This is a genomic window from Paenibacillus sp. LC231, assembly GCF_001860525.1.
Taxonomy (GTDB): domain Bacteria; phylum Bacillota; class Bacilli; order Paenibacillales; family Paenibacillaceae; genus Paenibacillus_AQ.
This window is the reverse complement of sequence record NZ_JFOM01000056.1, coordinates 115344-173014: the sequence shown is the minus strand read 5'-3', so window position 1 is coordinate 173014 and position 57671 is coordinate 115344. Positions and strand designations below refer to the sequence as shown.

At 50.5% G+C, this 57671-nt stretch carries 52 protein-coding genes (2 of these 52 cut by a window edge); 15 read left to right on the top strand and 37 right to left on the bottom strand.

The window, feature by feature from the left end; all coding sequences use genetic code 11:
- Positions 1–194, bottom strand: the 5' end (the start) of a protein-coding gene (locus AK95_RS31190; RefSeq protein ID WP_071223806.1) for a Gfo/Idh/MocA family protein. The gene continues 907 nt to the left of window position 1, outside the view; the window shows 194 of its 1101 coding nt (coding positions 1–194); its start codon is at positions 192–194; its stop codon lies beyond the left edge, outside the window.
- Positions 195–335: 141 nt separating this feature from the next.
- Here AK95_RS31190 and AK95_RS31185 point away from each other — a divergent pair, with 141 nt between their 5' ends.
- Positions 336–1154, top strand: a complete 819-nt coding sequence (locus tag AK95_RS31185; protein WP_071223805.1) for an AraC family transcriptional regulator — start codon at positions 336–338, stop codon at positions 1152–1154.
- Positions 1155–1255: 101 nt separating this feature from the next.
- On the opposite strand, the gene AK95_RS31180 is transcribed toward AK95_RS31185, so the two are convergent.
- Entirely contained in the window at positions 1256–1570 is a 315-nt protein-coding gene (locus AK95_RS31180) for a hypothetical protein (protein ID WP_071223804.1), read from the bottom strand.
- Positions 1571–1661: 91 nt separating this feature from the next.
- The gene (locus tag AK95_RS31175) at positions 1662–2360 is read right to left on the bottom strand and encodes a TerC family protein (RefSeq protein WP_071223803.1); all 699 of its coding nucleotides are present in this window, start codon (positions 2358–2360) and stop codon (positions 1662–1664) included.
- A 524-nt stretch (positions 2361–2884) separates the two neighbouring features.
- On the opposite strand from AK95_RS31175, the gene AK95_RS31170 reads away from it, so the two are divergent.
- The 3 genes from AK95_RS31170 to AK95_RS31160 all read left to right on the top strand — a co-directional run bounded on the left by AK95_RS31170 (position 2885) and on the right by AK95_RS31160 (position 4865).
- On the top strand, positions 2885–3496 hold the full coding sequence (locus AK95_RS31170; protein WP_071223802.1) for a TVP38/TMEM64 family protein: 612 nt from the start codon (positions 2885–2887) through the stop codon (positions 3494–3496).
- Between the two features lie 90 nt (positions 3497–3586).
- Positions 3587–4552, top strand: a complete 966-nt coding sequence (gene msrA, locus AK95_RS31165) for a peptide-methionine (S)-S-oxide reductase MsrA (protein ID WP_071223801.1) — start codon at positions 3587–3589, stop codon at positions 4550–4552.
- Between the two features lie 130 nt (positions 4553–4682).
- Complete coding sequence (locus AK95_RS31160) at positions 4683–4865, top strand: DUF2188 domain-containing protein (RefSeq protein ID WP_071223800.1); 183 nt, start codon at positions 4683–4685, stop codon at positions 4863–4865.
- 69 nt (positions 4866–4934) lie between these two features.
- Here the strand turns inward: AK95_RS31160 and AK95_RS31155 are convergent, their stop codons facing one another.
- Positions 4935–5630, bottom strand: a complete 696-nt coding sequence (locus tag AK95_RS31155; protein ID WP_071223799.1) for a YitT family protein — start codon at positions 5628–5630, stop codon at positions 4935–4937.
- A gap of 487 nt (positions 5631–6117) precedes the next feature.
- Between AK95_RS31155 and hmpA the strand changes: the two genes are divergently transcribed.
- Complete coding sequence (gene hmpA / locus AK95_RS31150) at positions 6118–7323, top strand: NO-inducible flavohemoprotein (RefSeq protein ID WP_071223798.1); 1206 nt, start codon at positions 6118–6120, stop codon at positions 7321–7323.
- Between the two features lie 181 nt (positions 7324–7504).
- Here the strand turns inward: hmpA and AK95_RS31145 are convergent, their stop codons facing one another.
- Positions 7505–8014, bottom strand: coding sequence for a Crp/Fnr family transcriptional regulator (locus AK95_RS31145; RefSeq protein WP_071223797.1), 510 nt, complete (start codon positions 8012–8014; stop codon positions 7505–7507).
- 184 nt (positions 8015–8198) lie between these two features.
- Between AK95_RS31145 and AK95_RS31140 the strand changes: the two genes are divergently transcribed.
- The gene (locus tag AK95_RS31140) at positions 8199–8585 is read left to right on the top strand and encodes a YhjD family protein (RefSeq protein ID WP_071223796.1); all 387 of its coding nucleotides are present in this window, start codon (positions 8199–8201) and stop codon (positions 8583–8585) included.
- Between the two features lie 30 nt (positions 8586–8615).
- Positions 8616–10763, top strand: coding sequence for a YhgE/Pip domain-containing protein (locus tag AK95_RS31135; RefSeq protein ID WP_071223795.1), 2148 nt, complete (start codon positions 8616–8618; stop codon positions 10761–10763).
- Positions 10764–10891: 128 nt separating this feature from the next.
- On the opposite strand, the gene AK95_RS31130 is transcribed toward AK95_RS31135, so the two are convergent.
- From AK95_RS31130 to AK95_RS31075, 12 genes are all read right to left on the bottom strand, one after another.
- Positions 10892–11980, bottom strand: a complete 1089-nt coding sequence (locus tag AK95_RS31130) for a glycosyl hydrolase family 18 protein (RefSeq protein ID WP_071223794.1) — start codon at positions 11978–11980, stop codon at positions 10892–10894.
- A gap of 29 nt (positions 11981–12009) precedes the next feature.
- A complete protein-coding gene (locus AK95_RS31125; RefSeq protein WP_071223792.1) occupies positions 12010–13767 on the bottom strand; it encodes a polysaccharide deacetylase family protein in 1758 nt (585 codons plus the stop codon).
- Positions 13768–13799: 32 nt separating this feature from the next.
- Complete coding sequence (locus tag AK95_RS31120; protein WP_071223791.1) at positions 13800–15671, bottom strand: glycosyltransferase family 2 protein; 1872 nt, start codon at positions 15669–15671, stop codon at positions 13800–13802.
- Between the two features lie 15 nt (positions 15672–15686).
- Complete coding sequence (locus AK95_RS31115) at positions 15687–17000, bottom strand: nucleotide sugar dehydrogenase (protein ID WP_071223790.1); 1314 nt, start codon at positions 16998–17000, stop codon at positions 15687–15689.
- A gap of 1 nt (position 17001) precedes the next feature.
- A complete protein-coding gene (locus AK95_RS31110; protein ID WP_083397783.1) occupies positions 17002–18453 on the bottom strand; it encodes a polysaccharide deacetylase family protein in 1452 nt (483 codons plus the stop codon).
- A gap of 470 nt (positions 18454–18923) precedes the next feature.
- Positions 18924–19832, bottom strand: coding sequence for a hypothetical protein (locus AK95_RS31105; protein ID WP_235613271.1), 909 nt, complete (start codon positions 19830–19832; stop codon positions 18924–18926).
- A gap of 17 nt (positions 19833–19849) precedes the next feature.
- Positions 19850–21211 carry a nucleotide sugar dehydrogenase gene (locus AK95_RS31100; RefSeq protein WP_071223787.1) on the bottom strand — a complete coding sequence of 454 codons (1362 nt, stop codon included), beginning with the start codon at positions 21209–21211 and terminating at the stop codon, positions 19850–19852.
- Between the two features lie 183 nt (positions 21212–21394).
- Entirely contained in the window at positions 21395–22201 is an 807-nt protein-coding gene (locus AK95_RS31095) for a response regulator transcription factor (RefSeq protein WP_071223785.1), read from the bottom strand.
- Between the two features lie 61 nt (positions 22202–22262).
- Positions 22263–23630 (bottom strand): glycosyltransferase family 2 protein, encoded by a 1368-nt coding sequence (locus AK95_RS31090; protein ID WP_235613270.1) that lies wholly within the window; start codon positions 23628–23630, stop codon positions 22263–22265.
- Positions 23631–23673: 43 nt separating this feature from the next.
- Positions 23674–24867, bottom strand: a complete 1194-nt coding sequence (locus AK95_RS31085) for a HEAT repeat domain-containing protein (RefSeq protein WP_071223784.1) — start codon at positions 24865–24867, stop codon at positions 23674–23676.
- An 18-nt stretch (positions 24868–24885) separates the two neighbouring features.
- Positions 24886–27144, bottom strand: a complete 2259-nt coding sequence (locus AK95_RS31080) for a hypothetical protein (protein WP_071223783.1) — start codon at positions 27142–27144, stop codon at positions 24886–24888.
- A 770-nt stretch (positions 27145–27914) separates the two neighbouring features.
- Entirely contained in the window at positions 27915–28436 is a 522-nt protein-coding gene (locus tag AK95_RS31075; protein WP_071223782.1) for an HPP family protein, read from the bottom strand.
- 157 nt (positions 28437–28593) lie between these two features.
- On the opposite strand from AK95_RS31075, the gene AK95_RS31070 reads away from it, so the two are divergent.
- Positions 28594–29550, top strand: coding sequence for a GntR family transcriptional regulator (locus AK95_RS31070; protein ID WP_071223780.1), 957 nt, complete (start codon positions 28594–28596; stop codon positions 29548–29550).
- Positions 29551–29703: 153 nt separating this feature from the next.
- On the opposite strand, the gene AK95_RS31065 is transcribed toward AK95_RS31070, so the two are convergent.
- Genes AK95_RS31065 through AK95_RS31040 form a run of 6 tightly spaced genes read right to left on the bottom strand, consistent with a single transcriptional unit; the run spans position 29704 to position 33943 of the window.
- Positions 29704–30726: a potassium channel family protein gene (locus tag AK95_RS31065; protein ID WP_071223778.1), complete on the bottom strand. Its 1023-nt coding sequence runs from the start codon at positions 30724–30726 to the stop codon at positions 29704–29706.
- A 36-nt stretch (positions 30727–30762) separates the two neighbouring features.
- Positions 30763–31155, bottom strand: a complete 393-nt coding sequence (locus AK95_RS31060; protein ID WP_071223777.1) for a DUF350 domain-containing protein — start codon at positions 31153–31155, stop codon at positions 30763–30765.
- Positions 31152–31826 (bottom strand): hypothetical protein, encoded by a 675-nt coding sequence (locus tag AK95_RS31055; RefSeq protein WP_071223775.1) that lies wholly within the window; start codon positions 31824–31826, stop codon positions 31152–31154. The genes AK95_RS31060 and AK95_RS31055 overlap by 4 nt, the downstream gene beginning before the upstream one ends.
- Positions 31827–33026 carry a glutathionylspermidine synthase family protein gene (locus tag AK95_RS31050; protein WP_071223773.1) on the bottom strand — a complete coding sequence of 400 codons (1200 nt, stop codon included), beginning with the start codon at positions 33024–33026 and terminating at the stop codon, positions 31827–31829.
- Positions 33023–33703 (bottom strand): hypothetical protein, encoded by a 681-nt coding sequence (locus AK95_RS31045; protein ID WP_071223771.1) that lies wholly within the window; start codon positions 33701–33703, stop codon positions 33023–33025. Before AK95_RS31045 ends, AK95_RS31050 begins: the two co-directional genes overlap by 4 nt.
- 24 nt (positions 33704–33727) lie before the next feature.
- Positions 33728–33943 carry a hypothetical protein gene (locus AK95_RS31040; protein ID WP_162487678.1) on the bottom strand — a complete coding sequence of 72 codons (216 nt, stop codon included), beginning with the start codon at positions 33941–33943 and terminating at the stop codon, positions 33728–33730.
- Positions 33944–34272: 329 nt separating this feature from the next.
- Here AK95_RS31040 and AK95_RS31035 point away from each other — a divergent pair, with 329 nt between their 5' ends.
- Entirely contained in the window at positions 34273–35211 is a 939-nt protein-coding gene (locus AK95_RS31035) for an NAD(P)-dependent oxidoreductase (RefSeq protein ID WP_074961988.1), read from the top strand.
- A 162-nt stretch (positions 35212–35373) separates the two neighbouring features.
- Here the strand turns inward: AK95_RS31035 and AK95_RS31030 are convergent, their stop codons facing one another.
- From AK95_RS31030 to AK95_RS31020, 3 genes are all read right to left on the bottom strand, one after another.
- Positions 35374–35613, bottom strand: a complete 240-nt coding sequence (locus AK95_RS31030; protein WP_071223769.1) for a glutaredoxin family protein — start codon at positions 35611–35613, stop codon at positions 35374–35376.
- Positions 35614–35636: 23 nt separating this feature from the next.
- Complete coding sequence (locus tag AK95_RS31025; protein WP_071223767.1) at positions 35637–36509, bottom strand: hypothetical protein; 873 nt, start codon at positions 36507–36509, stop codon at positions 35637–35639.
- A gap of 192 nt (positions 36510–36701) precedes the next feature.
- Complete coding sequence (locus tag AK95_RS31020) at positions 36702–38300, bottom strand: cobyric acid synthase (protein WP_071223971.1); 1599 nt, start codon at positions 38298–38300, stop codon at positions 36702–36704.
- 217 nt (positions 38301–38517) lie between these two features.
- Here AK95_RS31020 and AK95_RS31015 point away from each other — a divergent pair, with 217 nt between their 5' ends.
- The 3 genes from AK95_RS31015 (at position 38518) to AK95_RS31005 (ending at position 41065) form a co-directional block, all read left to right on the top strand.
- Positions 38518–39186 (top strand): Crp/Fnr family transcriptional regulator, encoded by a 669-nt coding sequence (locus AK95_RS31015; protein WP_071223765.1) that lies wholly within the window; start codon positions 38518–38520, stop codon positions 39184–39186.
- A gap of 85 nt (positions 39187–39271) precedes the next feature.
- Complete coding sequence (locus AK95_RS31010; protein WP_083397780.1) at positions 39272–39844, top strand: redoxin domain-containing protein; 573 nt, start codon at positions 39272–39274, stop codon at positions 39842–39844.
- 246 nt (positions 39845–40090) lie between these two features.
- Positions 40091–41065: a hypothetical protein gene (locus AK95_RS31005; protein WP_083397779.1), complete on the top strand. Its 975-nt coding sequence runs from the start codon at positions 40091–40093 to the stop codon at positions 41063–41065.
- Here AK95_RS31005 and AK95_RS31000 read toward each other — a convergent pair.
- The 4 genes from AK95_RS31000 to AK95_RS30985 all read right to left on the bottom strand — a co-directional run bounded on the left by AK95_RS31000 (position 41060) and on the right by AK95_RS30985 (position 46094).
- Positions 41060–42142 carry a Gfo/Idh/MocA family protein gene (locus tag AK95_RS31000; RefSeq protein WP_071223965.1) on the bottom strand — a complete coding sequence of 361 codons (1083 nt, stop codon included), beginning with the start codon at positions 42140–42142 and terminating at the stop codon, positions 41060–41062. The genes AK95_RS31005 and AK95_RS31000 overlap by 6 nt on opposite strands.
- A 417-nt stretch (positions 42143–42559) precedes the next feature.
- A complete protein-coding gene (locus AK95_RS30995) occupies positions 42560–44179 on the bottom strand; it encodes an extracellular solute-binding protein (protein ID WP_071223764.1) in 1620 nt (539 codons plus the stop codon).
- Between the two features lie 44 nt (positions 44180–44223).
- Positions 44224–45144 (bottom strand): carbohydrate ABC transporter permease, encoded by a 921-nt coding sequence (locus AK95_RS30990; protein ID WP_071223762.1) that lies wholly within the window; start codon positions 45142–45144, stop codon positions 44224–44226.
- 20 nt (positions 45145–45164) lie between these two features.
- Positions 45165–46094 (bottom strand): ABC transporter permease, encoded by a 930-nt coding sequence (locus AK95_RS30985; protein WP_071223760.1) that lies wholly within the window; start codon positions 46092–46094, stop codon positions 45165–45167.
- Positions 46095–46409: 315 nt separating this feature from the next.
- On the opposite strand from AK95_RS30985, the gene AK95_RS30975 reads away from it, so the two are divergent.
- Positions 46410–48149, top strand: coding sequence for a sensor histidine kinase (locus AK95_RS30975; protein ID WP_071223756.1), 1740 nt, complete (start codon positions 46410–46412; stop codon positions 48147–48149).
- The gene (locus AK95_RS30970) at positions 48146–49768 is read left to right on the top strand and encodes a response regulator (protein WP_071223754.1); all 1623 of its coding nucleotides are present in this window, start codon (positions 48146–48148) and stop codon (positions 49766–49768) included. Before AK95_RS30975 ends, AK95_RS30970 begins: the two co-directional genes overlap by 4 nt.
- Positions 49769–49909: 141 nt before the next feature.
- Here the strand turns inward: AK95_RS30970 and AK95_RS30965 are convergent, their stop codons facing one another.
- The 7 genes from AK95_RS30965 to AK95_RS30935 all read right to left on the bottom strand — a co-directional run bounded on the left by AK95_RS30965 (position 49910) and on the right by AK95_RS30935 (position 56869).
- Complete coding sequence (locus AK95_RS30965) at positions 49910–50986, bottom strand: Gfo/Idh/MocA family protein (RefSeq protein WP_071223751.1); 1077 nt, start codon at positions 50984–50986, stop codon at positions 49910–49912.
- Positions 50987–51207: 221 nt separating this feature from the next.
- Entirely contained in the window at positions 51208–52125 is a 918-nt protein-coding gene (rbsB, locus tag AK95_RS30960; protein ID WP_071223750.1) for a ribose ABC transporter substrate-binding protein RbsB, read from the bottom strand.
- 15 nt (positions 52126–52140) lie between these two features.
- Positions 52141–53109: a ribose ABC transporter permease RbsC gene (rbsC, locus tag AK95_RS30955; protein ID WP_009592570.1), complete on the bottom strand. Its 969-nt coding sequence runs from the start codon at positions 53107–53109 to the stop codon at positions 52141–52143.
- A 1-nt stretch (position 53110) separates the two neighbouring features.
- Positions 53111–54592, bottom strand: coding sequence for a sugar ABC transporter ATP-binding protein (locus tag AK95_RS30950; RefSeq protein ID WP_071223749.1), 1482 nt, complete (start codon positions 54590–54592; stop codon positions 53111–53113).
- Between the two features lie 15 nt (positions 54593–54607).
- Positions 54608–55006, bottom strand: coding sequence for a D-ribose pyranase (gene rbsD, locus AK95_RS30945; RefSeq protein WP_071223748.1), 399 nt, complete (start codon positions 55004–55006; stop codon positions 54608–54610).
- A gap of 1 nt (position 55007) precedes the next feature.
- Entirely contained in the window at positions 55008–55886 is an 879-nt protein-coding gene (gene rbsK, locus AK95_RS30940; RefSeq protein ID WP_071223747.1) for a ribokinase, read from the bottom strand.
- Positions 55886–56869 (bottom strand): LacI family DNA-binding transcriptional regulator, encoded by a 984-nt coding sequence (locus AK95_RS30935; protein ID WP_071223746.1) that lies wholly within the window; start codon positions 56867–56869, stop codon positions 55886–55888. Before AK95_RS30935 ends, rbsK begins: the two co-directional genes overlap by 1 nt.
- Positions 56870–57104: 235 nt before the next feature.
- Between AK95_RS30935 and AK95_RS30930 the strand changes: the two genes are divergently transcribed.
- Positions 57105–57671 carry the 5' portion of a carbohydrate ABC transporter permease gene (locus tag AK95_RS30930; RefSeq protein ID WP_071223745.1) on the top strand. The gene runs 414 nt beyond the window's last position, so 567 of the gene's 981 nt are visible here — the first part of the coding sequence; the start codon lies at positions 57105–57107; the stop codon falls past the right edge of the window.

Here is a 57671-nt window from a genome sequence, read left to right as displayed (position 1 = left end):
ATGTCAGTCTGTGCAAGCATCTCCTCAACTGTATACACGTTCGGGATGTTGAACTCTTCGGCCTTCTTCTTCGCGTTGTCCGGAATAAGGTCAGCACATGCCACGACTTCAACCCAAGGGCTGTTCTTTAAGTTCGTGAAGTATACGCCGCTGATGTTTCCGCAGCCAATTATACCTGCTTTCATTTTTTTCATCGCTGTCACTCCTTGAGTGTTTTAGATGTGCTCGGACTAGTACCATGGTATTCTTTTATGCTTTCGTTTAAAATGAAGAATATGATTAAAACATGAACAATCTGGTCATTATTTTCTTATTCTTCAAAGGGGACTTTAGCAATGGATTCAAATCTTTCCAACCAAGTCGTAGCAGCGGATTTCTCATTTCATCGTAAACCTTTCAAGATGTCCCTGGCTGACGGTTTCGACACCTACCTGATGCGATGGCAGACCGACGGCAAATGCCGTGCCAAAATTGATGGCGAGCTGTCACTCGTTGAAGCAGGGGATCTGTTGATCTTCACGCCAGGACAACCCTATGAACTCCGAATAGATGACGAATATAACGCTTTGGGTGAGTTAACCATCGAAAGCGGAGATTACCATATTTTTTTCAAGGGTCCCTGGGCTGACGCGTGGTGGAATTCCAAGAAACGCCCAACCAAAATTCGGGTTCCACTGGAAGAGCGTTACCTGAGTCTGTTTCGGCAAATTCTGCTGGAGCAGCGTCGTGTATCGGATCCTTATCCGGAGATTTCGGATTACACGGTGCGGATTCTGTGCCTCGAAGTGGACCGCCTGTTATCGGAGCAGCCATCGACCACACCAAAGACGTATCTGGCCTATCGCATGAAAAATTACATTGAAGAGAATGCCTCCTCGATGTTCAAGCTGGAGGACGTCGCGGCCCATGTCGGCATTAGTGTCTCTCGGGCAGTCCATCTGTTCAAAGAAGCGTTCGGCACCACCATTATGCAATACACAATGGACGTTCGCCTGAGCATGGCCAAGGAACGGATTGTGTTTAGTCCTCTCTCGCTGGAGGATGTCGCCGAAACGTCCGGCTTTGCCAACTATACTTATTTTCACCGCGTTTTCCGCTCCCGATTCGGCGTTTCGCCCAAACAATTCCGCATGGCCAGCCGAACGTCGAACTGATCGTGCCATCTGTACAGTAAAAAAGCGGGTCGACCAAGGTTTTTCCTTGATCGACCCGCTTCTTTCTTGAATCACATGTAATATATTCCATGATTCCAAAATTACTTCTTATCACGGTCTAGCGTGGCCGCTGCCTCGGATACAACGATAGCCAAGTCTTCATTTCCGAATAACGACAGGACGCCAAGCAGGGTCTGATCCGGTATTTCACCAGCTTCTTCCTTGGGCACCGTTAATTCCAGCACCCGGGCCAGCCGCTCATTGTCCGGCTGATTCGGATATGCCTTACGGTACAGTTCCGCTGGGTCAAGTCCGTGATTCACACACCACTGGGCAAACACGAGGATCATCATATCCTCGTCCTGGCGGTACGACTCCGCAATCCGTTCTTCTACGGATTTTTCCGTATATTCCATGTGTTACCCCTCCTCATGCGAAAAGGGCTTCGGAGCTCTCTTCGTTCATGAAGACATTATACCGTTTACTTGCGCTCAGACAAAGTCTAAACTAGTCAACCATCTTGACCTGCACCGGATTGCTCTTCGCTTTTTGGTCATTCTTCTTCATCCAAGTTCCAAGACTGATGATAATGGCAATAACAAGAATTTCAAAACCATACTTCAGAACGCCATTGGCGAACCAGCTGTGAATCATCGGCTCTTCCACAATCATCTTCGATGCGGTCCAGGCTAACACGGCAGCACCGATCGTGATGATAATAGGAAAGCGATCCGTCAACTTCAGGATAATGGTACTGCCCCACACCATAATGGGTACCGAAATTGCAAGTCCGATAATAACCAGCATGAAGCTTTCGCCAGCAGCGCCAGCTACAGCAAGCACGTTATCCAGTCCCATCATCGCGTCCGCAATAATAATCGTACGGATTGCCGCCCACATTTGGTTGCCAGCGGAAATTTCATGCTGCTTCTCATCCACCATCAGCTTGTAGGCAATCCACAACAGGGCAAAACCACCGATCAATCGCAAGCCGGGGATCATTAAGAGCTGTACAACGAGAAGTGTGGCCACGATACGAATCACAATCGCACCGACGGTACCCCACAGGATGACCTTCTTCTGGTCCTCCTTCTGGACATTACGAGCGGCAAGCCCGATAACAATCGCGTTATCGCCTGCCAACACAAGGTCAATGAGGACAATCGACAGCAGTGCCATCCAAAAATCCATCGACATTATATCCATGCTTCTCCCATCCTTTATACATTTTCTTTAGGTTTACACCTACCGATGTCCTCCACCAAAAAAAACGCTGTTCCCTTAGATTACAAGGTCTACAGCGTTTTTTGGACGTGAAAATAGACCTCCACCTCATTCATAAAAGAAATCAGGCAAAGGTCTCGCTAAACAACATAATCGTTGCCAATAAAGCCGGGGATGGTTGATCCCGTAATGACGACTTTACTTACGATATAGAATTTATAAGTTATCAGCGGAACCCATGAAATTCTATATCGCAAGAAAACCTACCTTTGAATCGAGGTTGCTCATCCTTGAAAGGCCACGATGGAGGGTTTTCTTATGAAGCTACTCCCCTTTGGGAACTATTCGATTGGGCATATTATAACATTTGAAAAATCGCTTGTATATTCAATTTTCCCCACCGAAATCGAATGCTTAGCTGTCCGAAATATGGGCAGCAGTCCTGTTTTTTTGCTATCATGGTGCTATTCTGGTTGACTTTGACTATCGCAAAGTGAGGATTGTACATGAAGAGATGGATCATACCCGCAATTTATTCCACAGCCCTGATACTGGCATTTGCATACAGACATGAAATCATGGACTGGCTGGGAGAAAATCCCCCGCTCTACCTGATGATCCTGCTGGCAGCCCTGCTTGCCTTATTTCCCGTTGCGCCCTATAAAGTCATTATCGCTATTCTCGGTTATGCATATGGGACACTCTGGGCTGCAGCCATTGCGTGGTTCGGAACAACGATAGCGGCCGTCATCCTGTATGCGGCAGTACGGTCCCTGTACCAGGAGCCCGGCAGGCGACTGCTTGGCAAATACGCGGCTATCCATAGGTTTACAGCCCTGGTAGAAAGGCGGCCCTTTCAGTCGATCCTGCTCGCGCGCTTACTGCCCATCATACCGCAAATGGCCGTCAATATTTATGCCGGCGTCGCATCCATTCCATTCTGGACGTACACAACCGCTTCAGCCATCGGTAAAATCCCCGCGATTCTCCTGTATGCCTGGCTGGGCAGCGGGTTTTCCGATCATCCGCTCCTCTTCGCGGGTATCGCAGGCGGACTTATGCTGGTTACCGCTTTGTGTCTGGCCGCTATCCGGTGGTATAAAGGGAGACCGGCTTAAACGGAGCATAGTTTTGGTTTCCCTGACCAAAATGATTATAATATAGAGTAAGACTTACATTTATATGTTATAACGATGGAGGGATAATAGATGAATAATCGTTCAACCCCAAGTGAATTGGCTACCTTTGCGGGAGGCTGCTTCTGGTGTATGGTCTCTCCTTTTGATGAGCTGCCGGGCATTCTGAAGGTCGTTTCCGGCTATACGGGCGGCCATAAGGAAAATCCGACCTATGAAGAGGTATGCTCTGATACAACAGGTCATTACGAGGCTGTTCAAATCACGTATAACCCGGAAGTATTCCCTTACGAAAAGCTGCTCGAGCTCTTCTGGCAGCAAATCGATCCTACGGATGAGGGCGGACAATTCCATGACCGGGGCACATCTTACCGGACTGCTATTTTTTACCACACGGAGGAGCAGCGTGAACTTGCGGAACAATCCAAGCAAGCCGTAGCTGCCAGCGGACGATTCGATGGACCGATCGTAACGCCCATCATCCCCGCCAGCACTTTCTATGAAGCTGAAGAATATCATCAGGATTATCACAAGAAAAACCCAAGCCATTACAAACGCTATCGCAAAGGTTCAGGACGCGAGGATTTCATTGAGCAGCACTGGTCGGATCCGGTAGATCCGGCCGAGCTTAAACAGCGCCTGACACCGATCCAATATGAAGTGACCCAGAATAACGCAACCGAGCCTCCGTTCCACAATGAGTTCTGGGACCATCACGGGGAAGGCATTTACGTGGACATCGTATCCGGCGAGCCGCTCTTCAGCTCAACGGACAAATATGATGCCGGCTGCGGATGGCCGAGCTTCACCCGTCCGATTCGCGAATACAACATTAAGGAAAAAATGGATCTTACCCATATGATGGTCCGCACCGAGGTAAGAAGCAAAAAAGGCGACTCGCACCTCGGCCATGTATTTGACGACGGACCAGGGCCGAACGGGCTTCGCTACTGCATCAATTCTGCGGCACTGCGGTTTGTACCGAAGGAAGAGATGCAGAAGGAAGGCTACGGCGAGTATTTGCAGCTGTTTGAATAAATCCAAGTTTCCTAGTGCATTGCCCTTCAGGGCAATGCACTTTTTGGTACGATTGAACCCGCTTATTCAATTTGGCTGCACGGGGTAATATACATTACATACGAATTACAGATGACTGGAGGGGTTGCACATGCCTTGGAGCAAACATGATTATCCGCCATCCATGAAAAACCTGGAGCCCCGGGTGAGGAATAAAGCCGTGGAAATTGCCAATGCCCTGCTGGAGGAAGATTACGATGAAGGTCGTGCCATCGCTATCGCCACCGCCAAGGCACAGGAGTGGGATGAGAATCATCCGAAGGACGAGAAGTGAAAATTCGGGCATAAGCATACGAAAGAAGCTCACCCTGCATGCGGGTGAGCTTCTCTTAGTCGGACCGTCTTATGAACGGCCGCTAACAGTATGCTGCGCTGTCTTCGGAGTAACCGGAGTGCTTGGGGCACGGACCGCCTTCCGAATCGGTTTCTTTTCCGTTTTCTCGGTACCGTACGTCACTGTAATGGTGATCACTTGTCCGGCAATCGATACGGCTAATATAGTATATAAGGTTTCAACCAATGGCATGTAGAATAGCGATAATAGCAGTACTACGGCATCCATCAGGAAAAACACCGTCCCTACCTTAAGCCCGCTCCACTCGCTGAACAGCACGGAGATCACGTCGTCACCGCCTGTCGCTCCGCCAAAACGGAGCACGATGCCTGCACCAAAGCCCGTCAATAAACCGGACAGCAGCGCGGCTGCCAGCAAGTTATGATTCAGATCGATCACAAGCGTGGAATACCGCTCGATCAATGCGTAGAACAAGGTGAACATGCTCGCCGCAACAACGGTATTTATAATGAACTTCCGACCTTTGATGAATAAGGCAACCAGCAGAACCGGTATGTCCATGAGGACCATACTTAATGCGGGCGGAATATCAAGCGCATATTTGCCAAGCAGCGCAAGGCCGACAAAGCCGCCTTCGGTTAAATGATTGTGAAAATTAATGTGATAATACGTAAAAGCCATTAAAAACGTTCCGAACAACATCGCCGACATGGTGATAATTGTGTTGTTTTGTCTTTTCCTCATACAGGATCCCTCTTGTCGTAGTAGATTGGTCAGACATAGGCCAATCTCTACATAGAGGCAACCTGGAGGAGTTCATCCTTCGAACCATAGTTCCCATCCTTTCGTAAGAGACCGTCCTTGTCTTCTGACGTCCGACTTCGCTCTACGAAGGAAGCTATGTGTATGAGAGATCATAACGTTTCCAAATCGTCCTTTGGGGATTCGTCCTTCGGGGACACATGGTATCCTGATCCTTTCTCGTTTTAATTAGACTGCTTACATTATTATAACACAGTTGGCATACAAGCTAAACAGCTGGCTAGAATGAACTGGAATATATATATGAAATATGTAAAAAAACTCGCTTTAAGAACTCCCTCCATAAAATTTCGTCGTTCTGTTCACATATTCGCTAAATCCGATGTGACTTAAATCACAAATACCCCTTCTTCCCTTGTCTATACTTAAATCGAATACGAAATCGAAATATGAATCAGGGGGAGTCTGCATGTTAAGCCAGCATACGATTGAGGTCGTTAAATCGACCGTTCCTGTTCTTGAAACACATGGAACGGCAATTACGACTGCATTTTACCAAAAATTGTTTCATCATCATCCGGAGCTTCTTAACATATTCAACCATGCGAATCAACGAGAAGGAAAACAGCCCTTTGCCCTTGCCAATGCCGTATACGCCGCCGCAGCCCATATCGACCGTCTTGAAGCGATCGTCCCGGTTGTTAAGCAGATCGGACACAAACACCGGGCATTAAACATTTTGCCCGAGCACTATCCAATCGTTGGCGAAACGCTGCTCGCCGCCATGAAGGAAGTGCTGGGAGACGCTGCAACGCAGGAAATTATCGAGGCCTGGGCCGAAGCTTACGGGGCTATTGCCGATGTCTTCATTGGCATTGAAGCGGATATGTACCAACAAGCCGCGAACGAGGCCGGCGGCTGGAGCGGATACCGCAATTTTGTCATTGACCGGAAGGTGGAAGAAAGCTCCGTTATCACTTCCTTTTATCTGGTCCCGCAGGACGGCGGCGAAATATCCGCTTATCAACCCGGTCAATATATCACGCTCCGGGTGAAACCCGAAGGTGAAGCCTATTATCATAATCGTCATTACAGTCTCTCGTCCGCACCGGGTCAACCATACTACAGAATTACGGTCAAGCGTGAAGATGAGTTGGAAGGAAAGCCTGCCGGCGTCGTCTCCACTTGGCTGCACCACCATGCCGAGGTTGGGACCGTTCTTGAGGTCACGGCTCCGGCCGGTACCTTTACGCTGGATACGGACAGCGATCTTCCGCTTGTCTTGATCAGCGGCGGCGTCGGTTTAACCCCGATGGTGGCCATGCTCGAAACCGTGCTGCTGGAACAGCCTGACCGAAACGTAACCTTTATTCATGCGGCCAAGTGCGGAAGCCAGCATGCGATGAAAGCTCACATCGATGCGCTTGCCTCCAAATATCCGCAGCTAACCTCTTATATCATTTATGAACAACCGGAATCGGAGGATCAGTGTCACCAAGCAGGCTATATTGATCTTGATTTCCTGCGCAAAACCGTTGATGCCAAGGCGGACTTCTACTTCTGCGGCCCCGTTCCGTTCATGCGAGCCGTGAACAGTCATTTGAAATCGATGGAGGTACCTTCGGACCGGATTCATTATGAATTTTTCGGCCCGGCTGGTACATTGGAAGATTAAAATAACCGTATTACACCATCAAAGGGTGCCTGTCTTGCATAAAGACAGGCACCCTTTTTAGATGGAACACGCTTGCTGTCGACTATTATTCAGCGAAGAACAAAACCATATGCCGGTTCTGGTCATGCGCATTTTATAAACCTATGTACCCTGGCGTTCATACCGTCCTCAAAATTCCGAACTAGATATGCTTGCCCTGTTCCCGCAGCAGCCGGTTTACCGTTTCTCTTCTCACGCCGATCAGCTGTCCGATCTCTTCCTGCGTCAGATACTCGGTCAAGTGTATTCCCTGTGAATACTCGTCCAGCCACTGGATCAGCAGCTCAAGCCGCTCCGCAGGTCCTCCGACCGTCAAGTGATCCAGCCTCATCTGCATGAACCGCACCTTTTCCTGCAGCAATCTGGCAACCTCGAGCGGTTTCTGCGAATCCTCCGCAAGCTGGCGGTACCACGCATCAGCCGATATGACCTCCACTTCGCTCTGGATCAGAGCGATCGCCGTTCCATGTGTCTCCTTCGGGCTGATCAGGGAATGGTGCGGCACCGTTTCACCGGGATATAAAATATTGAAAAGCACCATATTGCCATTCGGATGGAGACGGGTTACCTTGAACATTCCGCTCCGGATGTGGTATAGATGATCCCCGCTATCTCCTTGCCTGAACAGTATTTCGCCTTTATGAAGAATCATGAATGAATCGCCTCCTGATGAATGCAGTTATCAGGAGTGTAAACGATATGCCGTCATGAATCCACTGGAGGCAAATAACAATTACCAGAAATTAATGGTTGCGCGCCGTATATTGTTGGCATAGCATGTGTATTATATAGAACATATGTTCTTGTATTTATTTATGTTTGAGGATGTGTCTCTTATGATGAAACCTTCCACTCCTCCTCCGCCCTCGCTAGAAGACGAAGCCCTGATCCGAGATTATCTGCTGCATCACTTCATTCAGTCAGTTCTCGAGAGGGATATTCAGATTCTCAAGACCCTTAAACTGAAAATGGGTGAACTCTATATCTTAAATCTGCAGCTCATTAAAAAAGGATATTCTGATCATGCCTGGTTCCTACAACAACAAATGAGAAGGCGCGGCATCCGGATTCATGGCCAGAGCGGTACAGCCGAGGAAGGGCTGCAGGTCCAGTATTTATGCCGCGGATATGATGGCTATCTGCTCTGCAAATGGCACACCTTCAAGGAAGAGATAAAGGATCGGCTCGTTTCGTATCTTGGCACGGATTTGGCGGCATACTAACACCAACTACGTACAAGACAGGAGCGCTCCATGAAGAATATCTTCCACATATATTCTGCCGATATCCAGAGAATCATCCTTAATTGGGCTGCAAGTGTCATCATCGTCGGGCTCGCTATTCTACCTTCTCTGTATGCCTGGTTTAACATTGAGGCCTCCTGGGATCCCTACGGCCAGACCTCCGGCATCTCCATTGCCGTTGCCAACTTGGATAAAGGCACCACCCTCCGCGATCAGCCCATTAACCTGGGAAAGGAAATCGTGGAGTCCCTCCATCACAATGAGAAGCTGGGGTGGCGTTTTACGGATGATCGCGAGAACGCCATTCAGGGTGTACGGCGCGGCAATGATTATGCTGCTATCATTATTCCGGAGAACTTCTCTGCCCGGATCGGCACCGTGCTGACCAATGAGCCTGTCAAAGCTCAGATCCTCTATTATACGAACGAAAAAATCAACGCCATTTCTCCCAAAGTGACGGCCCAGGGCGCATCCGGTGTTGTGGAGGAAATCAGCAAAAATTTCATCAAAACCGCCAACGGCACCATCTTCGAGATTTTCAACACGCTCGGGATTGAGATCGAGAACCAGCTCCCGGCCATCAATAAAGTACGAAGTCTTCTGTTCCGGCTCGAAAAAAGCTTTCCGGAGCTCAATGATGCGGTGGGCACAGCCGCAAAGGATATTAAGCTGGCCAACCGATTGGTTCAGCAAGCCGACGCCGCCCTGCCTCGCCTTGAAGGAATTGCCACGGACGGCAAGGCCATGGCCGGTGCGCTGGCGGAGTTCGCGAATCAGGCCGCCGGTGCATCCAAATCGCTGGAGCCAACTCTGCGTCAGGACTTGGAGGTACTGGCTGCAACCACCGGTGCGCTCTCGCAAGTGCTGGACGCTCTGGGGCAAGCCGATATCGATCCGAAGGAGCTTGCCAGCCGCCTGAACGCTGCGCAGGAACGCGCAGAGACCGCAGCGAAAGCAGCAGCCCGGCTGGGTCAATTGTTCAAGCGGCTGGGCTCCATCTCCCCGGCAGCAGCTGCCGGGGCGGCCAAGCTCGAGGATATTGCCGCACGATGGACCTCAGCTCAATCCGTGCTCCAAACGATAGCCCAAGCCGTGGAACGGGGAGAAGAAGCGCCCGCGGATTCCATTGATAAGTTGAAGAAGCTGAACGATGACATTACGGGACTGACCAACACGCTGTTAAGCCGATACGATACGGAGATCGGTCCTGCGATAAGCAAAGCCTTCACCAAGGGCGCAGACACGGCCAAGCGTGTGCAGCAGGAGCTGACCCAGGCGCTTGCCAGCGTCCCCGACATTCAGCATTTGCTCAAAGACGCCCGGAAAGGTCTCAAAGTAGGCGGAGAAGAAGTGCAGCTTGCCCAAAGCCGTCTGCCGGAGGCCGAGCTTCGGATTACGCAGCTGGCGAATCGGCTCCGTGAGATGGAAGCTGAGGGTGATATTCAAGAGGTCATTGATTTGCTTCAAAATAATTTCGAGCTCGAAAGCCAGTTTTTTGCCGAGCCTGTAACGCTGGAAGAGAATCGCCTGTATCCGATTCCGAACTACGGGTCCGCCATGTCTCCCTTCTTCACGACTTTATCCTTGTGGGTAGGTGCCCTGCTGCTCGTTTCCCTGCTCTCCGTTGAGGTTCATGAGGAAGAGAGAAGCTTCCGCAGCATCGAGGTTTACTTCGGACGCTATTTAACCTTTCTCACCATTGCCCTGTTCCAAGCGCTATTCGTCACCCTGGGTGATATCTATTTGCTGCGGACCTATGTGGTGAATCCGGGCTGGTTCATCCTGTTTGCGCTGCTGATCAGCTCCATCTTCATGCTGATTGTATATACGCTGGTGTCCGTATTCGGCAATGTCGGAAAAGCGATGGCCATCGTACTTCTCGTGCTGCAGCTCGCGGGCGCGGGCGGAACGTTCCCGATCCAGATGACGCCGCCCTTCTTCCAGGCATTGCATCCTTATCTGCCGTTCACCTACGCCATTAGCATGATGCGGGAAGCCGTTGGCGGCATTCTATGGGATATTGTCATCCGGGATGTCCTGTTCATGCTGATCTTTGCCGCAATTGCGCTGATGATCGGGATTGCGCTCAAGAAACCGATCAACCGGGCCAGCGGCGGTCTTGTCCGTAAAGCGAGAGCCTCGAAACTCATCCATTAATCCAGCCCCCTTTCGGAGCGTATATCCGCACAGAGGGACTGCCTGATTACAACTTTAGTCATACTTTACGCAAAAGGACACCCCAAGTGGCTTCTTAGAGCCATGGGATGTCCTTTTTCATATAAGATTCACTTATGTTGGAATTGCTGGTGGTATTCCTTCAGCTGTTTCAACGTATCCTCTTCCATATCGCCAAGCCGCCATATCGCAATCTTCGAAACACCTGCATCTCTCGCCGTATCCATCCAGCCGGCGATGGTCATTCCATCTGCATACCATACCGTATGGCCGATGCCTTGGTCGTCCGTATATTCAAAATACAGGGCACCGCTTGACGAATCCCGCTTCGGCACTTCCGTGATGGAATGCGCCAGCTCCACCGCACGCTTTTCCGTTAAAGAGACAACCTTGCCGTTCTTCGCCCAGTCAAACCCTCCAACCGACAGTGCGATGGCATGGTCTCCCGGAATCCCGCGCAGTTTGTCCGCCAGCTTTCTGATCAAGGCGTGATCCGCCTTCGGCCCCGGTCCGCTATGCCCTCCGTACAAGTTATAGGCCATCACGACATAATCCGGGCCTGCCGGCAACAACTCCAAGGATGACTGGGAGATCCCCGGCTCCAGGACGATTCGAAGAGAGAAACCCTCCGCTTGTAAACGTTCATACAGCTCCTCGTAAAGAGCGCACAGATTCGCCCAATCTTCCTTGCGTACCTTCTCGTAATCCAGCTCGACGCCACGAAAGCCATGCTGGGATACTACAGTCAGAATGTGCCCGATATGCAGACTGCGGCTTTCCGGAGTAGCCACGATCCGGGAGATGAGCTCAGGATCCTTCTGATCCGCCGTCCCATCGGTATCGAAGCGATCGTTTACGATGGTCAGGACCCGGCGAAGCTGCTCCCCTTTCCGGGAAATCTCCTGAAATTCAGGCAGCCCCTCCCGAAAATCCGAAGTAAAATGGAGTTCGTCTTTATGATTGAAGTAGGCTGCAAAAAAATGGATCTCTTCAAGCTCGCTGCCGAGCTGCTCCATATCGGTTATGCCCGTCCTCCACTGCCAATCCGTAATCCAGGCAGACAGCTTTACTCCCGTTTGCGGTATCTGAGGCTGCAGTGCTTTCTCCTGCTCTTCGGTGCGCAGCCACCAGAAGAAGACAGCAGCGCACAAAGCCATCAGCACCACTGCTCCTGCCCATTTCCTCCTGCGATTCTTCATTCTTGTTCACGTCCTACGCCATCCGAATTTTAAAAGGTCTCCACAGCCCAGTCAACCGCCCGGTTCAAACTTCTCTGCACGCCTGTCAGGACTCCGGTCAGTCCGGACGGCTTGTTCGTAAACAGCAGCTTCCGATCGCCGCCCGGAGGCTCAGATGTTATGTTGACATCTTCAAAAATAGCGTCGTAAATATCATCCTTCTCACTCTGCTCGTGATATTGCGATTCAAACGCCACGCCCCCTGCGCCAATCGAAACATCCACAGGCTGCTGGTCCAGAATTAACTGTTGATCGACACTCACCGACACGGAATGACCTTTCACCGAAATCTCCAACGAGCGGTTGCCAAGTATGTTGACCGGATACTCATTCTCATCATCCCGATCTCCGGCCTGCGTCTGTTCCTTGGTATATACCGATGCTTTGTCGAATTGCAGATCCTCTTCACCCCACTCGACCTTCGGCAGGGAATAAGTGAACAGTTCCTCGGGCGCTTGACCTGCTCGCTTCTGCTCTACCACCACGTTATTGTTCTCCAGAAGGAGCCTTACGTAAGAGCCCTTGGTCCTGTCGTAACGGACATAGATGGACTGCCGTCCTACCACATTACCGAGCGCTTTAGCCGAGACGGTTACGTCAGTCTCTTCACTACCTTTTAAATAAACCGTCCCTGCCTGAGACGGAGGCGATGTGACCACGAAACGGTTATCCGAAAATTCAACCGCTCCGCCGAGCAGCTCCCAGTTGTCAGCCTGCTGCTTGTCCCCCCGCACAAACTGCATAGGTTGTCCCTGGTCCTTGTGCAGCTTCATCAACAGGTGGTTGGTGGACCAGTAAGGAGCAGGCTGGACCCGAGTCAGATTATAAAGATCGCTATCCTGCGAGTTGAAAGCCATACCTTCCCGGTTGAAATTCATCCCAAACAACTGCTCAATCTGCTCCGTATTGGCATCGGCTACAAGCTGATTCATGCCGCTGCCAAGCGCATTGGCGTGCATGATCATATATGTCCCTGGAACATAACCCAGCGATTCCGTGTAGACTTTATTCATCGCCTCATAATCAGCTTGAATCCGTTCTTCCATCTCCGCGCGGTTCTCGAGCGGTATCATGTTCTCGTCGCGAATGAAATCCATCAAATAGTGGTTGTAATACTCCACGTTGGATTTGCTGGTCAGTTCACCCTCATCCTTAACGCCGATATAACGGCCTTCACGATCAAAAATATTAATATAAGTCAGCCGGTTGCCGTTGGTCCCCAGCTCCCAATAACCGGTGCGGGTCATCTTCAGCATATCCTTCGGCTGCAGAAATTTCCGTTCACTGTTGCCCATTTTGTCCGCATAGGACAGGAAGGTGGCCTTATAGTTGTATTTCTCCAGCAGCGGCTGCGCGAACAGAGCGGAGTCATTCCGTCCATCTTCAAAGGACAGATACAGCGCTTTATCCGGCAGCTTCTTGCCATTACGATAATAATCGATAATATCTTGCTGCGAAATCGTGGTGTAGCCCTGTTCATATAAAGCCTTCAATTGTGCATCCAGCTGGCTCTTGGATACGAGCTTGGATGTCCCGGTGCGGCCGACCCCAAAATAGGATAGCGCAATAAAGCCCTGATCCTGACGCCAAGCCGCTCTGTCCGGCTCCTTATAGGTGCGAAAATCGAAAATCGCATCCGCCAGCAGGACGGCTACTACGGCCAATACAACGACCTGTGCCGTAACTTTGATGATTTTGCGGCGATTTTTTCGCTGAACATTGAGGGCTGTTTTTTGTTTTTTACCCATTTGTCATCCTCACTTCAACCGCTTTGACACGATCAGAACGGTAATCCGAATTTTTTGCCTTTACGCTTGCGGGCTTCCTTCTTCTCTCTAGCTTCAATATCCTGCGGTGTTTCCCGGGTCCCCCATGTCGACTTCCAGAAGGTAAACCAGGCCACCGGCATCTGCCATAACAGGACAAACTCATAGAACAGACAGAACACGAAGCCGAACACCCAGAGCTTGCTCTTGCGAAACAGCAGGTGGGCAAGACTCATCAGCAGCGCCATCAGCAGCAAGCCCATCAGGAAGGTCCCCGGGATAATGCCGTGAACGATCGGCACGTACATCAAGTTATAGGCAACCACGACAGGCGCGGCAATCGGCACGATTAAGCCTATATAGAAAAACAATGCCATAAACGGCTCTTTGCGCCAAATAAAGCTTCCGGCCCGGAGCGACTCGCGCAGCCAGGAGCGCTTCCAGCGCATCTGCTGCTTCAGGAACACCTTCATCTGCGAAGGGACAATCGTCGAGCATATGGCGGAATCCTGGTAACCGGTGCGATGTGTTTTCAAAATAAAGTTCGTCATGCTTCGGTCATCCCCGAAGGTGGCCGGTCTGCCCAGAAACTTCTGGTTCAGCCAGGCGTCCGCATGCTGCAGGATCAGCTCTTTCCGATAGCAGGATAACGGGCCCGACAAGCAGGTCACGCTGTCAAACCAGGACTCCGCCGCTTTCATGATCCGAAAGGCAATATAATAACGGACCGTCTGCAGCTTCGTCATATTATTGGTATATTTGTTCTCGACGTCCGTCCGGCCGGCCACGCCGCCCATCTTAGGGTCCTGAAAAGGCTGAACGAGGTGGCGAATCGCCGTCGGGTCCAGAAAGCTGTCGGAGTCCACGAAGACCACCAAATCATGCTTCGCCATCTCCACGCCCTTGACCAGGGCGGCCCGCTTGCCCGCATTCTCCGGCAGCACCGTATAGGACAAGCGTTCGCGGGTCGCGTAACGCTCCGCCTCGGAGTGAATCACTTCAATCATATCCTTGATCTGCTGCACCGATTGGTCTGTCGATCGGTCATCTACGACGATGACCTCCAGCTTATCTACCGGATAATCCTGATTAATACAGCTGAGAATCGTACGTTTAATCCAATCCGCTTCATTGAAGCAGGGGATTATAATCGAAACCCCTGGTGTATAATCCGGATGGATCGGCACATCGCGGTACAATGCCCCAAACAGATAGCGAGTTAGCAAAAACAGGGCTGCGATTAAGCTGTACAAATACAGCACCATGTTGTATTTAAAATAGATAATGCTCTCGGCCCGCATCAGTATGATGAAGAGCACCGCCACGAACATCAACGCGCTGGCAGAATATACGGAATATCCCCACCGTTTGCGCTGAAAATATTCAGTCAGCGGCTTCTCAAATTCCAAGGCAAGCATATGTTCTTCACCGGATTCTGCCAAATTCGTGGCCCGACGAACGATGCTTGCATCCATCCTTACAGCCGATTCGAAACCTTCCGGCATCGCGCCTGGCGGGATGCGGAATCGGCCTTTTACCTTGTCGCCCACTTCAAGACCTGAAGAAGCGTCCGGCAGCTTGAGCAGCAGGCCCGTGGCCGAAATGTCGGCTGCCTGTCCCTTAATCCCGGCTTTTTTCTTTTTCCCCTTGGGGACGATCCATACTTCAAATTCCGCTTCATAACGCAAGCTGAGCATACGCAGCTTGTTTAAATATTCAGAGCTGGACAAATCATCCCCGGGCTGCTCAGCCCGGTTGCCTCTCCGGTCCGCGTTCAGACGAATCTGCTCCGGGTCAGGTACATAGGAAAGAGTACGTCTATCCGTGCGCGGAACCGCAAGAACTTCTTTAGTGCTCTTCGGTTGCTTTCTTTTTATAATCCTCATTGCTTTCTCCCATCGTTACAAACTCCAATAATGAAAGCCATTTGCTTCATATTCGGTTTTTGGATAAGCTCCCTTCACGTCGATCAGAAGCTTCTCTCCTTCAGAGCTAAACATGTCCTTGAATTCGGCAATCCCAAGCTGCTTGAACTCCCGGTGAGCGACGGCGACAACCGCAATCTGAATGTCTTTCAATTCGCTCATGTCCGACAGCTCGATACCATATTCCTCATAAGCCTGATGCGGGTCTACATGCGGGTCCGTGACCATCGGTTGAATTCCGTAGTCCTGCAGCTCCGTAATAATATCGATTACTTTGGAGTTGCGGATATCCCGGCAGTCTTCCTTAAAGGCCAGACCCATTACCGCCACCTTCGCCCTCATCAGATCGATACCTTGGCGAACCGCGAGTTTAATGACATGCTGAGCGATGTATTTCCCCATTCCGTCATTAATATGCCGCCCGGCCAAAATAATTTTGGAATGATATCCCGTATCCTCGGCCTTATACGTCAAATAATATGGATCAATTCCGATGCAATGTCCGCCAACAAGCCCCGGCCGGAACGGGAGGAAATTCCACTTCGTTTCTGCAGCCCGCAGCACGGCATTCGTATCGATATCCATCTCGTTGAACAGCATGGAGAGCTCGTTCATGAAAGCGATATTGATATCGCGCTGGGCATTCTCGATGACTTTGGCTGCTTCCGCCACCCGGATGCTTTCCGCCCGGTGAACGCCTGCATCAATAATCAGCTCATATAGGCTGGCAACCGTCTCCAGTGCCTCCGGGTCATTACCGGACACGATTTTCACGATGGTCTCGAGTCGGTGTACCTGGTCTCCGGGATTGATTCGTTCCGGGGAATACCCCACCTTGAAATCCTCGCCCAGGCGCAGGCCGGACTCTTCTTCAAGAATCGGAATGCAAACCTCCTCCGTTACGCCCGGATAAACCGTTGACTCATACACAACAACCGCTCCCCGGGTCAATGCGCGGCCGACCAATCGGCTGGCATTGCGCACGAATTTCAGATCCGGGACGTTTCCGCTTTTTACGGGTGTAGGAACGGCGACAATAAAGCAGCGCGCTTCCTTCAGCTTGTCCGGATCCGAGGTGAAGGACGCCGAGCAGTTCGCAAGCGAAGTATCCCCGATCTCACCAGTAGCATCGAATCCGCTGCGGTACTGCTGCACCTTGGCCTCGCTCAGATCGAAGCCGATGACATCCAGCTTTCTTGAGAATGCGACCGCCAGCGGCAGGCCCACATACCCAAGACCGACAACCGCTAATTTGTCAACGCGGTCCAACATATTCACATATAATTCCATCTTATTCCATCTCCATTGCGGCTTTGTCCTGCAGCTGCATCATGTCCGCCATTTTTACAAACGTATATCCTTTATTCTTCAACCCTTCGAGTACTCTGGGCAGGGCCTCAATGGTATGAATGTCATCCAGCATATGGAGCAGAATGACGCTTCCCTTTTGTGTCTTGGTCATAACTCCGTTCACAATATCGTCGGCACTGTTGGAAATATCCCAATCCAGCGTAGTCACATCATACATTGCAATGGCGGGGTAACCGGCAGCCGCCAGCGCTTTGGCCCGTTCGTCATCTACCACGCCGGTCGGCGGGCGAAACAGCATGACAGGCTGCTGCTGTATGGCCTCCGTAATAACCTGGTGGGCCTTGACGACATCCTGCTGCAGCTCTTCCGGCGTTAACGATGTAACGACGGGATGGCTGTAGGAATGATTGGCCACATCGTGTCCGCCTTCGACCATCGCCCGCGCCAAATTCGGGTTGCTTTCCACTCCTTTGGCCCGCAGGAAGAAGGTGGCCTTCACATCATGCTCCTCCAAAATATCAAGGATGCGGGTTACCGTTTTGTCGCTTCCGAAATCATCAAAGGTCAGGGCAACCTCTTTTTTGTTCGTATTGACTTTATAAACCAGTTCATATTTCGCCTGTTCATAATCCGGGTTCATTCTAGCAGCGTCGTATCCCGGAATTAACTCGAGCGGTTTTCGCACGCCGCCATTGCGCACCAGCTCATCCAGCGTAACCAATTGATATCCGATATCGTCCACGGCCTGAGCTATGTATTTAATAGAAGAAACCACTTCCGGATTGACATCGGTATTCATGGAAATAATGCCGCCTCTGGAGATGTACCTGGTCACATACTCTCCAATCTCTTCTGCGCTCTGCATATTGCGATCCTTGGGATTAATGTTGTAACTTACAACGGCCTTCATTCCAAGATGTGCAGCTGCCAGCGGCGCTTCATCCGGATAATCGCCCGAGCGTGTCCGCACATAGCGGGGCTGGACGCCCGTTTCCCGCTCAATGATATCGTTCGCGAGTTTGATTTCCTTATAGATCTGATCGTAATCAAGCTGATTCATATCGAGCTGATTGAGCGTATTGTTCTCAATTTCATGACCTCTGGACAAAATGGCATCCGCAATGTCTGGTTCCTCCGCCACACGGATCCCCGGAAGAAAGAAGGTCGCCTTGATTCCATAGGCATCCAGCTCATCGATCAGGGCCATCATGGTCGCTTTATCGCCCATGCCGTTAAAGGTGAGCGCCAATTCTTTCCTGGCTGTGTAAACAAACGGGATTTCCCTACTCTTTTCTCCCGTATACCGTTCCACTTTTTGAACTGTCGCTGTCGAACCGCCCGCTTCATCGCTGGGAGCTTGCTTACCACCAAAAAGACCACAACCACCCAGTAACGCCAGGGTTAACAACAGTCCGGTCATTCTTATTAGCATGTATAACATTCGGGTTTTACTAAAATCTCTTTTCATCTGGATACTCCTTTTAAAATTTCAATCAGGGTTTTTATCAAAGCCCTTCCTGAATAAACCAATTGAATATAACACCAACCTATCATAATTGCTATAACATTTTGGAAAAATTCATGGATTTTCATCATTTTCATAACTTTGAATTACAATAAGGAACCCCGGTCGTCCAGCTTATGTAATCCGTTGCCCATGTTTTTTTCTAAACATGCTTTTACTCCCTGCCGCTCGATGATTCACATTATAGAATTCAGTTCTATACAATTTCTAAACATTTCCGATTTAACCGGGACCTGGCCCACTGTCAGACAAAAAAAATACCTCCGAAAGTCTCTTAAGACTCTCGAAGGTACGTTGAATTGTGAATGATTCATGTTGTACATGCTGCTCATGTTGTTACCATTTAACCTGAAAATCGCTATTGAACCTCATTCAAATCAAGGCTCTTCCCCAGCCATCGCGGTTCGTTTGTGAACCCAAGCCTGGTAGTGATGGACGGCCAGTCCCGCAAAGGAGTTATGGTCGCTGCCAAGTTTGGCGGCACGCAGAGCTTCGTCCTCCATCTCCTGCTCGCTCTTAGAATAAAAGGTCAAATGCTCGCCTTCCTCCGTATCCCCAAGCTCCATGCCGATCCAGACAGACTTGCCGAGTTCGTCGGCCTGCTCCAGCTCTTCCTTGGACAATTCATACATCTGCTCCCCGCTGTCCCGGTACGCCATAACGGCAATCGCGTCCGTATTCTCAATCATCCAGCGGCTGAACGAATCGGCATCCGCGCTGCGGGGGCCAGGTATCGAGTCAAGCCAGAAAGGAACGGCGGCGCTGAACGTTAGCCCCTGACGCTTTGCCTCCTGCACCCAAACCTCCATGTTCGCGCTCCATTCTTCCACCACCTGTGCCTGTTCACGACCCCATCTTCGGAGCACATAGGGCTCAACATCGAACTGCACGCCCTCGAATTTCTCCTCCGGCGCAGCCGTCCGATTGTACGCTTCCAGCCAGGCCAGCAGCTCCATCCCTTGTCGCCGGCCTTCCTCATAAGCCCAATCCGGCTGACCGTTCAAGGCATGGACGCTGATCCCCTGCTGATGAGCCGCAGCTACAAAATGGCGGTATTCTTCGTCCGTCACCTCTTGTTGAATCTGCAAAAAGATCGTTGTAATGCCTTCCCTGCCGCTAAAGGCTACAATCTCCTCCGTTTCACTCCGGATCAGACTTGCATCCCACAGCCATGTAGCCTTGTTCTGATTCACCTTGCCTGACGGGAGAAGAAAAAGGATCAGCAGCAAAAGACAGATGCCGGCAACCAGAATGATCCACTTCGCTTTTGCATGTATAGGCCTCATTCTTCTCGTCCATTTCATCAGATCAAGACAGCCTCACCCGGCTCAGCTACATGCTGAACGGAATGGCCGATCTTGTAGATATGAGGCTCGGCGAACGCTTTAAATGCATTTCGTGTATCTAAGATTGGCACGCCGGTCGAAGCGATCGAATGATAATCCAGATTGCTGTGGTTTGTAATGAGGACGATGCAGTCGTAACGGCTGAATTTCGCCAGATCATACTCCACGCTGCGTACCGTTCCGCCTTGCATATCCACGAAGCTGTGGGCATACGGATCGTAATAATCCACATAGGCGCCATTTTCCTTGAACTGTTCATATACTTCAAGGCCCGGGGATTCACGCAAATCGCTGATGTCCGGTTTGTAAGCCATGCCTAACAGCAGGATATTGGAGCGTTTGATCGATTTGGCATATTCGTTCAGAATCGTAGCCGTCTTGTTGATCACATAGTAAGGCATATTATCGTTGGTGGACTGTGCCAGCTCAATAAATTTGCTGTAGAAGCGGAAGCCCTTGGCCTTCCAGGACAGATACATGGGATCCAGCGGGATGCAATGGCCGCCGATGCCCGGTCCCGGATAGAATGGCATAAATCCGAACGGCTTGGTTGCCGCTGCATTGATCACTTCCCATACATCAATGCCCATGCGGTCACACATCATGGCCATCTCGTTGACAAAGGCAATATTCACGCTGCGGAACGTATTTTCCAGCAGTTTGGACATTTCCGCAACTTTCGGGTTGCTGACGGGCACCACCGTCTCCACATACTGCTTGTATAACGCTTCACCCAGCTTTAGGCAGGCATCCGTCGTTCCTCCGATGACCTTCGGCGTATTTCGGGTATTGAACCGGCTGTTGGATGGATCGACCCGTTCCGGCGAGAAGCACAGATAGAAGTTTTGGCCGACCTTATAACCGAGCTTCTCAATCGGCTGCTGAATCAGCTCCTCCGTGGTTCCCGGATAAGTCGTGCTCTCCAGTGTAATTAACAGGTTAGGCTTCATAAAGCGTTTGAGCTGATCGACTACCATTGTAATGTAGGATGTATCCGGGTCCTGATTCTCGCTGAGCGGCGTCGGCACGCAGATGCTGACGGCGTCGATCACAGCAATCATGCTGTAATCCGTTGTCGGCTTAAAGCGTCCGGTCTCCATGCATGCCGCAAGCTCTTCGGACGAGATGTCACTAATATAGGACTCGCCGCGGTAAATGCGGTCAATTTTGTCAGAATCCAGATCGATACCGATGACCGTGAATCCCTGTCTTACCATTTCCACAGCCAGCGGCAATCCTACATAGCCCAGTCCCACAACACCCAGAACGGCTTTCTTATTCTCAATGGCACTCAATAAAGTTTCATATTCCTCATTCACAAGTATTCAACCTCCATCGGATGTTTAGTCTATTCGTCTATTTCTTTTGCCTATTCGCCAAAAGACAGACCTCGTTTTGTTGAACTCTCTCCTTGCGATTAAAGAACCTCTCAGCTCAACTAATCACGTATCATTCAACATTCATTAATTCTCATCAAACTAGAAGCGTTAGTAACGATGTGTTTAATGAAGGCAGCGGCGGATGCGGGCATCCAGTTCCACCGGCGAGAACGGTTTGGTTACATAATCATCCACCCCGTTTTGGAAGCATTGGCTGATCGTTTGCTCCACTCGTTTCTCCGTTAGTACTACAATTTTCGGCGGCTCCTTCATATCCAGCTGCTGGATATGATGGATGAAAGGCAGGCCGTCGATGCCATGCAGGTTGAGCTCGGTCAGCACAAGATCCGGCTCCCATTTCGGGATGAGATCCAGCGCCTCCAAACCGTCAACGGCCTCAAGCGTTTCATAACCTTGCATGGCTAAGCGGATCTGTAAAAACTCCCTCACCGTGGCATCTTGATCCACGATGAGAATGCGGTTTTGACCGCTGTCTGCTTCCTCCTGCGTAAATATATGAATATCCGAAGAGGTGCTGAGCTTGGTCGCTTCCGCCATCTGCTTCAACGTCAGCGCTGATGGCACTTCCGTAAGCGCGGCAAGCGTAATACGCGGATCTGCTTGCTCCAAACGGCCTTGCAGATGCTGCTTCAGGAGCAATGCCTGATAATGGGCGGCATCCAGCGAATATCCAGGCAAGGTAACGGCCATTACACCGGTTTGGGTGTCTTGCAGTACCTCACCGTTCACGCCGGACAGCTGATCCACAAAACTTTGAACCTCTGCCAGCCCAGCCTCCGTCTCGGACAGATTGCCTGCACAGTACAGAAACAGCAATGCTGTTCCATGGCTATGGTTTCTCACTTCCTCCTCCAGGCGGCCGTAAAAATCTACGGCCTGCACGCGTTGCAATGTTGCGGATTGAGACATAACTGTAGGTCCCACCTCTCTTTATATTTTGATGCTGTTACATATGAACCGGGCCTTGAAGTCAGGCAGCCTCGTTCTTATCTTTCCAGCTCTGCCGGGTCATGGTCCCCCATGAATTGTTGTTTTGCAGATATTGAATATGCCCCTGTACTCTCCACAGCACGCCTAACTGGTGGTATCCCACAAATTTGAGTGCCGAGAAGAGGAGCATCTTCACCAGATCGGACAATTTGGTATACCGGCGGAAGGCCATCTCCTCCAGGATGAGAGCTCCCACGCTGAGCAGGTACCCACTTAAAAAATTGACGAGTCCAAACACGACCAGCACATGCCAATTTGTCATATCCAGCAATACATATCCAAGCAGAGCCAGAAGGCCCGTAATTCTGAAGTAAGGGTTTAACGCTTCAAAAATAACGTTGTAGGGCATCGTCAACATGCCCATGACTTTATATTTCGGATTGAACACCATATCGCGGTTCTCGATCATGTTCTTCAAGTTTCCCCGTCCCCAGCGCTTGCGCTGATTGGACAGAATGTTGTAGCTGTCCGGCGCCTGCGTCCAGCACACCGCTTCCGGACAAAAGGAAACGCGGTACTTGATTTTATTTTCCAGCATATAGCGGTGCAGTTTGATAATGATGTTCATATCTTCGCCGGGGTAGCCACCCCGATAGCCGCCCACCGCGATGACATAATCTTTCCGGAACAAGCCGAAGGCTCCCGAGACGATGATGAGTCCATTAAAATGGCTCCACCCGATTCGTCCTCCCAGGAAAGCTTTTAAATACTCGATCGATTGAAACATCGGCCATATCCGGCGCGGCAAGGATACGTCCTTAACCTCTCCGTTCTCAATCACGCAACCATTGGCGATCCGAACATCTCCGCCGATAGCCACCGTTTCCTCCGGATTCTCCATGTACATGCGGGCCATCCGGATCAGTGCATCCTTCTCCAGCAACGAATCCGCATCGATGGAAGAAATCAGCGGATAACGGGACAGGTTAATGCCCGCGTTCAACGAATCCGCCTTACCGCCATTCTCTTTGTCAATGAGATATAGCTGAGGGTATTGCGGATTATAATAAATGCCGCGAACCTTGTTCGTGCTGATGTTGCCGCGAATCTCCGGATTGGGAAGCAGCGTCAAACCATACTCCTCAATCAGCACCTTCAGCGTTTCGTCGGAGGATCCGTCATTGATGACAATGACCTCATAGGTTGGATAGTTCAGCGTCATCAGACAGCGGACATTCTCCGCGATAGTGAGCTCTTCGTTGTAGGCCGGAACCAGCAAAGATACCGATGGAACCAGTTCTGAACCCGAGAGCGTATTGTATTTGGAATACGTGGCGCGTCTGAAAATATCCTTAATATTTCTGAAAGAAAACATCAGAATTACAAAATAAAGCGCGCTAACGATCATGACGTAATAAATCGCCACCATCCCGTAAGTGAGCAGGATATCTCTAAGCAGTGTAATCTCCTCCTACTCCTGCAACCGTGCTGATCCGTTTGTTCGTTTGAATACCGAAATAACGATCGTACACCAGTTTTCTTTTGTTAAATGCCACCATTTGTTCGACTTGCTCGTATTCGCCTTCGTTGGACATGATCCGTTCGATCCGGTACAAGGCCGTTTCCCTGGCTGGACCTTCTCCTGTCAGGGCGGCTTGGCACAAGGTCTCGAAACCTTGTTCTCCCAACATCGCAAGACTCTCCGCGCTGTTGTTGCGCACATGCCAATTCTCGTCCTTCAAGGCGGAAGCCAGAATCGGAATGCTGCCTGCGGCGTGCAGTCGTCCCAGCGCTTTGGCCGCTGCGGCACGTACTTCCCACTCATGATCATTCATAAGCTCCGCAATGGTATCATCCTTCAGTGCCGGATAGGAGCCAAGATACAGCTTGACCGCCTCCGCACGTACGTCCTTCTCCTCGGATCCGACCAGTCGATCGAGTGCCGGCACGACAGCCGGAATGGCCTGCCCCCACATGGCTACAAGCGATACCTTGACCAGTCCAGGATCGGGATCATCCAAGAGCTTGCGCATGAGGCTGGCCGAATCCAGCCGGGTTTCAAGCAAAATATCGGCAGCCATATGATGAATGGCTTTATCGTAGGACAGCAGTTTGGACAGCATCTCTCGAATCTGCTGTGACTGAACTGCGCTTTTGGCAATCGCCCGCGCAATGATGATGGTCATCGGGCCGTATTTGGTGCGGTTCATCAGCTGCTGAAGCTGCGGCACAGCCTCTTCCGCACGCATCCCTCCAAGGCGGTAGACCGCCTCGATACGACGGTCTTTCCGCAGGCTGGATAATGCCCGAACCTCCTCTTCCACAAATCCGGCTTCCCGGCATAAGCGCAGTAGCTTGTCTCTGGCGTCCCCTTTGAATTGCTCGATCCACTCGATAAACTTGGCTTGAATGACCCGGCGCTCAGCCGAAGTCAATTTGCCGGGCGGGAGCACCAGCTTCGTATCGTCATGCAGATGACTCTGGACATACACAAAATAGTCATGATGTTTTACTGTTAAGCGTTCCGTTTCTCTTTGTACAGCATTGTGCTTGATCTTCATTTGGAACAACAGGATAATGCCGGCTGCAATAAGGCCGAGACATACATAGACAAAGACGTATGCCATTTCTAAATTTGAAAACATATCCGATGGCTCCTCCTTTTATTTAGCATCTGGTTTCCGCTCCGTTTCAGACAGACGGGTGAATATGTCCTGCATATCATAATAGCTTTGTTTTAATCGTTCACTGTACTTGGTTGCTTCCCATAGTTCCCAAGTATAAGGTTCAATCTCCTCCAGGTTGATGGACTCTGCCGATCCTGATGCTGACTGCCCGTTATTCTCAGATCGCTGCGCGATCCACGGAGCCAGCCGGATCCCTTCCGCTGTTATCGTGCTGAATGTACGCTTATCTTGAAGCGGGCTGTAATCCAGCACCTGCAGCGAACTCGGATCCCCGAACCCAAGCAGCATCCATGGAATTCTCATCTCCACGAACCTGTCTTGATACTGCCAGGCCGTTAGAGAATTAAAATCCGGAGATTGCGGATCGCTGGTCCCCCGTTTCAGCATCCCTACTCTTTCATCCACAAACGGATGGGAGAAGCGGGTATCCGGCGGATTCATCAGCAGGCTGATGGCCAGCTTCCAGGCATGAAACGAACCTCCGGACACCACAGGATCGTCCTTGGTCCCCTTCGCTTCCTCTCCTGGCAGCATCCAATACCCCTCTTTGCCGTACAACCGGCTGTGGAAATCGTAGGATGGCGCAATGGTGACCTGGGACTCATCCTCTTGACCTAACTGGATCAAAGTTTCCAAAGCTCCACCTGTAAGCGTTCGTCCCGCCAATTCTTTCTTGGGGATGTCGCCGCCAGGGATCGTATCTGCTCCGATGAAAAGTTTGGAACGTTCGGGATCAAACGCCTCCTCCAGTTCCATGCCGATATACAGGTAGGCTTCATCATGAGTCAGCTTCATGTTCTTGACGCCCGGTGCTGTTCCGGACCAGGTCTTGACTTCCCCTTCGGGAACTTTATCCCAATCGCTGAGATCCCCGTCGATCGTGATCTGCTCTACCTTGCCCGGCTGCATCGCGAGAACGCCGAACATCTTCTCATTCGTCAGCACATTCAACCAGAATGCCCGGCGGTCTGCCGGTATTTCTAAAGGCATCGTATTCCATGTCTTCTTGAACCATTCGTCCTGCCACATGAACAGGATCGCCCCGGAATAACCTTCGTCGTAAATATCCTGGGTCAGCGAGACGTTAACTAAGCCTTGCTCAGCTTCATCATGCCCCCCTTGATCCTTACCGCCGGGACCATGGTGCGAAACACCGATGGATGAAGGTACGCCGTACTCGGTGACCATAATCGGCATATCTTCGAAAGCTGCCTTCAATTTTCGCAGGTAGGCTTTGTACGTGTTGTAACCCCCATTACCATCAGGAATGGTCTGCAGCGTTTTGTCCGTCCGGAAAAAATCCGGGTAGTACGGGTACACATGGTATGCGGCAAAATAACCTGCATCCCAGTTCACCGGTTCTACATGCCTTGCATCGACAGATACCAAGTCCTCTTCAAACAGCGGTTCACCCGGATGCTCAAGCACGTCCGTTGTAACCCAATTGGTAAATGTCATCGGATGCTGCCATCCGTACTTCTGCTCCTCGGCAGCCGTATGGTCCAATAAAGATGCCAGCCAATTCTCAAAAGGACTTGCGTCCTTCGTCCCCGAGAAATAGGACCCCTCATACCGAGGGACATCCTTATGTACCGTGTTAGTGTTATCGACCATGGTTGGGTCCCACTCAGTTCCCACGTGCCAGGCCATAAGGTACTTGCCTGCATTGACCTTATACTTGCCACTCGACTGTCCATGCTTAGCCTCAACATTGATATCGCCGTAGACAGCAGCAACAGCCTTCGATATCTCCGCTTTGAACGTCTGGACGATTTCTTCGTCATACGCATCCTTGCGCTCGATCAGCTGCTCCTCCGGTGACCATATGCCCTGCATGAAGTACAAGGGGTCATCACCTTTATCCCGGTTATATTTCACAAGTGCAGAATAGAAGACCGGATTATGCACGGTGTAGACCCTGATTACGTTCGCTCCCATGTCATCAATCTGTTTAAACCAGCGAAGGTAATCCTCCTCCGTTGCCGGAAGCTCACCGGGATAATGTCCGGGTACGGTTGCCCCCAGATTCACGCCTTTGGCAAAAACCTCTTTCCAAACTTCGTCATCCTCATATACGAGAAAGGAGGTTCCCTCTGTTTTGAATTTCATTTTCACGCCGTCCGCATCCGCATACGTCTTTAATGACGGCCGTAGATATCCTAGAATTACAGCGGCACCGCAGAGAAGCACTATAGTGAAAAGTGCTGCGATCACCCACCATTTTCGCCTGCTCATCGTCTTCGTTGCTCACCTGCCCTTTCTATGACATGTTTGTTGCTGCACCGACACGTGACGACTGAGCCATACTCGTCATTCTATAGCCGATGCGTTCCCGATACCATATTCCTTCTTTACCAACTTTTCCGATATCGATAGTAGTCAAAAAGAAGTAAAACAAACCTCTTCCACATTTTTCCCCCGGTAAAACTTACCGCTACCTCTTCAGCCCCGTAATTTGACAACTTAACAGCCTCATGTTAGTTGTGTGCAGTGGACAGCATCGCTGTCCGAATAAGGCTGGAACTGCACGACTTCATTCCATCTGAGGAAAGCAGCGATATGACGAAGATTTTCAGAAAATTTTCGTGAATCATAAGGTTAAACGCAAAAAAATTGCTAAAGTTCCGGTCATTTTTACATCATTATCCATAGTTATTACAAATTTGATACCAAAGTCGTATAAAAAAACGGCTGAGAACCGCATTCTGTAAAGGTTTGGCAATATTTACCTTTTATACAAAATGAGAATAGAGTCCTGTACCGGGATTGTGTAATATTCTATAGAATTGACACTCGGGATCAAGTGGTAAGTATCGCCTATTTTTTATGATTTCGGTTTGGATCTCCCCGCATCGTGGTATATAAATTAGTTTGGGGAATATAAAATCTGCGGCAGAATAACATAAATCAGACCCGGTCCATTGTAGGTCCGAGTCTGTTATTGGCGATATGAGATTGAAGATGTTACCATGATTACCGTTTATTCATCAAAGAAAAAACTGCCTTCACCACCAAAAAGTCGGATATCTTCGCTCCTTCACCGCATTATTGACAAGCAGAGCCACAACCACGATCATGACGGACCCGGCAAGCACAGGGGTAAACAGGAATGACCATCCGCTGCCAGCCATAATCACAACCAAAGGATCCGCACCAGCCGGTGGATGGGTCGTTTTGGTTATCCCCATCAAGCTGATTGCCGCTCCCACGCCGATGGCCATAGCCCAGATTCCGTCCCCCAGAACCTCAAGCGTAACGAGTCCCGTGAATGTGGAAATCAGATGACCTCCTACGAGGTTCCTGGGCTGTGATAGCGGCGCATCCCACACCGCAAACGCAAGCACGCAGCTCGCCCCAAAGGGTGCCATGATCCAAACACTCCCTGCAAGTGTCGTCAGAAGAGCCAACAATCCGATGGAAACAGCGCCGCCGATAAAGCCAATGGCGATATTCATGGGACGAACGGTCAACGGACTTCTAGCCCCTCCTTTCATTTTCTGTACATATGCTGCTGCCTGGTCCTTCATTGATTACCCTCCTATATTAATAATTAACTAGTTATTTAGTTATTTAGTTATATATAAAATAATGAATCCCAACCCTACATGTCAATACCTTTCTTGATAATTCGCGAATGATTGTGTACAGTTAAATTACTAGTTGACTAGGAAAGGATGTTTCATTATGCCGCAAAAACTGATGCTTCGTGTCGACCCGCACGCCCCCCTTAATGTCAGTACTCAGGTTAAAGAGCAGTTAAAGTGGTTGATTGGTATTGGACAGATTGAACCATTCGATATGCTCCCTCCGGCCGGTGCGCTGGCGGATCTGCTGGGACTGAACCGCAACACCGTAAATCTGGTCTACAACCAGTTGAAGGATGAGGGGATCGTCTCGATGCATAAAGGCAAAGGAACGCAGGTATTGAACAACGCACAGGTAGAGGAGCTTAGAACTCGCAGAAAGATCATGCACGCGCTGGTAGAGCGAACGACGGAGGAGCTAAGCTCCGTTAACATCCCGGCGAGCGAGTTCTTTGCCGCATCCCTCGCCTATACACTGCTGCAGGAGCCTGTCCTGAACACGAAACAGCGTATTTTGTTCATCGAATGTAAGGAACATGATTTTCCCTTTTATCAGAAAGCGATTGAGCAAATAACGGGTGCGGAAGTGAAAACGGTATTTCTCGAGGACCTGTTGACGGGGACACAAGCCATATTCGACGCGCTGGAGTACTCAAACCTCATCGTCACGACTTTAAACCACGATACTGAAGTGAAGGCTTTGTGCAGCAAATATGACAAAAAAGTAACGGTCATTGGCGCCAGCGTGGAAACATCGGTCCTGCTCGATATTGCCCGGCTTGCACCAGGAAGTGGTATCAGCTTTGTTTGCTTGGGTAAGGCAGGTGCACAGTGGATGGCCAGCCGTATGAGAGAAGCCGGTATTGAGGGGGTTCATGCCAGCTTGGCTGGGCTGGATAATCGGGAGGACCTACTGCAGCGGATCGAGGAATCCGATCTGATCTATGCATCTGACGCCGCATATGAAGAGGTTCGAACCTTATCCCCAGGCAAAGTGAAGCTGTTTCCCATGACGCTGGAGAAGAGCAGCGAGAGCGTTCTGAGAGAGTTGGTCTGAATTCTTAACGCACGAAAACGCCCGCTGTTATAAACAGGGGGCGTTGTTGGGCTGGATATTTCTATCTGTGCCGAATGTTCAAACTTCTGGATTCCGGTATCACTAAATCCGATGCCCGTGTCGTTCCACGGGCATCGGATCGAAGGCCCAATTTCAGGCAAGCTTGCCGGCAATCCGCTTATAGGTCGCCTCGTCCGAGACCACATACAATCTGGCGTCCCGCGGAATCGACACATCGAGCTTGCGATTAATGCTGAGGTCGTTGCGGTCGGAGATAAGCGTCGCTCCTTGCCGCAGCAGATCCAAAAAGGCATCGCCGTAGGTGTTCCATGCAGGGTCCAATGCCACTTCGTAAATATCATCGCCATGCTGGCGGCTAAGCAGCTGCATCAGCACATCCGAGTTTCCTTCCTGCAGCGCCGCGCGTACGGCCAATCGGGACACGGCATCATGTGAGAGCACAAACTCGTTCACATGATTGTAGCGGAAATTCTGAACATGCTTCTCCTGCACAATCTCAACCGTGGTATGTACATTTGGCGCAATTCGTTCAATGCTGGATACGATCAACAGCGACTTGCCGTCCACGAGAGCCGATTCATCAATTCGGGCGTCCGCAAAGACAATGGCCGATTTGGCCTCCATGATGTTGGCTCTCATCAGCACGTCATCCGCTGCTGGATCGCCGCTTACAAAATGCACCTGTTCGAGATGCTCCACCGGATGACGGTTGAGCTCATCAATGAGAACAATATCTGATTCCGGTGCAAACAACAGGATCTCTTCAATAGCGGATTGTGCCTTTTTGCTCCAATTGATAATGATGACATGACCACTACCCTTAAAATTCAACCTGCCCGCTCCTCTCTGCCGCTGCATGCTTCCAAACGATTCAATCACCTTGCCGATCACCAAGCTGAGCAGCCCGATACCAAAGATATAGATAAATATCGTTAATATCTTGCCTGGAACGGTAGCTGCATAATAATCGCCATACCCTACGGTTGCCATCGTGGTAAGTACCCAATAAAAGGCGTTAAACCAATGGTGAAACGTTTCCGGCTCCAGCAGAAATGCCAGGGTCGAGCACAGCACCACAAACAGTACTACAATCACGCTGATCGTTGTTTTACGCAGACGCATCATTTTCAAAGATAATCTTAGAAAAAAGTGCACGTTCCTGCTCCTCTCCCGAAAATGGTGCTATTAGACCTAAATAATCAGGCTGCTGATTGCAAAGGCCGTACCGATAAACACCATCGCAAGCAGAATGCCGATCGCTACGTTCCCCTTTTGCAGATGCTCGGAAATTCGAATGCCCGGCGTAGCCAGCTCGAATACCCAATAGGCAGCAATCAAGCATACATACCCGACGGCAAACCACAGCATCATGTGCCAGATCGATGAATTCGTATATGCGGATATGCCCAGAATAATGGCCGTTGCCATAAACTTGCCGCCAAAAGCAAGGCCAACCGCGACATTGCCCTTCTTCAGCTCTTCCATGTCGTTAAACCGGGTCATCCAGCTGAAAATCAACATACCCAGCAATTGAAGCACGATAATGCAGATTACACTTACAACAATATTAATAACGACCGTCAATCCGCCCACCCCCGAAATTTTGCATAGGCCAAGTCGTAATCGGCGAAATCATGCACTTCCTCCAATACAACATCAACCCTGTCCTTCTTCTCCATTGCGGCATAACGCTTCTCATCGATCGGCTGCTTGATCCGATTGCCCGTCGGCAGCTCGATGACAGCAAAATGCCTGGTGTCTTTTTTATACGTTGTTTTATAAACCCCAACCAGCTTTACATCGGTTTTAACCGTGACTTTCAGGTTGGTTAAATCCGATTCCGCCGTTTTTTTGTCCTTAAACGACTTAATCGTCTGCCAAGACGATAATCGGATATCATTGCGCTGATTCGCATCCGTGGTAAGCTCCGCATCCATGAATTGAAGCGTCCAAATTTTGTCCCCGGTAGCATAGTTGTTATCGTTTGGCAGCAGCTCGTTGTCCGGCAGGACGGTCATATCGCCGCCAATCAAATCGCCAACGGTCCCTTCAATGATCCGGTAGTCCCAAGGCACGCGAGCAGAGGTTGAGGATACTTCCTCCGATCCGGTGTGGAATACCGTCGACCCATTGCCGGAGCATGCACTCAGCGCCAGGACCATGAGGGATAGGATCATTACCGCCAGGACAACCGGAGGTTTCCTCTTTCCCTTAGGAGCACCGCCATGCTGCCTTCTTTTTTGTTTCAACTGCATTTATTTCACTCCCATTGCGATAAAATGGCTGGAATTACCCGTAATCAAACCGCCCGCCCGTCCCAGCAAACCGCAAGGGATTCCGTTAAGGACGAACAATCCTGTCAGTAAATGAAATTCGCCTTCCGCCGTCTCGACGCGGGCCAGGTCTGCCCTCCGCTGATAGACCGTCGGAAACATGACACTTGTATCATACCCGTCCTGATCCTCTACCTCGAGTTGTCCGGCCTGGTCGTACAGCTTAACTGAACCACCCTCGCGGCCGAACATCGACTTTGATACAAAGTTGCCGGATAATACCGGTTTGTTGTATGTCGGCAGCATATAATTGACGATGGCTTCACGCTCTTTCTCGTCGAACAAAAGGCCCAGCTCGTACATCCCCCACATGGCGGCAAGCAGTCCTTTGGATTGCAGCAGAATGCTGTGCGGCGAGTTGAACAGCTGCAGCCGTCCTGTCTCGATGGCATAGGCAAGCGCATCTCCGCCATCATCGACGGACATCCATTCCTTCGGATATAGGGCAAACATCCGGTGAATCTCCCGGCCATCCCCGTCCTTCAGCATGCCTTCGTCCACCCACAGATCAAGACAATCCACCAGCCGGATATCCAGCCCGCTGTGCCGGACCAATGCTTCGATCGTCCCGGAGTCCTCTTTATGCTCGCCGTAAGCAATGCAGGCGGCCGTATCCGGACGCTCAACTCCCCACGCTTGTGCGACCAGCTCTTGCATCCGTTCGTTGGGAGAGAAGATGCCGGCCTGAGCGCACATCCACGGTGTGGCAATGGAAGCCTCAACATAGCCTGTCGGCGTGTCCGCATTCAGCTCCAGCAGCTTGATGCTGCCGTCATGGGCAATAGCAAAATCAAACCTGGCATACCGGCTGATCAATCCCTCCTCCGGCAGGGGACATTCGTCCAGCATCTGCCACAGGACGGGCGGAATGCCGATTAAACTGTATATATAATGATTGCGATGAATGTAACGGACGGTTTTGTCCAGCATGGCCCATAATAATGCAGCCGCTTCTTCCAGCTCACGATAGGTCTCTTGGCGTATGGTGACAAGCTGGTCTATCCAGTAGGCTTCCCCTTCCAAATCCGCCCAGGTAAAACCGAGCTCCGCGAGCTCCGTTACGCGTCCCTCCCGATTGGGGTCAGGCTGTCCCGATACGGTGAATACGCTGTCGTGACTCATCCTCCAAAACCGCCGGATCTGGAGCTGGATTTCGAACCCGACGAGCTGAACCCGCTGGAATTGCCGCCAATGCCCCCGGACTTCGACGACGTGGAGCGACGCGTAATCGTACCCGAAGATGACGTTGAGGTCTTAGGACGGACGTTGGAGTTCACCACCGGTTTGTTCTGGAACGTACCGCTTGAATAAGTGCGGGGTTTATATGGCTTGCCGTTATTCGCATAATAACCGCGATGATTGTTGTACCATCCGCTGGATGAATAATACGAACCATTGTTGAACAGCATGTGATAGAGCAGCAAATCATCCCAGCCGAAGCCGGAATTGTACCCGCCGTAGTTATTGACGACCGTTGTTCCGCCGCCCGAACCTGATCCTGCAGCGGCTCCTTCTACCGGCTCTTCCTGGAATTCCTTCTCGCTAGGAAACGGAATGTTCCAATCGACATTCTTGTCAAAATACTTCTTTACTTCTTCTGTTGACCAGGACACCAGTTGCGGCTCTTCGGATGAGGTAACCGCTTCCGAAGCGAGGTCTTTCGCTGCTGCGCCGGATACCAGAAATGCGTTTGCCAGCAAGGCGATGCCCAGCGAGCTCGACAAGACCCGAATCGGTTTGCCTTCCGGCGTCAGCCATTTGGATGCAGGCTGATCTTTTTTGTCTTTTTCATTACTCAAGATGGTTTCTCCTTTCGGACAGGATTAATCGTTCCGCATCGGAACGAGCAGAAGCTCAAGTTTACCCGTGTCTACACTTAATCTGCCTTCAATCGTTTCATATTCCCGGCCGCCAACAACGATATAATTCACATGCTCCAGTGCAGCAACCATGTTCATCGTCCATGACCGCTCTTCAATCTGAATCAGCTCACCGTCCGGCCTCTTTTCAAACAAAATGACGTTCATCCCATTATCCACTGTGTGTCTACCCCTTCCATCTAAGCAGTGAGTATTGATACGTGTTATATTCCGAATCGTTTCAAAAAATCTACGATGGGATATCGACGCTTGCCCAGCGATCTTTTCCAAAAGACGCAACCCATATAATAACACTGCTTCTGATTATTTACACCTGCGAATTACCATTAAAAAATTGATGAAAACGAACATTCTGGCCGCACAGTACCTGATTTTTTACGTTTTATTAGGTGTAGCATCAAATTTCATGATGATGATCTGTCTTGACATTGTCACTAGTGTCATACTTTAGAATCGGTATCATTCCAGTCCAGAAAGGGGTTTTACCGATGAATGCAAATCTTGATAGATCATCAAACGTTAACCATCTCCACGATGCGAAGGCAAACAGCTCCACCCTTCCTTCAGTAACCGTGATCGGATTAGGCTCCATGGGCTCCAAGCTGGCCCGCACCTTCTTGCACAGCGGATATGTCACCACAGTCTGGAACCGCACACCTGAAAAAGCCGCTGAGCTTGTAGGCTTAGGTGCCTCCGGCGCTACGGAAATCGCAGATGCCATCGCCGCCAGCCCCCTCTTGATTATATGCGTACTTGATTATGATGCCGCCCGCCATATTCTGGAACCCATGAAGGAGAAGCTTTCCGGCAAGGTTGTCGTAAATCTGACAACCGGTACTCCCGAAGAGGCCCGCACGATGGGGACATGGATGAGAAACCATGGCGCCGGGTATCTGGATGGCGGCATCATGGCCGTCCCTTCCTTGATCGCCACGCCCCATGCCGTTATCCTCTACAGCGGTTCGAAGACAGCTTACGATAATTATAAACAGGTATTGGACAGCTTAGGTACAAGTCACTATTTAGGTTCCGATCCTGCGCTTGCCCCACTGAATGACCTGGCACTGCTAAGCGGAATGTACGGTATGTTCGGGGGCTTTATCCATGCGGTGGCGCTTGTGGGCACCGAAGGCGTGAAGGCACTGGACTTCACGACGACGCTGCTGATGCCTTTTCTGCAAGCCATGATGTCCACCATGCCGGAGATGGCGAAGCAGATCGATTCCGGTGATTACTCCGCCAAGGATGCGAGCCTGGCGATGCAGGCCGCCCACGACACCATCGGGGAGGTTAGCAGGGTACAAGGCGTCAGCCCCGAGACATTCACACCGATCTTCGAGCTGATGAAACGCCGGGTGGAGGATGGACATGGAGGGGACGACTTCGCCAGCGTGATTGAACTGATCCGCAAGCGCCCATCGTCTTGATAGGCATAAATGAGCGATTAGCGGCATGGGGCTAGCATGCAACGAAGCATTACGCTTACTGACTAGTCTAAGGCGATACTTTTTGGCTCCTCACCTGCAAAAGAAGCATGGATCCTCCCGCGGGAACGATCCATGCTTCTTTTCCATTTCCATGCGCCCTTATTATTTAATCAATTCCCTGATCTCCTGAAAGTTATCGGCAAATCCGATAAATACCTTGTCACCAATAACGATCGTAGGTACAATCTGCTTTCCTGTCAGACGTCGTACTTCTTCCGGATATTCCGGGTTCTGTGTGCAATCATACTCCGTATACGGTACCTCCTGCTCCTTGAAGTAACGCTTGGCATGATGGCAGTCGCTGCAAGTGGGTATGGTATAGATTTTTAATGATTCTGTCATATCGATCACTCCTCAAGCGAAAATTATTTGATCTCAACAACAAAAGGCACGGTCATCACTTCACCCTGATGCTGAAATTGTCCCCAGATTTTGTAGATACCGCTGTGTGGGAAGGTAGTGGCGAATTCCGCATTGGGTCCTGTGCTCCGTTCGTCCAGGGGATGTACATGAATGTACTGCTCAGCGTCTTCGGACAGAATGACCACGTGCCCCACTGCGCCCAGGTAAGGCTCCAGATTGTTGATACCTTGCTTTGTCTTGGCATCCTGAATATGATAGGCGAGCACAACCTCTTCATTCGATAACGTATTGCTTAGGCTCAGTTCAATCTCCTTGCCGTTCACTTGTTTGATTAGGCTGGAATCCGGTTGAATCGCCGAAGATTCCCCTGCTTCTCCCTCAATCTGAACCCATTCGCTTAGCGTGGCCCCTGCAGCACCCTTAGGAACAAAATCTGCAAACAATTTATAGTCGCCGCCAGCCGGGAATGTCGTGTTCACGGTAAATACGCCATTCTCCTTGTAATCCGGATGAATATGCTCGAAGAAAGACAAATCGCGATTCACGATGATCAGATGCAGGAGCTTCTCATGATTGACATCAAAGTCCTGGACAGGTCCACCGTCTTGATCCGTAATTCGAATCGTCAGCTCGGATTCGGCGCCTGCTCTTACCGGTTCATTCCATGTAAACGCAGCGTTGTAATGATCTGAGGCCGTTTCATGCCCGCCAGCGTGTTCGCCATGCCCGTTCGTTTCATGGCTTTCACTTTCCTTTTCATGGTTCCCGCCATGGCCGCCCGCATCGGGGGCCAGCTTCGCGTTATCGCATGCTGTCAACAATCCAAAAGCAAGTATGCCCGTTAAGGTTAGTATGGTGCCCTTCCTATTCAACATGGGCTATCACTCCAATCATCGAATATACTGCAAGACGAATGATCTTCCGTCTATATATTTAGTATACCCCCCTATCCTATAATTAATCAACTTTTTTCTGTTCGCTCCATGCAAATAACACCATGCCGCCTGCATGGTGTTATCTTCCTCTTCATCATTATTACCCGAATGTTCGGATGCATTCCTTATCATTCAATGGGTGCAACCGATGATTTCATATATTTTTTTCATATCCACATGATTACGAACGACGTCCGCTACACGGTCAAATTCCGCGAATTTGCGCTCTACTGCTTTGAACGTTTCCATAATTGGAATAAGCCCCTTCTTCACCCGAATGCCATTCAGCCAGGATCTGCGAAAGTCATCATTGTCAAACAAGCCATGCAGATAGCAGCCCCATATGCGGCCATCCGAAGTAGCTGTCCCTTCAATATGCGGCTGAATATCTTCTTTCGTCTTTATAGCATCTGTGCAATCCGCTTCAATCGAAAAAAGCGGGCGGTGTCCTGAGCCGCCAGACAAGGCGCTCCATTCGCTCACGCCCATATGGATTTCATAGGCCGTAATCGACGAATCCGCCTCTGTATCCGAGACAACGAACCTCAGCGAATGTTCCTGTAACAACTTCCCTTTCACCCGAACGGTCCTTTTATGCTTTAAAAAGGAAGTCTGAATCGGCAGCAGGCCGAGCCCCTTCGCTTCCCGAACGCTCCCTTCGACCGCATGCGGATCCGACAGCTGCTCGCCCAGCATTTGATATCCTCCGCAGATGCCAACCAACTGCACATCCCGCTGCCGCGTCTGGCTCAAAATCGCATCGGCCAGCCCCCGATCCTGGAGGAATTCAAGGTCACTGATCGTATCCTTGGTGCCAGGCAAAATAATGACGTCCGGCATTCCAAGTTCATCCGCCGATTGGACGAAGCGAACGACAACGTCCGGTTCCATGCGCAGCGCATCAACATCCGTAAAGTTCGAAATACGCGGATACCGGATCACGACAATATCGAGGTCTCGTTGTTCCAGTCTTTGATTCTGAAGCTCATCCAGCACAACCGAATCCTCAGCCTCGATCCGCATGTCCTGAATATAAGGGAGTACGCCCAGCACGGGAATACCTGTCCGCTCTTCAAGCCAGTCCAGTCCCGGCTGAAGCAGCGCCAGATCCCCGCGGAATTTGTTAATGATAAATCCTTTGACCCTGGCCACCTCATGGGCCTCAAGCAGTTCAAGCGTACCTACTATGGAAGCGAACACACCTCCGCGATCGATATCGGCAACCAGAATAACCGGTGAATCCGCCCAGCCTGCCAAATTCATGTTAACAATGTCCCGGTCCTTAAGATTGATCTCCGCCGGACTTCCCGCCCCCTCCATAACAACGATGTCGTAGCTCTCCCGCAGTCGATCCAGTGCATCCAGCACAATCTCTTTAGCCTTCGGCAGGAACAGAGTCCGGTAATCCATCGCACTCATCTGCATTTGGGGTACGCCGTGGATCACGATTTGCGAATGCATGTCCTTTATCGGCTTGATCAGAATCGGATTCATGTCCGTCGTTGCGGCAATGCCGCAGGCTTCAGCCTGTACGCCCTGTGCTCGGCCGATCTCTTTGCCATCCAGGGTCACATAGGAATTAAGAGCCATATTTTGCGATTTGTATGGAGCCGTGCGATAACCATCCTGTAGAAATATGCGGCATAGCGCTGTTGTGACGATGCTTTTCCCTACATCCGAAGCGGTTCCCTGCAGCATGAGTACCGCTCCTTGCCTCTTCCTGATATTCATGGGTGTATCCCTTATGTATTCTGTTTCATTCATCTTCCTCACCCTTTTCCCTGACCTATACCGCTTGCTCATATCATTATAGCAAACCATCGCCAAAGGAGTCCTTCCGGATGAAATCCGGATAAATTCGCTTGAACTTTGTCAGGCCGAAATGTTAACTATATAGAATAGCAGTTTCGCATGTCCGTGCATGATTACCGAAAGGCGGAAACCCATCATGAAGCCTGAATTGAATGATAAGCAGATAACCGACATCTTCCCTTATTTGAAAGTCGTACCACCGGAAGAATGGATTCAAGCTAATCCGTTTACCAAACATTTTGAAGCCAAATCGAGAATCTTTCAACGAGAGGATGCCGCGATCTATGGCATGTTCCTCATCAGCGGATCGGCCCGTATCACGATCATCCACGAAGATGGCAACGAATCGGTATTAAACATCCTATCAGCCGGAGAAGTCTGCTCTCTCCTCGTACTTAGTGGGCTAAGCGGCCAGGACTATCCGGGCACTCTGATTGCCGAGTCCAAGGTCGAGGTCTTGTATGTGCTGAAAAACAGCTTCCTCCGCTGGCTGCAGGTGTATGAACCCATCCGCAGCGCTATTTTTGGCGGGCTGCTGGATGGAACACTGCGGATGGCAAACAAATTGCAGGAGAGACAGACATTACCGCTGGAGCAGCGCCTTGCCAGGACTCTGCTGCGCATCAGCTCGGATGAACATCCGCTGGTGCGCACAACCCACCAAGAGCTTGCGGATGACATTGGCTCCGTAAGAGAGGTCGTCTCCCGTACGCTGGGCCAGTTCCAAAAGAAAGGATGGCTGGAGACAGGAAGAGGCTGGGTGAAAATAATAAACCGAGCCTGTCTAACAGAAGCTGCTATGTGACCTAGTCACAGAGCAATGAAGTCCTCCCTGCTACATTGGTAATAGGCCTCACGCCTATATACCGTTAACCCAGGAGGAATTCAAAATGAACAACATGCTTCAACCCGGAGATTATGCTCCGTTATTCCAAAACGTAGATCCAAATGGAAATATGATTTCACTGGAAGCTTATCGCGGACGTAAATTACTTCTCGCTTTTTTTCGCAACGCTGCCTGTGCCCTATGCAATCTGAGGGTGCACCAGTTTATTCAGCGATATCCTCAGTGGCAGCAGCGTCATCTGGATGTCATTTGCGTTTTTGAATCACCGGACACAGCCCTTCAGCAGCATGTCGGTCAGCAAAATGCTCCGTTTCCTCTTATTGCCGATCCAAGTGCGGAGCTCTACTCTCTCTATGGGGTCGAGACCTCGGTAGCCAAGACACAAGCCACCTTAGCTCACCCGAATGTGCATCAGTTCACGGATGAAGCAGAAGCGGCAGGTTTCAAGCTGACGCCGGAAGAAGGTTCAAATTTCAATCGGATTCCGGCAGAGTTTGTGTTGGACGAGGACGGCATCATACGAATCGCGCATTACGGTTGCCTGATTACCGATCATCTGCCTTACGAAACCATTGAGCGTTATGCTGGCGGAACACAGCTTCCTAAGTTGGGCTGAGCCTGTCTTTTAGTCGTTTTCAGCAGTAAAAAGAACTCATAGCATGAGACATAGCAACAAGCCGATCCGGATGGATCGGCTTGTTTGCTGAAGCTATAACGATAAGGTCAAAGGCTGCCTTTGAATACTCTTAAGGGATAATATTTTCATAATGAGGGATATATTCATCCAATAATATACTTTTTTATCTAATATTGTATTATCTTGGATAGGTGACTAGAGTTGGTTAAGGGAGGAACTGATCGAATGATAATGCATTTCTCCAAGATTAGCAACATCTATAATCATGTCAAATGGTTTACGGATAACTTTGAATGGGTCCCCCTGCCCTTTCCCCGGATCGTTACGCTGACATTCCTGTTTTGGTTAGCGTTTACATTGTTGATCTTATTGCTCACATGCATCTTCCACGATCCGCTGGGGAAGATGCGGCCGGTCATGAAAGTTCATCAATGGCTGCACAGGCTAAGGCCCCATACCGAAGTCATCCTGCGCATTGGGCTGGCTATCGGCTTGGTGCTGCAGCTTCTGAGCGGCTCGTATCTGGCACCCGAGTTCAGAACCAATTCCATGTGGATTATCCTCGGTCTCTCCGCCGCATCAGCCTGCTTGCTCTATAAGCGCACATTGCCGGTGAGTGGTGCCATCCTATTCTTGCTCTATCTGCAAGCTTCATTAACCTACGGTATGTTTCATTCCATCGATTATTTGATATATCTCGGTATTGTGTATTATCTGTTTGTGAGCGGCACTCCAATAAAAAGAACGGCTGCCCCCGTCATGTACATATGCACGGGCATGTCCCTCGCTTGGCTTGCCATGGAAAAACTGACCATTCCCGAACTGGCTTGCTCTGTAATGGGCAGCTACGGGCTTCCTACCTTCGGTTTTACCATTGAGAATTTCGTCCTGATCACCGCGTTTATCGAAATAGGGCTGGCGTGGGCATTTATCGTGGGTATCATGAGCCGATTCACGGCCCTCCTGGTATCTGGCATTTTTATTATGACAAGCCTTGTATTCGGTTACAAGGAGGTCATAGGCCATACGATCATTCATACAGTACTGATCCTGTTCCTGATCGAAGGGACGGGGGAGCTTAGAACTCCATTTCAATTCCACCGCTCCGCGTTACTTCGCGGGTTATTTGTAAGCGTTAACTTTTGCCTCTTTCTATTCACTTTGATGGCGCTGTATATCTGGATGGGCAATACGTTATGACTTGCTCTGGATCCGTTGGCCATGATTCCGAAGCTCTACCACCGCTTTGGTCTCATGTGCCCTAACGACTGCATCCAGCACCTCTTGATTCCGGTACCCGTCCATAAATCCAGGGATCCCGTCGGCAGGCGTTCCCCGTAATAGCCCGGCAAAATCGGCATACTGCTTGACTTTGCAATGCTGCGGCACCTCCATTGTCGTTCTGGCGAGCTGCCCGGGCTCTTCTTCACGAATCCATACCACCCGTTCCGGATCCAATGTGCTGGCGTGGACCGTGCCGTCGTCGCCGTAAATGGATACTTCATGCTGATTGCCTGAACCGAAGGCATTGCGCGACGTCTGGAACACGCCCATCATGCCATCTATCATCCGTGCCTGGAAGCTGGCAAAATCATCGACTTCGATCTTGGCCATCGCTCCCGATACCGGGTCCCTGCGTTCCGGAATGATGGTATGCAGTTGGGCCGTAATTTCTTCAAATTCACCAAACAGAAATCGGGCCATATCGATCATATGCGATCCCAGATCTCCGAGCGTTCCCGTTCCCGTGACGGCTTTGTTATATCTCCACATGTAGGGAACCTGCTGGCTCGGTACGCCAAACCCTTGCAAATACTGAATGGAGAAGTGACGGATCGTCCCGAGTTTGCCCGTTCGGACAAGTTCCCTGGCATAACGAAAAGCCGGCGTGTAACGGTATGTAAAGCCTATCATGGCCTGAACCGGCTGTTTCTCGTAGAGCTCCAGCAACGGGATTGCTTCTTCGAACACCCGCGTAAATGGTTTTTCCGCCAAAAAAGGTTTGCCCGCTTGCAGGCATGCTCTAATAATATCCGCGTGCACGTTGTTAGGCGTAACCGAAATGACGGCATCGACGTCCGGATCTTCAATTAAATCCTTAAAATCTGCATATCGCTTGCCATCCTCAATTCCCAGCTGATCGCCTACTCGGGCCACCGCTTCTCCATTGACGTCGCTCACGGCCACGAACTGATAGACATTCTCTGCATTCATCCAGCGGATGTGCTCCTGCGCCATCCCGCCCAATCCAATTAATCCGATTCGAAATTGATTCATCATCGATACCCTCCTTGTATATATATCTTATCTCTCACTGGTATTGATTATGCCGTTCGGATATATGCTGGCTACCAGGTCATTATGTCTCTCATGCCGATATTCATTCCACACCGTGACTTATGTTTCGCATGGTTGCCTCCTGTGCTCCTTCCATTTCGTTTCACTCAAGTTTATTCATCACTTCGAATGCGGATCATACTTACGATCCCTGTTGCCCCCAGATTTTTTTGTATTTTGTTATAAGGTGAAAATCCGGGGACAAAGGGGACCGCTTCGCTTCTCCTGTATGATTCCGCCTTCTCCGTTGAAGTCTCTAAAAACCTATTGAATTCAAACCAAACCCCATCCCGCGAAACCACGCTGCCCCGCAGCATTTCGATCTGCGGGGCAGCTCATGACGATTGCCGTCAATCCCTATTTGACACTGATATACCGCTGATAGGCTTCCTTGCGGATTTGTACCAGCCGCTCCAGTCCCATATCGTTCAGCTTTTTAACGTACGCGTCCCATTCCGCATCGATATTGCCTTCGGATATCCACTTCGCGCGGGTCGTGCCGACATAACCATCGATATCCGTTGTCAGCGTAGGCAGCTCCTGGAATTCTTCGGCGCTGTACATGACGTTCGGGAACGGCATCGTTACGTAATCGCTGCCCAGCTTGTCGATGACCAGCTTCAAGCCGTCGCCCGTGGTCTCATCCAGAATGATGTTTTTCTCGAAGCTCGGGCTTACGTACTTCGGTCCAAAATCCCTTACGGATTGCTCCCAATACCAGGCATCCGCACTCGTTCCCTCCGGCGGACTCATCAGCGTAAACGTTCCGTCGTCGTTCTTCTGAATCACCGTGCCGATGGCTCCCCAGAAATTTTGGATGCTCGCTTCATTGGTATAGAACTGGTCCGCCCAACGAGCCGAAATTTCCGGGTACTTGTTCGACGTGGTAATGAGGAATTCGTTTCTGCGGAGGCTCATGCCCTGCGGCTCGCCGCCCTGATACCTTTTCCCATCAGGTCCGGCGATGGACGGAATCGCAATATATTGATCCTTCCACTTCCCGAACACCGCGTCCGGCACCCATTGATTTGAGAAGCCGATCAGCGCCGCATCCGGGTTCTGATGCTTCGCCGTGGACATGGTGCTGTCCTGCGTAAAGATCTCTTGGTCTATGAGGCCCTCGGCGTACAGCTTATGCGCCCACTTGATCGCTTCTTTATAATTCTCCGTCACCGGGTAGAACACGGGCTCGTTATTGATGACCATCATGCTGTTTCCGTTGATGTCCGTGATACCGAACGGGTTCAACAGATCGATGCTGATATTCCCCGATCCGCTGACCGGAATTTCGTCGGCCTTGCCGTTGCCGTTCGGATCTCCTTCTTTGAACGCTTTGAATACCTCGTACAGCTCGTCTGTGTTGTCCGGAATATCAAGGCCGAGCTGATCAAGCCATGTTTTGTTAATAATCGGCTGGATCGATGCTTTCGGCCTTGACGGCAGCCGCGCCGGCAAAGAGTAGATTTTACCATCCGGGAATGTGCTCATCTTCTTCATTTCGGGTGTTTCTTCCAATGCCGCTTTCAGGTTTGGCATGTATTGATCGATATAGTCGTCGAGCGGGCGGAAATAAGACAGGTTGTTCACGATGTCGGAATCGCTGAATACGATATCACCGAAAATAATATCCGGCAGCGTACCGCTCGCCAGCATGATCGACTTTTGTTCGCCCCAATCATTGGAGGACATGATTTGCCAATTGATTTTGACATTCGTCTCCTTCTCCAAATCCTTAAGCCACTGGTTCTGAAGGAACGTATCCCCCATGTTGCCCCAGCGAACGGTCAGCACGTCCAGCGTTATCGGCTCATTGACAATCGGCAGACCTTCTTTGTTAAACGCGGCTTCGGCATCCGTCTTGACGTCCTCCTTCTTGCCGCCGCTGCAGCCCGCCAGGCTCAACAGCAGAATTGCGGCCAGCATGATGACGCCAGTCAGTTTGAAGCGATGTCTCCTCTTTGCATGGTTTGTCCCCATTCAACCATTCCCCCAATTATTATTTTTAATAGATCCATCCGGCTTTACGACTTCACGGCTCCGATCATCACCCCCTGATTGAAATACTTCTGTACAAACGGGTAGATGCACATGATCGGCACCGTTGCGACGATAATGACTGCATAACGCATAATATTGGCGAGTCGCAGCGCAATGGCCGCGGCTTCTCCGGTACCCATGGCGGACTGCATCTGGTTGGTGACCAGAATATTTCGCAGGATGAGCTGCAGCGGGTACAGGTTCGTATCTTTTAAATAGATCAGGGCATTGAAATAGGAGTTCCAATGACCCACGGCCGTCCACAAGGCAATGACCGAGATGACCGCTTTCGAAAGCGGAATCACGATGGTCACGAAATATCTCAGATTTCCGCAGCCATCAAGCTGGGCCGCCTCCCATAAATCCTCCGGAATGCTGCTCTGGAAAAAAGTCCGTGCCACAATGATGTTAAAGGCGGCAACCGAAAACGGCAGCACCATAACAAGAAACGTATCGTACAGCTGAAAATCGCGGATCGTCATAAAAGTCGGAATCAAACCGCCATTAAAAAACATCGTAAAAATAAAGAGCAGCGATATATACTTGCGGCCTACGAGGTCTTTTCGCGAGAGCGCGTAGGCAGCGGAAATGTTAACCACCAAGCCGATGGCGGTACCTACAATCGTATAAACAATCGTATTTCGGTACCCAATCCATATATTAGAGTGCTTCAGCAATTCTTGATAGCCTGCCAGCGTAAAGTCCTTGGGCCACAGCCATACCTGCCCATTCGCAACCGCGGCCGGCTCGCTGAACGAAGCAATGATGATGAAGTACAGCGGGTAAATCAACACGATCAGCATCAAGACAGCGAATACATACAGGCCGATCTCCAGCACCCTGTCGGAAGATCGCGTATTCCTCCGCCTTGGCGCTGTCTTCTCTCTTATTTCCACAACGCCCATAGAACCCTTCCTCTCTTGTGTTACCACAAACTGTTTTCGCTGTATTTTTTCGAAATCTGGTTAACCAGAATCAACAAAACAAAATTAATGATTGTATTAAACAGACTGATCGCCGACGAGAAGCTGTATTGGCTGCTCAGCATCCCGATTTTGTACACATAGGTGGAGATGACCTCGCTGGAGGTAATATTGAGACTGTTTTGCATAAGGTAAACCTTCTCGAAGCCAACGCCAAGCAAGCTGCCGACCCGCAATATAAGCAGGGTTACGACCGTAGGCATCAGCATCGGGATATCGATAAACCGGATTTTCTGCCACCGGCTTGCCCCGTCCATCGTAGCCGCTTCGTACAAGCTGGGGCTCACGGCGGATAACGCCGCGATATAGATAATGCTGTCCCAGCCCGTATGCTGCCACACATCCGACCACACGTACACGCTGCTGAACAAGCCGGCCGATCCCATCAGATTCGGCGCTTCGGCACCAAAGAGCCGGAAAATATTCCCGATCAATCCCGAGCCTGGAGAGAACAGAATCAGCATGAGTCCCACCATCACGACCGTGGATATAAAATGCGGCATATAGGTTACCGTCTGGAAGAAACGCTTGAACCCATTCTGGCGCATTTGATTAACCATCAGTGCAAGCATGATCGGAATCGGGAACGTCGCAACGCTGTATAAGCTGATTACAAGCGTGTTGGTGATCGTGGTCGAGAATTGATAAGAGTTAAAAAATTTCTCGAAATACTTTAGACCCGCCCATGGACTATCCATAATGCCGAGAGCGGGACTGTAGTCCTTGAATGCGATGAGGATGCCGTACATCGGTACGTAAGAAAACAACAGAACCAGCACAACCGCAGGCAGCAGCAGCAAATACAGGCCCCAGTTCTTTTGGATCCGCCCGAGGGTTGGGTGCGTGGTTCTATTCAGTTGGCCTGCTTTCAAATCGATTCCCCTTTCTGTTCGTGTCGTCAATGAATCCGGCATGTCGCGTAAGCAATTTCATTATACTTCCGCCCGGAATCGTTATTTGGACTTCATCATGCGCTATTCGGACCTTCGCCTTATCCCCCTTCAAGGAATCCTCGAGTCCCTATGGGAAGCATGCCATTATCCGGACTTTACGATGTGGTATCCGGACTTTATGATAAATGCCCGAGCCTTCACTCCTGCTTTTTTCGCGATTTCCATTTATAATGTTTTTACCACTATAAAAACGCTTTCACATGGAGGCGGACTGAAAGGAACCACGGCATCCGTATGGTTAAAGCACTGAATAACAAGCCTTATCCCATCCGTCACTATGTGAAAATCATGCTCTTTATCTCGATCTTTGCCCTTGTAGTGGATCTGGTGATCAGCTTCGCCTCCATCTTCATCGTAAAGCAGCAATCCACCCGATATTTGCAGGATACGGCGAATCTGTACATCCGGCAGATCAATCATGACTTCTCCTACATCAACCACTATATGGGCTGGACACTCGCGAATGATGAGAGCGTTGAGATGTTGGATACCCCCGGCACCGATTACGTGGATTATATTAAATCGAACGAAAGAGTGCATAAACAGTTTAACGAGCTTCAGAAAAACTACGGCCAGGAATACAACTTCTTCTTCTATTTAAAGGAACAGGACTTCTTCCAGAACTATGGACCTATGTCCCTGTCATATACAGAGTTCCTGGAACTTAAGGAACAGATCGTATCCCTCACGGATTCCAAAAACGTATACGAAACGTTCTACTCCTACTGGAACCCGATTCTTGTTGAGGACACCCATTACATCATCAACATCGTTCCTTACCACAACCGGTATCTGATCTGCCTCATCTCCGCCGACGATCTGATCCGGCCGCTCCAGCAGCTGGATTTGGGCGAGGACGGTTACGTCTCTCTGGTGAATGCTCAGGGGGCAGCCCTTACGAGCCCGGGTACAGACACGATGGATGCCAACAGACTTCAAGGAGCCAAGGCATCCCTGCTGAGCCTGTCCCAGCCGCGGACTACGGTCACGGAGGGATTCTCGAACGCCTCCTTCAACGTGCAGCTGGTGATCCAATTCGGCATATTTGAAACGATCATGATCGCCCAGCTTCTCATTATGCTGCTATTTGTTGTACTGACGTGCACGCTCAGCGTGGTTATGCTGTATTTCAAGAAGAAGGTGTTAAAGCCGATTCAGAATTTCTCTGAAAATGTAAGGCGCATTCATGAGGACAGCGAGAACCTGGATTTCATGAGCAGCGAGATCATCGAGCTTGAGCAGGTCAACTCCCAATTCAAACATCTGATCGAACAGATCAAGAAGTTTAAAATCGATATTTACGAGCAGCAGCTGGATAAGCAGAGAATACAGCTGGATTATATGAAGCTGCAGATTAACCCCCATTTTTTCCTGAACTGCTTGACGAACATCTACAGCATGGCACAAATGCAGATGTTTAAAGAAATCGAATATATGTCGCTGTCCACATCCAAATACTTTCGTTACATCTTTCAAAGCGGAGATAATGTCGTACGGCTGGAAGATGAAATCGAGCATGTCCGCATTTACCTGGAGATTCAGAAGCACCGCTACCGTGATGCCTTTTCATATCGCATTGATGTTGAAGAGGAGCTTACCGGTCTCACCATTCCGCCCCTCGTGTTACAGACCTTTATCGAAAACGCGGTAAAATACGCTGTTTCCCGGGATCAAGAGCTGCAAATTCGATTGGCCGTGAGCCTGCGAATGGAAGGGGAGAAACCTTCTATGGTCATCCGGATATCCGATACTGGACCCGGGTTTCCCGCAGAAGTATTGGAAACATTGGCCGCGGGCAAACCGCTTGATCAAAGCGAAGGAAAACACATCGGAATCATGAACACCCTTCAGCGGCTGGAGCTGCTCTATCATCGCCGGGCGAATGTGGAATTTTCAAACCCGGAGGAAGGCGGCGCTTGCGTCACATTAACGATTCCACAGCCCATCCAGGAACGGAGAGGAGAAATTCAATGAACATATTGCTAGTGGATGATGATTATTTTGTCGTGGCCGCGCTGGAGAAGAAAATCGATTGGAAGGCACTTTCGATCGAACAGGTCTATACCGCTTACAGCGTTGCGCAGGCAAGGGATATTTTGCAGCAGCATTCGGTCCAGATCCTCATCTGCGATATCGAAATGCCGCAAGGCAGCGGGCTCGAGCTTCTCGCCTGGATTCGCGAGGAACAATACAGCATTCAGACGATATTTCTGACGAATTACGCTGATTTCAACTATGCGCAGAAAGCCATTGAGCTGCAAAGCTTTGACTATTTTCTGAAGCCGATCGAATTCGATAAGCTCAGCCTCATCATTTCCAAAGCCGCCTATAAAGCAAAGGAACAGCAAAGCGATCAGGAAGCGATCCAGGACGGACAGCTGTGGAAAAAAAATCAAAAAAAGCTTCAGGAGCATTTTTGGAGCAAGCTGATCAAAGAAAGGAAAGCTTCTTCGGACCGGGCCGCCATCGCAGGATATATCGCGGAGCAGAATTTGTCCTATAAGATGTCGGATCTATTTCTTCCTGTGCTCATCACCATTTTTCCGTATGATCAAAGTTTGGGTAAAGAAGACAAGGATCTGTTTGACTATGCGTTTCTCAACGTGCTGTCCGAATTGTTCCAGGACCCGCTCTTCACGGTTGAAGCCGCTATGGAATATAAGGATTACAATTGGATGGTCATGCTGAAATGGAATCATCCTCCTGATTCCCGCGTCATGGAAAACATCTGCACGTCGTTCATTGAAAAAGCCAATCAATTCCTTCGGAGCGATGCTTCTTGCAGCGTATCGATTTCGGTGGCGTTGGAGGAAATCAACAAGTCCGTTCGGATTCTGCTGCAAATGAATGAGGATATGATCAAGAAACGGAATCAGATTATTTTTCTGGAACACCATTCCCTGCAAGAAGTCGCGTACACCCCTCCCCCGCTGCAGGACTGGGAAGCGCTTCTCAGCGGGAACGATCCGGCTGGATTTCTGGTTGAAACCCGCAAATACTTGCAAAACCTAGCCAGGAATGGCATCTACAACGCCTCGGTGCTGCGTTTATTCCGCTTGGATATCGTGCAGTTGGTCTATTCCTATCTGAAGGGGAAAGAAATCCAGGCACATAAGCTGTATACCGGCAAAACCAATGACCAGTTGTTCCTGCAATCACTGAACTCGATTGAAGATATGGAGAAATATACGGAGTATCTCGTCAGCACGGCAGCAGAATATCATGCCTACGCCGACCATTCGCATACCGTGGTGGAGGAGATTAAGCATTATATTCATTGCCATTACGGGGATGAGCTTACGCGTACGAGCCTGGCTGAACTCGTCTACCTCAGCCCGGATTATTTGGCCCGCGTGTTCAAGAAGGAAACGGGCGTGTCTTTGGGTACATACATCATTCAGTCCCGCATCAAGGCGGCCAAGCATCTGCTGGAGACGACACCATTGTCGGTGTACCAGATTGCGGCTAGGGTGGGATACGCCAACTATTCCTATTTCTCCAAGCTGTTCAAGCAGGATACGGGCTGGTCGCCCAGCGATTACAGGCGGGTGCTGCAAGCCGGGAGCAGCGGAAAGATCGATCACGCGAAATAACATTACACTTTCGACTTAGGCATTGAGCATGAGCTGTCCGCAACCACATCTTGAAAATAAAAAGTACCGCAGCCTCAAGCTTCATCTGCTTGGCACCGCGGTACTTTTTCTATAATAAGAATGAGAGCTAATCGATATAGATTACGCAGGGTAAATATCGAAATCCTTCAGCGTTTCTCCCGTCCGGGCCGATTCAAATACGGCTTCGATCAGGTTCAGAACGCGCAGCACTTCCTCGTTCTTCACAATCGGCTCAGCCTCGCCTTGAATCACGGCCGCAAAGTTATCGAAGAAGCTGCTGGATTGACGGTATGGTTCCGGCAGAGCTCCCGTAATGGTAGCTTCTTCGGAAGGAGGCGCCATCGTTTTGGTCAAGCCTACCCCGGCTTGAATTGGCTTCGGCTCCACTTTCACGGCATCCTGGTTCCGGGTAACCACTCTTCCGTTTAACGACCAATCCTCAATAATGCCGGTCCCCTCGGTTCCTTTGACGTACCAGCGAGGCAGCGTTATGAAATTGGTCGTTCCCACTTCAATCAGAACGGATACGCCGTTCTCGAATTCAATGACCGATTCAAAGCCGTCATCCACCTCATCACCGAGAATAAAGCTTAAGCGGCTGCTCAGGCTCGTAATCCGGCTGTCCACCATGAACAGGACCTGGTCAAGAAGATGCACGCCCCAGTCCAGCAGCATGCCGCCGCCGTGCGCTTCCAGATGGCGCCAGTCGCCCGGAATGCCGTTCGCCCCGTGAACCCTGGATTCGATACGGAACAAATCGCCAATCGTCTTTTCGTTGTACATTTGCTTAATCGTCAGGAAATCCTCATCCCAGCGGCGATTCTGGTGAACCATCAGCACCCGGCCGGCAGCATCGGCCGCGGACACCATCTCTTTAAAGTCACTGACGGACAATGTTACCGGCTTCTCGCAGATGACATGCTTGCCGGCATTAAACGCCTGCAGTGCCAGTTCCTTGTGCACGTCATTAGGCGTAGCAATGAGCACCACGTCAACCGCAGCATCGTTTAGAACCTGCTCGTAACTCTCATAGGCAGGATACCCGTCCTGCTGGGATACTTCCCGGCGATCTTTCAAAATATCGAAGGTTCCCGTAACCTCGAGATATGCATTGTCCTTAATCAGCTTGGCGTGGTAGCTGCCCATTCCGCCATAACCCACGATCACGATCGCATGTTTTCTTTTCTCCATCGTCATAGTTACATAGCTCCTTTATCACATCTAAGCAGTAAACGCATACACATCCATTATAATATCATATGCGAAATAACTGTCCTCTTTTAACGATATTGTATTCCCGCCGTTATCGCAAGGCTGTGAGTTACTTCGCAGCCCGGAAGAAATCAGCAAATTATGTCCCGAAAAAAAGCGTTACCCTGCTTCTATCGCAAAAGGTAACGCTTCTTGATCTTGCTGGATTACTCCTTCACTACCAATTTCAGCGGCGCGGCGATATTCTTCTCCACCTCTTTGCCTTGCAGCACGTCTTTCGCTGCACCGACGGCAAGCTGACCGATCAGCTCCGGCTGCTGGGCTACGGTAGCCGTCAGGTTGCCGGCTTCGATGGACTTCAGCGCATCGTCGTTTCCGTCAAAGCCGATGACCATGATGTCTTTGCCCGAGCTTTGGATCGCTTCGATTGCGCCCAGGGCCATTTCGTCATTGTGGGCAAAAATCGCTTTGGCGTCCGGATTTCCTTGAAGCAGATTTTCCGTGACGGTGAGACCCTTCGTCCGGTCAAAATCCGCTGCCTGCTTCGCAACCACGTTCAGCTGCTCATCTGCGATATCATGGAAGCCCTTGCCGCGTTCGCGGGTCGCGGAAGCACCCGGAACGCCTTCGAGCTCGATGACCTTCGTATCTTTGCCCAGCTGATCCACGATGTACTCGGCTGCCATCTGACCGCCCTTGACGTTATCAGAGGCAACCAGCGCAGCAACCTCGCCTTGATCTGCGGAACGGTCGAGTGTAATGACCGGAATGCCCAAGCTGTTTGCCGTTTGCACTACGGTTGAAATCGCGGACGAGTCCGTCGGGTTAATCAGCAGTGCATTGACGCCCTGTTGAATCAGGTCGTCGACGTCGTTGCTCTGCTTGGCCGAGTCATTCTGTGCGTCTACGACAACGACCTCCATTCCTTGCTTGGTCGCTTCGGCGACGACGCCATCCTTCAGGGATACAAAGAACGGGTTATTCAAGGTCGAGATGGAAAGACCGATTTTGATGTCTTTGACATCGCCGCTAGCCTTGGGCTTTGCCCATTCCGGCGGCTCCAGAGAACAGCCTGTTATGAAGATCAGCATAAGCGATACGAGCAGCAAAGTTGTTTTTTTCATCGTTCATTCTCCCCCTTAAGCCGATTTTCTACGGTCGAGCAGTACGGCAATCGCAATCACGACGCCTTTGACAACCATCTGATAGAAAGAGTTCACACCGAGCAGGTTGAGCCCGTTGTTCAGTATGCCTATGATCAGCACACCGATTAACGTACCGACAATCCGGCCGCGACCGCCGGTCAGACTCGTACCGCCGAGAACAACGGCTGCGATGGCATCCAATTCATAGGACGTACCCGCTGTCGGCTGTGCCGAATTCAAACGTGAGGTCAGAATCGCGCCCGCCAGCGCGGACAGCATCCCTGCCAGGGAGTAGATCATAATCTTGACACGCGGTACTTTAATACCGGATACAAGCGATGCTTTTTCGTTACCGCCGATGGCATACGTTTTTCGGCCAAACGACGTTTTATGCAGGATGACCCATAGCACCGCAAACGTGATGATCATCGTGATGGCCGGCACCGGAATGCCCAGCAGGTATCCGCGGCCGAACAATTGAAATACAAGGCTGTCGCCGAGACCCGTAATCGGGTTACCGTTCGTATAAACGAGCGTAAGGCCTCGGAATATCGTCATGGTAGCCAGGGTGGCGATAAACGGCGCCATTTTCCCCTTGGTAATCATGAGACCATTGATCATCCCCATGACACCGCCAAGCGCAACGCCGATGATAATCGATAGGATCGGGTCAAACCCGGCCACCATCATATTGGCGACAAATGCGCTGGACAGCGCGAGAATCGAACCGACCGACAGGTCAATGCCGCCTGTCAGGATTACAAACGTCATACCGAATGCAATCAATGCATTAATCGATACCTGACGCAGCAGGTTCAGAATGTTAAGCGGTTCCAAGAAGCTTGGATTTAGGACGGATACGATAACGATAAGAATGATCAGTCCGAGCAGCGGACCGAGCTTTTGCGTCAAACCTGAGACCTTAAACCCTTTTTCCGCCTTGGCATCGTTAATAGTTGTCATATTACTGACCTCCTGTAGCTAGAGTCATGATGTGTTCCTGCGTGGCTTGTTCGCGATCCAATTCACCGGAAATTCTGCCTTCGTGAACAACGAGAATCCGGTCGCTCATTCCGAGCACCTCCGGCAGCTCCGACGACACCATCAGAATCGCCACGCCCCGTTCGGTCAGCTCATTCATCAACTGATAAATTTCCCGCTTTGCACCAACGTCCACGCCGCGTGTCGGCTCATCCAGGATGAGCACGCTCGGCCCAATGCCGATCCACTTGGCAATAACGACCTTCTGTTGGTTACCACCAGACAGATTGCGTGCCAGCGTCTCGGATGTATGCGTCTTGATCTGCAACCGCTTCGTCAACGTATCCACGAAATCCTGTTCCTTCTTCCCGGAGATGAACCCTCTGGAAGAGAAGCTGAACAGATTGGGCAGCGCCATATTTTCGCGGACCGAGAAATCCAGGACCAACCCTTCATCCTTGCGGTCCTCTGTGATGAATCCAATGCCGTGTTTCACGGCATCATCCGGCTTCTTGATCGCAACTTTCTTTCCGCGTACCCAGATTTCGCCGCTATCCAGCGGGTCCAATCCGAAGATCGCTCTCATCATCTCGGTGCGCCCAGCCCCCATCAGACCGGATACGCCAACGATTTCGCCAGCACGTACCGAGAAGCTCACATTCTCGAACCGGCCTTTGCTGCTAATATTCTTCACTTCCAGCACAGGCTCGCCCGGAGAGGGATGGCGTGCCGGATATCGCTCGGTCAGCTCCCGGCCGACCATCTTTTTGACGACTTCATCAAAGTCCGTGTCCGGAATAGCTTTGGTATCGACGGATTTACCATCCCGCATGACCGTAATCCGGTCGCAGATCGTAAAGATCTCCTCCATCCGGTGAGAGATGTAGACGATGGATACGCCTTGTTTTTTCAATGAACGAATGACGTCAAACAGCTTCTCGATTTCCCTTTCGGTCAGCGCGGCCGTCGGCTCGTCCATAATGATGACTTTTGCTTGGGTCATGAGCGCCTTGGCGATCTCAATCATCTGCTGCTGGCCGACGGAGCATTCCCCCGCCTCCTGCGTAAGTGGTATCGTCACCGCCAGTTTGCCGAACTGTTCCTTCGCAAGCGCCTTCATTTGCTTCATGTTGAGGAAACCCAGGCCGGATGTCATCTCCTTGCCGATAAACAAGTTATCCAGAACCGTCATCTCCGGCCAGATGTTAAGTTCTTGATGGATGAAAGCAACGCCTCTCTCTTCCGCTTCCTTCGGATTAGCAAAATAAGTTTCCTTGCCGTCGATGACAATCTTGCCCTCATCCCGGCTGTGAAGACCGGTTAATATATTCATCAGCGTCGATTTACCCGCGCCGTTCTCACCCATCAGGGCGTGAACCTCTCCTTCCCGGAGATCAAAGTCCACGCCTGCCAGCACCCGGTTCGTGCCAAAGGATTTATGGATATTCGTCATCTCAATGTTCATGGTGCTTCCTCCTTTTTAACCGAAATGAACACCGGCCTGCAAAATGCAGTTCGCATAGGGCTTGGCTTCTCCTGTACGGATAACCGCCTTGGCGTTTTGCGTCCGTGCTTTGAACAACTCGTGCGAGCAAGCCTCAATCTCGCAATCCTGAAAGTTCTCCTGTATATAGTGCAGTGTTTCCTTATTATCAAGCTTCATTTCTTCAGCAATCACGATTTTTTCAATCACCATATCGTCGGCGATCGCCTCCACCACCTCGGTAAAGCTTGGCGTCCCCAGCGTGAGGGCCAGGTCGATCTTCGGAACGCCTGGGGGAATGGGAAGGCCAACGTCACCAACAACGATGGTATCGGTGTGTCCCAGATCAGCCAGAACTTTCGCAATGTGACTGTTCAGCATTCCGCTCTTCTTCATATTAGAGGCTCCCTTCCACTTCGCTGCGCGATGGCATGCCACCCTGCGCACCAAATTTCATGACAGACAAGGAAGCGGCGCGGTTGGCAAATTTCAAGCTGTCAGGAAGGCTCATGCCTTCGGCAAGTGCCACGGCGAAAGCGCCGTTGAATGTATCGCCGGCTCCCGTCGTATCCACGGCTTCAACCTTGTAGCCGGGAACGACAACCTCTTGCAGGCCGTCGAAATAACGAACTCCCCTCTTGCCTTCCGTCACGATCAGTTTGTTCGGATAACGGCGCAGCACGTCGCCTAATGGCTCATCCCCGAACAAGATAGCCGCTTCATGTTCGTTCGGCGTAATATAAGCCGCCCTTTCAATAACGCTGCTTGGTACCGGGCGGGCAGGAGCCGGGTTCAGCATCAACGGCACCTGATATTTTGCGCATAGCTCACTGACATGGATCACCGTTTCCTCCGGAATCTCCTGCTGTATCAACACGATATCCGCAGCCTGGATAACCTCCGCTGCCTGATCAACATATTCCGGAGTAATCCGGTCGTTGGCAGCTTTAACCACCACGATGCTGTTGTCTCCCTCTGCCAAAATGATGTGCGCGGTTCCGCTTTCCATACCTGTAACCGGTTCCACATAGTCTGTCATAACGCCATTTGACTTCAGATTGCTCAAAATCATTTCGCCGAAGGAATCTTCACCAACACAGCCAATCATGTTCACTTCTGCACCCAGACGAGCTGCCGCGACGGCCTGATTGGCCCCCTTCCCTCCGAGTACCGTCTTAAAGCTGTCGCCAAGCACCGTCTCTCCCGCGCCGGGGCGCTTGGTGGAGGTGACCACCAAGTCCATCGACGCACTTCCGATTACCACGATTTTCGCCATTATGATTCCACCTTTCTCGTTGTCTGCCGCTCTATAAATTCTACCGAGAATTCGATGCTGCTTCTCTCTATGTGCTGCCCTTCAATAAGTCCGATAAGCAATCTGGCCGCTTCCCGGCCCATTTCATATGCCGGCTGATGAATCGTAGACAGGGGCGGTGCCAGCAGCCGGCTGAGCAGAATATCGTCAAACCCTATAATTTGTACGTCTTCCGGCACCCTTTTCCCCAGCCGAAACGCTTCCTTGACTACGGCGGATGCCATAATATCATTACTGGCGATTACGCCGTCCGTGTCCGGATACTCGATGAACACTTGCTGGGCGAATTTTTCCGCTTCGATTAAAGAAAACGATGTCGTCTTCAGCACTTGATACACTGCCGCCTGTTCTTCCAGAACCTCGACGGCTCCTTCAAAACGCTCCTGAGCAGGACGGACATCCGCCGGGCCCTGAATCACGGTTACAGCTTTACTGCCTCGCCTAATGATCTCCTGCGCCGCAATTCTTCCGCCCTGCCGGCCATCCGCATAGACGGAAGGACGATCCGATGAGGTGCGATCCAGAAATACTACCGGAATCTTGAGCCCTGTATACAAGTCGGCATCCGGATTATTGGTCGATGTTATGACACCAACCACATTATTTTGGACAAAGGTTTGGATATATTCCATTTCCTTCTTCTTGCTCTCGTCGCTGTTCCCAAATATCAGCCGATAATCATTCTCCTGCATCTCATCCTCAACTCCGCGGGCTAGCTGCGGGAAATAAGGGTTCATAATATCCGGAAGCAAAAGTCCAATTAATTTCGATTTTCTTTTATATAAAGAACGCGCTACTTCATTCGGCGTATAATTCAGCTCGCGAATGCTTTGTTCTACCTTGGACCTGGTGTCCTCATGCACGTAACCGTTTCCATTTAAAACCCGTGAAACTGTGGCCACGGACACGCCGGCCCGATTTGCCACATCCTTGATCGTTGCCATTACCGTCATCACCTCATTCATGTGTAACCGGTTACAGCTATAACATATCACATCTTTTTTTAACGTGCAAGCGTTTGAGGATTGGAATATTTATGTACCGTCGCTGGCCAGCGCAAATTCTGCAGATAACATTTCCAGCAATAAATTACGGTATTCTTACAAAACCCATTACTGGATTTTACATCCGGCTCCTATACTCAATACCTGTAAGGCCAAGCAGGAAAGTGAGGTAAACATGATGATGGAAAAAGAATTTACGCTTCCTTCTCCGGGTCACTCTCTGACGCCGCCGGTCAGCGAAGCTGAACCTTCAACAGCGGCGAAAACGATCTCCATCAAGAAATCAAAACGCAGGGAAATCATGCTCGCCTATGCATGTCTGGCACCTTCGCTGCTCATTTTCGGTCTGTTTCTGTTCTACCCGCTGCTTAAATCGGTTTATCTGAGCTTGTTCCTGACCGATCCTCAAGGCCGGGTAGCCGAATTCGTGGGGTTTGATAACTTTAAGGAAATACTGACCTCCGAGATGTTTTATACCAGCTTCGGCAACACGCTGCTGTTTATCCTGCTGACGGTCCCGACCGGGATGGCGGCTGCCATACTGCTCGCAGCCCTGACGCACAATAAGCTGAAAGGCATGAAAATATTCCGCTTCATATTCTCGCTGCCGATGGCCGTGTCCGTCGGCACCGGCTCGATGATCTGGATGATTCTGTATCATCCGACATTGGGCGTACTGAATTACTTTCTGTCGCAACTCGGCACTCAGCCCATTCAATGGCTGACCGATCCGAAATGGTCC

What these genes read in the sequence shown, in the direction of transcription:
- AK95_RS31185 (WP_071223805.1), top strand. Translation starts at nt 336, where the DNA reads ATGGATTCAAATCTTTCCAACCAAGTCGTAGCAGCGGATTTCTCATTT.
- AK95_RS31180 (WP_071223804.1), bottom strand. Translation starts at nt 1,570, where the DNA reads ATGGAATATACGGAAAAATCCGTAGAAGAACGGATTGCGGAGTCGTAC.
- AK95_RS31175 (WP_071223803.1), bottom strand. Translation starts at nt 2,360, where the DNA reads ATGGATATAATGTCGATGGATTTTTGGATGGCACTGCTGTCGATTGTC.
- AK95_RS31170 (WP_071223802.1), top strand. Translation starts at nt 2,885, where the DNA reads ATGAAGAGATGGATCATACCCGCAATTTATTCCACAGCCCTGATACTG.
- msrA (WP_071223801.1), top strand. Translation starts at nt 3,587, where the DNA reads ATGAATAATCGTTCAACCCCAAGTGAATTGGCTACCTTTGCGGGAGGC.
- AK95_RS31160 (WP_071223800.1), top strand. Translation starts at nt 4,683, where the DNA reads ATGCCTTGGAGCAAACATGATTATCCGCCATCCATGAAAAACCTGGAG.
- AK95_RS31155 (WP_071223799.1), bottom strand. Translation starts at nt 5,630, where the DNA reads ATGAGGAAAAGACAAAACAACACAATTATCACCATGTCGGCGATGTTG.
- hmpA (WP_071223798.1), top strand. Translation starts at nt 6,118, where the DNA reads ATGTTAAGCCAGCATACGATTGAGGTCGTTAAATCGACCGTTCCTGTT.
- AK95_RS31145 (WP_071223797.1), bottom strand. Translation starts at nt 8,014, where the DNA reads ATGATTCTTCATAAAGGCGAAATACTGTTCAGGCAAGGAGATAGCGGG.
- AK95_RS31140 (WP_071223796.1), top strand. Translation starts at nt 8,199, where the DNA reads ATGATGAAACCTTCCACTCCTCCTCCGCCCTCGCTAGAAGACGAAGCC.
- AK95_RS31135 (WP_071223795.1), top strand. Translation starts at nt 8,616, where the DNA reads ATGAAGAATATCTTCCACATATATTCTGCCGATATCCAGAGAATCATC.
- AK95_RS31130 (WP_071223794.1), bottom strand. Translation starts at nt 11,980, where the DNA reads ATGAAGAATCGCAGGAGGAAATGGGCAGGAGCAGTGGTGCTGATGGCT.
- AK95_RS31125 (WP_071223792.1), bottom strand. Translation starts at nt 13,767, where the DNA reads ATGGGTAAAAAACAAAAAACAGCCCTCAATGTTCAGCGAAAAAATCGC.
- AK95_RS31120 (WP_071223791.1), bottom strand. Translation starts at nt 15,671, where the DNA reads ATGAGGATTATAAAAAGAAAGCAACCGAAGAGCACTAAAGAAGTTCTT.
- AK95_RS31115 (WP_071223790.1), bottom strand. Translation starts at nt 17,000, where the DNA reads ATGGAATTATATGTGAATATGTTGGACCGCGTTGACAAATTAGCGGTT.
- AK95_RS31110 (WP_083397783.1), bottom strand. Translation starts at nt 18,453, where the DNA reads ATGCTAATAAGAATGACCGGACTGTTGTTAACCCTGGCGTTACTGGGT.
- AK95_RS31105 (WP_235613271.1), bottom strand. Translation starts at nt 19,832, where the DNA reads ATGAGGCCTATACATGCAAAAGCGAAGTGGATCATTCTGGTTGCCGGC.
- AK95_RS31095 (WP_071223785.1), bottom strand. Translation starts at nt 22,201, where the DNA reads ATGTCTCAATCCGCAACATTGCAACGCGTGCAGGCCGTAGATTTTTAC.
- AK95_RS31090 (WP_235613270.1), bottom strand. Translation starts at nt 23,630, where the DNA reads ATGATCGTTAGCGCGCTTTATTTTGTAATTCTGATGTTTTCTTTCAGA.
- AK95_RS31085 (WP_071223784.1), bottom strand. Translation starts at nt 24,867, where the DNA reads ATGTTTTCAAATTTAGAAATGGCATACGTCTTTGTCTATGTATGTCTC.
- AK95_RS31080 (WP_071223783.1), bottom strand. Translation starts at nt 27,144, where the DNA reads ATGAGCAGGCGAAAATGGTGGGTGATCGCAGCACTTTTCACTATAGTG.
- AK95_RS31075 (WP_071223782.1), bottom strand. Translation starts at nt 28,436, where the DNA reads ATGAAGGACCAGGCAGCAGCATATGTACAGAAAATGAAAGGAGGGGCT.
- AK95_RS31070 (WP_071223780.1), top strand. Translation starts at nt 28,594, where the DNA reads ATGCCGCAAAAACTGATGCTTCGTGTCGACCCGCACGCCCCCCTTAAT.
- AK95_RS31055 (WP_071223775.1), bottom strand. Translation starts at nt 31,826, where the DNA reads ATGCAGTTGAAACAAAAAAGAAGGCAGCATGGCGGTGCTCCTAAGGGA.
- AK95_RS31050 (WP_071223773.1), bottom strand. Translation starts at nt 33,026, where the DNA reads ATGAGTCACGACAGCGTATTCACCGTATCGGGACAGCCTGACCCCAAT.
- AK95_RS31035 (WP_074961988.1), top strand. Translation starts at nt 34,273, where the DNA reads ATGAATGCAAATCTTGATAGATCATCAAACGTTAACCATCTCCACGAT.
- AK95_RS31030 (WP_071223769.1), bottom strand. Translation starts at nt 35,613, where the DNA reads ATGACAGAATCATTAAAAATCTATACCATACCCACTTGCAGCGACTGC.
- AK95_RS31025 (WP_071223767.1), bottom strand. Translation starts at nt 36,509, where the DNA reads ATGTTGAATAGGAAGGGCACCATACTAACCTTAACGGGCATACTTGCT.
- AK95_RS31020 (WP_071223971.1), bottom strand. Translation starts at nt 38,300, where the DNA reads ATGAATATCAGGAAGAGGCAAGGAGCGGTACTCATGCTGCAGGGAACC.
- AK95_RS31015 (WP_071223765.1), top strand. Translation starts at nt 38,518, where the DNA reads ATGAAGCCTGAATTGAATGATAAGCAGATAACCGACATCTTCCCTTAT.
- AK95_RS31010 (WP_083397780.1), top strand. Translation starts at nt 39,272, where the DNA reads ATGAACAACATGCTTCAACCCGGAGATTATGCTCCGTTATTCCAAAAC.
- AK95_RS31005 (WP_083397779.1), top strand. Translation starts at nt 40,091, where the DNA reads ATGATAATGCATTTCTCCAAGATTAGCAACATCTATAATCATGTCAAA.
- AK95_RS31000 (WP_071223965.1), bottom strand. Translation starts at nt 42,142, where the DNA reads ATGAATCAATTTCGAATCGGATTAATTGGATTGGGCGGGATGGCGCAG.
- AK95_RS30995 (WP_071223764.1), bottom strand. Translation starts at nt 44,179, where the DNA reads ATGGGGACAAACCATGCAAAGAGGAGACATCGCTTCAAACTGACTGGC.
- AK95_RS30990 (WP_071223762.1), bottom strand. Translation starts at nt 45,144, where the DNA reads ATGGGCGTTGTGGAAATAAGAGAGAAGACAGCGCCAAGGCGGAGGAAT.
- AK95_RS30975 (WP_071223756.1), top strand. Translation starts at nt 46,410, where the DNA reads ATGGTTAAAGCACTGAATAACAAGCCTTATCCCATCCGTCACTATGTG.
- AK95_RS30970 (WP_071223754.1), top strand. Translation starts at nt 48,146, where the DNA reads ATGAACATATTGCTAGTGGATGATGATTATTTTGTCGTGGCCGCGCTG.
- AK95_RS30965 (WP_071223751.1), bottom strand. Translation starts at nt 50,986, where the DNA reads ATGACGATGGAGAAAAGAAAACATGCGATCGTGATCGTGGGTTATGGC.
- rbsB (WP_071223750.1), bottom strand. Translation starts at nt 52,125, where the DNA reads ATGAAAAAAACAACTTTGCTGCTCGTATCGCTTATGCTGATCTTCATA.
- rbsC (WP_009592570.1), bottom strand. Translation starts at nt 53,109, where the DNA reads ATGACAACTATTAACGATGCCAAGGCGGAAAAAGGGTTTAAGGTCTCA.
- AK95_RS30950 (WP_071223749.1), bottom strand. Translation starts at nt 54,592, where the DNA reads ATGAACATTGAGATGACGAATATCCATAAATCCTTTGGCACGAACCGG.
- rbsD (WP_071223748.1), bottom strand. Translation starts at nt 55,006, where the DNA reads ATGAAGAAGAGCGGAATGCTGAACAGTCACATTGCGAAAGTTCTGGCT.
- rbsK (WP_071223747.1), bottom strand. Translation starts at nt 55,886, where the DNA reads ATGGCGAAAATCGTGGTAATCGGAAGTGCGTCGATGGACTTGGTGGTC.
- AK95_RS30935 (WP_071223746.1), bottom strand. Translation starts at nt 56,869, where the DNA reads ATGGCAACGATCAAGGATGTGGCAAATCGGGCCGGCGTGTCCGTGGCC.